This window comes from Paenibacillus xylanexedens (genome assembly GCF_017874615.1).
Classification (GTDB): Bacteria; Bacillota; Bacilli; order Paenibacillales; family Paenibacillaceae; genus Paenibacillus; species Paenibacillus xylanexedens.
In genome coordinates, this window is the sequence record NZ_JAGIKV010000020.1 from 1 (window position 1) to 57,671 (window position 57,671).

A 57,671-nucleotide genomic window follows, 5' to 3' on the forward strand; every position below is an offset into this window, starting at 1 on the left:
TATCCACTCCGCTCGACTTGCATGTATTAGGCATGCCGCCAGCGTTCGTCCTGAGCCAGGATCAAACTCTCCAATAAAGTATTGAAAAGAGCGATTTGCTCATTTTGAATCTGACGAGATTAAAAATCTCATTTGTGCTCCAGCCGATCCAAGCCAAGGCTTGTCTCAAACTTTCGCGTTCATTCTGCAAGCAGAATGTTTACTCACTCGTTGTTCAGTTTTCAAAGATCAAACTTGTTTTGTTTTACTTCTTTTTCGTCTCAACCAAGTTTCGGCGGCGACCTAAATAATGTAACACATTTCGTTTGTTTTCGTCAAGAACTTTTTTTGATTTCTTTTTTGAAGCTTTAGTTCTTCACTTTTCCTCTGAAGAATTTATCGTTTGTTGGCGATAATCTCGTTTGAGGAACGAAATATAATGTATCATATATCGTGAATGAGAGTCAACATCTTTTTATAAATTATTAAACAAACAAAAAAGGAAGGTTTCCCCTCCCTTATGTGATCAATATAATGTCAGGCTTCTGGAGAAGGTTATGCCTCAATCCAATACCGAATTTCCCGGCCCTCTCCTCCGATCGATGGCCATCCTGCCGATTCTTTTACAATAGAACGAAAGACCAGCTTACGTATTACCAAAGGCAGATCTTCTCGAACAAATCTTAACTGTGGATGATGAACAAGTTCATTCATGCTCCACGGCTCCTTGCGACTTCTTAACACACGCAGCAGCAGTTCTGAGCATTCACTCATTTTGGACATTACGGAAAATTCACAGGCAAGCAAGACAAGCTCTACTCGCTGTTCCAGCGTCTCCGAGCTTACAGTAAGCTCTTGATATAGTTTCCATAAAGCGCGATCCAGATTCTGCACATGTGTCCAGACGGCATGATCCGGGTATATCCCCTGTTCAATCAATACAATTCTTGCCCAGTTCCCCAGAGCCTCTAATACATTGTAGTAGGCGTCTACAACATGACCTTCCTGAATATGACGTTTGGCCTCCACATACATTCTCAAGAAACTGGTGAATTCATGAAGCAGCTTCTGCTCACGCAATTCTGCCCCAAAGGTAGACAGTTCTTCTCGCAAATCACTTAAGGTGCTGTCCGCTTCCCAAATAATCTCACCTTCAATTAGACACTGGGTGAGATTATTATGATTCCCGGTTACTACACTACTCTTTAATTCATGACGGCTCGCATAGATCATCTGATAACGAAGATCACCATATCTGTAATGTCCCACTGCCGACTTCAATTGATCATCATTATGAACAACAAGTACTAATAATTCGAAATCTTGAATTAGGGAGCCGTGGAATCGCTCTCCCGGGTGGGAATAAGCGATAGCCCCAACTGCCCCTGTCTTTTCCGACTGTTCGGACAAAAAAGCAAGGTTCTTTAATTCCACGATTCCCTCCATACATTTCATGGCAGATAAGCGCCAAGTCAGTTATAATGTAATTCTACATCCAGACTGAAGTTTCCTTCTTTTCCAGGTCCAATACTACTCATACGATAGGAGCATTTTTCATGATTTTTAAATCAGCAAAAATTAATGCTTTTCGCACTTGGGGATTACTACTGACCATGCTAGGTATGGGCCTAATGATACTGGGAACAGCCGGGATTGTTTTCTGGGGACATGCAGGCAAGGTATTCGCAGCTGTAGGACTCGTCATCGGACTGATTGCCATGATGGCCAGTCTAGCCATTTATTTCTGGGCGGGTATGCTCTCCACCAGTGCAGTACAAGTCGACTGTCCGGAATGCGGGAAGTTAACCAAAATGCTTGGCAAAACGGATCGTTGTATGTTCTGTCATACCATCCTCACCCTGGACCCTAATAAAGCCAACATGACCAGTCAACAACTGAAAGCGCCTTCTACACAAGCTCCCCCCACCGATGGTTAGCAGGAAATGATCTCCAACCGCTAAATGTCTTTTACCTTAATTTCATTGAAGAACAAAAAAGGCCCGGTATGTTTACCGGACCTTTTTGGACTTGGCTTATAAGTGAGCCCTTTTGCTGTTATCAATAGCTAAAATATGAAGTTAAGTTATAAGTTCTACGACCAATAAAACGGTAGACTGTACGTATGATGGTATCCAATGAGAAACTTTGAACTTAGTGAAAATAAATTGGAGCAAGCAGACACTCTGAGTTCGAGTAAATTATTTCTGGTAACCAGCCTGCTTTAATACCTCCCATGCAGAGGCATTAGCAAAACTCCGATTCCATGCTGCTACTCCGCCCAGCTTCAGCGAAGCAATCAAATCCACACGCGCCTGAAGGGACACGGCATCTTCGATCCATATTTTCTTGGTAGCTCCGTCTTCCTTATATTCCACATAGTTCTGTCCACTTGCCTGATCCAGTTCAGGTTTGAGTTTCTTTTCTTGAATCAGCTCCACAATGGCATTCATGCCCACCGCTTTGGAAGACACTTTAACCTCACCCTGATCATTCGTCTCTTCCGTCCATATCCGGGTATAGAGCGGAACCGCCATGATCAACTTGTTAGAAGGGACTTCATCCTCCTCAAGTATGCGTCTCATGGAAGCCTCGGTCCAAGGCAGAGATGCTACCGAACCTGCCTTGGGACTGGCCGCCCAATGTTCATCATAAGCCATCACAATAACATAGTCTGCAAAAGAACCTAATGCACGGCGATCCAGAAAGGCAGACCACATCTCACTGTTTGATTTTGGTGTTACATCAATTGATAACATCAATCCATGTATACGAGCCATCGCCTTGATCTCGCGCACAAACTGCGTAATATTCGGCCCGTCATCGGTATACACGTTCTCAAAATCGATGTTGATACCATCCAGTTGATACGTCTGTGCATACTCTAACATCTGCTCAATAATATGAGTGCGTGTCTCGTAAGAAGCTACAGCTTCTTTTGTAACGTCCGGATCAAAGCTGTTATCCATGAGTCCCCATACTTCCATACCCGAACGGTGAGCCCAGTTCACATAAGCTTGGTTTCCCTTGCTTTTCACAGTGCCCTGTCCATCCGTAATATGAAACCATGTGGGGCTGACCACATTCACACCAGGCATTTTACCGATAGAGCCCACATCAGGCTGACGATTGTACACGGCTTCCCAAACCAGATTTACCGGTTTATTCTGCCACTTCTTCTCTGCAGCAGTCAGCGTATACTTTGGCAAGTCCACCTTCTTTTTCTCGGTGAGGACAATATAATCATTATCTACATATCCGGCATATCCATTATCGAGTTGAACAAAGCTCTGTTTATCACCCGTCTGCCATACACGTACCCGTGCATCCTTTTCCATATCGGCAATGATTGGTGAGGATTCTCCCCCACGTTTATATAACGGCACGGTCTTGTCCGCTTTGGATGATAATGTATCAATCTCTGCATACTGGATCATGTCTCCTCCACGCATCAGCAGCACAGCACCCGTTACTGAATCTTCCTGTACGGTTATGCCATATACTTCTTTCAATGGTTTGAGCGGAATATAGGCTTCTCCGTCCTTAACCTCAGGCTTAACTGTCATAGGATAATCTTTGTGATTAAGTTCTGCTTGTGTGCTTCCATCTTTCATATGAAGGACTCGCTGAGGAGAGGCAATAATAATATCTCCCGATTCTGATTCATAACGTATACCTGCATCAATCGCTTCTTGCAGCACATCTACAGGTAACTTGAGTTGATCTCCTGTACCCAGAGCGTCTCCATCCATCAGTTGCCCATCTACAAAAATAGGCTGGCTTCTTCCTACCCAGTCGGGGTCTTCATGGGCCTGGTTCAACCATACATTTGTTATAAGCCAGTAAGCCCCCCCGGCGATCAGACAAGCCCCGAGAAAACCGGGCCAAAATGAACGTCGCTTCTGACGTGTATATCTGCTTTTTCTACCCAAACGTCTACCTCCGTTAATTATGCTGATCATAAGGATGTGCGCATAAGTTGTTATAAAGATGAGCATTTTGCATAAACGCTAAAAAAAAACGTGAAGAATCCATACTGAATTCTGCACGTTAATATTGTAATTCAACTCTCTTAATCCCTGCAACTTTTACAAACGCCATATACTTCCAATCGGTGACCGTGTACTTCGAATCCTGTACTAGACTCCGCCTGAAGCTCTACACTTTTGAGTGAAGGATAGCTGAAGTCTTCAATCTTGCCGCATTGATCACAGATAACATGATAATGATCCGTCACATTGGCATCGAAGCGACTTGAATTATCTCCGTATGTCAATTCCCGGACCATGCCAGCTTCCAGAAACATCTTCAAATTATTATATACCGTTGCCACGCTCATACTGGGAAATTGGGGTTCAAGGGCTCGGTAAATTTCATCGGCTGTCGGATGCCCCATGGATTCCATCAGATAGTTCAATATGGCATGACGCTGGGGTGTAATACGGACACCGGTCGTTTTCAGATGCTCCAACGCATGTTGGACACGTGTTGCCATAAAACCCACCGCCTTACCTTTCATTCTCTGGTGAAGAGTAAGTTACTGTCTCCTCGCTCAGAGTTGATTCCCGGCCATTAAGAACGACAATCCATCTTTCATGCCGTGTAATCTTGCCAGTGTACATTTATTGTACGGCGATTACAAGTTTATTGTCAACGCGGCGGTCAAGGAACCTCTGTAGAATCCTCCTGGGAATTTGCTCCGTCTTCGGTTGTCTGTTCCAGATTCTCAGCTTCATCTTCAGACTCCGGTGTAACTATTTCAGGCGTAGACACGGCCGGGTTGCTCTGAATGGTGAGATCACTGTTGCCTTCAATTTTCACCCTGTACTCGCCCTCACCGAGCTGACCTTCTATGGTTTTATTCTGTACTTTGAACGGCAGATCCGTACTTAGATCTCCATAACTGCTGGAACCCGCAAGACTGTAGTCTCCACGATCAGGAAGTAACACGTTAATGGCTCCCACCGCACTGTACACATCCCAGTCCCCTCCGACTTTGGTAGATACGATGTTAATACTACCATTAAGCGATTGGGCTTTGATTCCCAGATTGGCTCCATCCAGCGTAATATTACCGTTGCGTGTCTCTGCGGTGAATTCACCAACGGAGTCCGCAATACTGATACTTCCCACTTGTGTAGCAAGATCTACATCGCCGGAAATACCGCGAGCCTTCATATCTCCACGGTTACTGTCCAGATCGACATTACCAATGGCGTTGGCTACAATGACATCTCCGTTCAACGTTTTCCCGGAGATATCTCCAACAGCGTTGGTAATTCGGATACGCCCGTTACCCGTTTCGGCCAGTATGGTACTAATGGCTTCAGGACGGTTTAATAATATGGCTCCATTGGAAGTTCGAATATCCAGATTAAAACGACGATCATCCGGGATCGTAATGGTAAGATTCATCCGTGGCTGCGTTTTTTCATTGTCTCCATACGTCTTGCCTGTAGCTTTGATATAAATTACTTTTGTACCATCGGCCTCTACAAAAGAGGCTGCTGCAACGGCCTTTGCCTGTACTTCCGTCGTCTGATCTACCCAGATCACCGTCCGTACTTCAATCTCATCCGTATCTCCGCGTTGTACCGAGATATCTCCGTTGACACCTTCGACCACGAGGTCCGACGTATCCATGCGAACAGGTACACGAATCGTGCCCTTATCCTCCATATATCCTGCCGCTTGACTGTAGTCCATGGATGCCGCTCCGAGATTTAGACTCACTCTATTCCATAAGTGCATGTAGTGATCCTGCTCGGTGACGATAAATACGGAAGCTGCCAAAATCAATGAGGTTAGAATGCCTTTGGCATCGGGTCTGAAACGTACTTTGATTTGCTCATCAGGATTGCTCGGGTTATCCGATTGCATCTTGTTTCTTCTGCGTGTCCACAGGAACAGCACAATATATTCAACACCTAAAACAACGAGCAAAAATGGCCACCAGTCCACCATTTCATATACGTAGTCAGTTCCCCACCGTTTATCCAAAATCAACAGCACACCGACCGCTATGATTAAGGCGGCAGCCGTATAGCGGCCAACCCGGACTTTACGGTTCATCACGTTCCCTCCTCGTATCGTTTCCACTACATTTTTTTCTTGTTCAACATCACCCAGAATTCACGACCAAACAGAAGCAAACCGCCTACGATCATGAGAACCGCAAATGAATATCCGCCGTACATGGCGAGAATCTCTTGAAACCAACGTGGTTTGCGGAAAAACATCACCATCAAAGACCCTCCCACAATCAGAAGTAATCCAAACGATATGCCTCTCTCCCAGACCATCATTGCATCTCGTATAGAGCGTTCATTGGATATCGGCTTGTCCGAAGTTGCCTGGGTTACGGCTCTACGCCTGCGCATCATGACCCAATCCGCAGATTGCAACACATCATATACATTGTAAAAGTAAATAACCGGAATACACAAAGCCAGTAAGATGAGCAATGGCACATTGATCTGTATACCAATAGATGAGAAGTACAACACTGCTGACAGATCAAGCAAAACAAGCAGCATAAAGGTCAAACCTCTCATATACAATCTCAGATAAATATGACCCAGACCAGGAATAATGGCACTCAGTAATCCCGCAATAAACTTGTGAGTCCGATTCCTGACCGGTTTGTGCTGAACCGCACGGGTCTTTTGGTTCAATTGACGTCTCCGTTTCATAACATACTCCTCTCTTCTGATCTGACCTTCCGCTCTTCATGCATTTGGTTAGATAGTACCCTAAAGAGCAAGGAGAGTAACTGGAAGAAATATGGATATGACCAAAAACCCTCCGGCACTACTGGCCTGGGGAGGGTTGTAATTCATTTATTCGATCGACACCTTGGTAACATGTTCCCATTGTCTTAACTTGGATACCAAGCCTACCGTTTGGAAATCATGCGGTACCTGAACATGTAACACAATCTCAATTTTGCGTTCAACTGACACCATCTCTGCATAAGCCAGGTCTTGTTCATTTACGGTAATTTTACGAATTTTGATCTTCTCCTGCTCCATACATGAAGACAGTTGTTCGAGAAAACCGGGTTCTGACAAGGTATGAAGTGTAACGACATGCATCTTGTTCCCTCTTAGATACCTTAGCTCTAATTTGTTAAATACCCAGAGATTAAGCAATACCAGAACGGTGGATACGATAGAGGCAAAAAAGAATCCCGCACCTGCTGCGAGCCCAATGGCTGCAACAACCCAGATTGAAGCAGCTGTAGTCAGTCCGGTAATGGATTTTCCCGTGAAGAGAATTGTCCCTGCTCCCAGGAATCCGACACCAGTAATTACAGCAGTAGCCAGACGCGCTGGATCGATCCTTACATTTAATTCATTAGCAAAATCTTTAAAGCCATAAACAGATAACATCATAATCAGTGCAGAGCCAAGACATACCAGGATATGGGTACGCAAACCGGCAGCATGATTGGACCGTTCCCGCTCCAGGCCTACGAGCCCTCCAAGCAGCATAGCCAGCAATAATCGTAATAAAATGTGCCACTCATCAATGAACCAGGGATCGCCCAAAGTCGGTATTCCTCCTCAAGTTGTTAATATGATTAAAGTTTATTCTTGTGAAAAGTCGTTAATTCCACTCCAGGTGCAATCTGTGTGACTTCCACAGGCGTAAAACCAAATTTGGTGTACAGATTCACTGCGGGTTGATTCAGCGTTCCTGTGGAGACGATATAACGCGGAAGATCCGCATGCTGTTCCAACACATACGTCATCAAAGATGCCGCAATTCCCTTGCGAAAGTGATCTGGGTGCACCATCATTCGTGTAATGGTCAGTGTATTCTCCTCTTCCTCTGCTACAGCGACAGCCCCGATAAGCTCTCCGTCATCATGGATACAACCATAAAAGCTCTCTCCACAATCCCGAAGTGTCTCCATCGTATCCATCAAAGGAGGAATCTCCTGAAATCCGATGATTTCGGCTTCCAATCGATAAGCTACATGTTGTAGTCTCCATAACTGTCCCAACGTCTCCAGATCACTCAGTGACAATGGTTGAATGTTCATATCCGTTCCCCCGTCCGAAATACATTTGTATCTATCAATACCAAAAAGAGGCTGTCACAGGGACGAGCCTCTTTCTGTCCGGCCTAACCGGAAGGATTAGCGGTTCAGTACATCTGCAAGCAGTTGGTTGGCTAGAGCGGGATTCGCCTTGCCTTTACTTTCTTTCATAACCTGACCAACAAGGAAGCCAATGGCTTTCTGTTTACCAGCTTTATAGTCTTCCACGGATTGAGGATTATTCGCTACAACCTGCTCAACGATGGCAAGAATAGCGCCTTCATCACTAATCTGCACAAGACCCTTCTCTTCAACGATCTGCTGTGGAAGCTTGCCGCTCTCCAGCATTTCCTTGAATACGGTTTTCGCGATTTTGCTGTTAATGGTACCCTTCTCCAGCAGTCCGATCATCTCACCCAAACCTTGACCTGTCAGTGGAACCTGAGTCACCTCAAGATTGCTCGTATTCAGGTAACCCAGCAAGTCGCCCATGATCCAGTTGGATACGGATTTGGCATCCTGAGTGAATTTCAAGCTATCTTCGAAAAGATCAGCTATAGCCTTGGATGAAGTAATAACCTCTGCATCATAGCTAGGCAATCCATAATCAGCCGTGTAACGAGCCTTACGCTCGTCTGGAAGCTCAGGTATGGTAGCTCTGATCCGCTCTTTCCAGGCTTCATCAATATGCAGCTTCACCAGATCCGGGTCCGGGAAATAACGGTAGTCATGCGCCTGTTCCTTACCACGCATCGACAGTGTTTTCCCTTGAGCTTCGTCCCAGCGACGCGTCTCCTGAACCACTTCGCCGCCATCATCCAGAATCTCAGCCTGACGATATTGTTCATATTCCAGACCACGCTGAACACCACGGAAGGAGTTCATGTTTTTCAGCTCAGCTCTTGTTCCCAGCTTCTCCTGTCCATGTGGACGCAAACTGATGTTAGCGTCACAACGCAGTGACCCTTCTTCCATCTTCACGTCTGACACATCACAGTACTGCATGATCGCACGCATTTTTTCAAGATACGCACGCGCCTCTTCCGGAGAAGAAATCTCAGGTTCGGATACAATCTCAACAAGTGGAGTACCGACACGGTTGAAGTCCACCAAAGACGCGTATCCGCCATCGATATGTGTAAGCTTCCCTGCATCTTCTTCCAAGTGAAGACGTGTGATACCAATTCGTTTCGTTTCACCATTCACTTCGATATCAATCCAGCCGTTCTCACCGATTGGTTGATCGAATTGAGAGATCTGATAGGCTTTGGGTGAATCGGGGTAAAAGTAGTTTTTACGGTCAAACTTGCTGACATCAGCAATCGTACAATTCAGGGCCATCGCTGCCTTCATCGCGTAGTCTACCGCCTGACGATTCAGTACAGGCAGTACGCCCGGATGTCCGAGACAGACCGGGCAGGTATGCGTATTCGGTGGAGCTCCAAAAGCTGTGGAGCAGCCACAGAAAATTTTGGAGTTTGTATGCAACTCCACGTGGACTTCAAGTCCAACGACCGTTTCATATTTAGATGCGGACATTTCTATATTCCTCCGTTCCGGGCAGTCTACAGCTGCGGACGCTGCTTGTGGAATTCTGTATTTTGTTCAAACGCATGCGCTACACGCAATACCGTTGTCTCATCAAAGGCTTTACCGATAATCTGCAGGCCAACAGGCAATCCATCTGAGAATCCACATGGAATACTAACGGCAGGTACACCAGCCAGATTGACTGGAATCGTTAGAATATCGTTTAAGTACATTGTAAGTGGATCGTCCAGCTGTGAACCCAGTTTGAACGCCGTAGTTGGCGCAGTTGGTCCAATAATGACATCATATTTGGCAAATACATTGTCGAAATCCTGTTTGATCAATGTACGTACCTTCTGTGCTTTCAGATAATAGGCATCATAGTAACCCGAGCTGAGTGCATACGTTCCGAGCATGATACGTCGTTTCACTTCGGGACCAAAGCCTTGGCTGCGAGACTGATGATACAGATCCAGCAAGTTGTCCGGATTGTCTGCACGCACGCCATAACGTACACCATCAAATCGAGCCAGGTTTGAAGAAGCCTCTGAAGATGCCAGCAGGTAATACGTAGCCACCGCATATTCGGTATGCGGAAGGGATACTTCTTCCCATGTTGCCCCGAGCCCTTCAAGAACTTTCAATGCAGACAAAACCGTTTCTTTCACTTGTGGATCGACGCCTTCACCGATGTATTCCTTCGGAACAGCAATGCGAAGCCCTTTGACATCACCTGTCAGTCCGCTCAAATAATCCGGAATCTCAACTTTTGCAGATGTCGAATCTTTGGCGTCATAACCAGCAATGGCTTGCAATACATAAGCAGAATCTTCAACATTTTTCGTCAAAGGTCCAATCTGATCCAGGGATGAAGCAAATGCAACCAGACCAAAGCGGGAAACCAGTCCATATGTCGGCTTCAATCCAACAACACCGCAATACGAAGCAGGCTGTCTGATGGAGCCACCTGTATCTGATCCAAGCGTGAAGTATGCTTCTCCCGCAGCCACAGCTGCTGCAGAACCACCGCTGGAGCCTCCTGGAACACGATCAAGAGCCCATGGATTACGTACAGGGGAGAAACTTGAATTCTCATTGGAGCCGCCCATGGCGAATTCGTCCATGTTGAGTTTACCAATAGTTACGGTGTCCGCAGCTTTCAATTTCTCGACAACTGTCGCGTCATACACCGGGTCGAAATTACGAAGGAATTGGCTACCACACGTCGTGCGCAGTCCGTTCGTAACGATGTTATCCTTAATACCTACAGGCAGACCAAAAAGCAAACCTTTCTCCTCGCCGCTAACCAGACGGTCATCCAGTTGACGTGCACGAGCGCGTGCTTGTTCTTCATCCAGTGCCAAATATGCCTTAACTTTATCGTCATGCGCGCCAATGTTCTGAAACGCCTGATCCACCAAATCGCTGACCGACAGCTCTTTGGCATGCAGCTTGCTATGTAACTCAGGCAACGATTGTTCAAATAAACTCACAGTGTTTGTCCTCCTTCCGGTTATCCGTTATTCCATTACAGCAGGCACTTTAAACTGCCCGTCTTCTTCTTCCGGTGCATTGCGCATCACCCGTTCAATCGACAGGCTTTCTTTGGTCTCATCTTCACGCATAACATTGCTTACGTGCAGAACGTGAGTGGTAGGTTCGATGTCTTCCGTATCCAGCTCATTCAGCTTTTCTGCATATTTTAAAATCGCGTTCAGCTGACCTGTCAGTGTCTGTTCTTCTTCAGCAGTCAAGTTGAGCCGGGCCAGCTTGGCCACATGCTGAACGTCATTATTCGTAATACTCATTAGCGGATGCCTCCTTCATTCGTTCTGATTCCCGAAACGACCTGAAACGAATCGCTCGTTTAACGGGCTAAAGTCTCAAGATAACTTTTTTCATTATAGGTGAGATAGTTCGACAATTCAATGCAAATGACCTGACAGGCTTCCGGGAAGCTAAAATCAAACTTATAAAATAAAAAAGAGCCGGCATCAGCCGACTCTTAAAATTCTAAATCCATGCACGCAGATTAACCTGCTTTATAAAATCCGCCTGTGACATAACATCGTTCGCGGTTTCCTCTTCCTCTTCCACAGCTTGAAAATCTCCGTTCATCAGATGATGAAACAGCTTCTCATTGTGTGTCGCAAGGGCGTAATCTATCAACGCTTCTCGCTCGACCCGCTCAGCTTCCTGCTTCAGCAGAACCTCTTCCAGATCGACGTCGCCGGATGGAACAAAAAAGTTCCGGTTCACCTGCGGCACTCGAAGCACGTAATCGAACGCATTGTCCGGATTCCGGTCATAAGCGATGATGAAACCATATTCCCCCACAGGAAGATTCTGCTCAAACGCATCCGCGACGATGACAACCTTCTCTCCTAATCGCAGCATCGTCTAACCTCCTGGTAGTCTATCATTAATATTTATTAGTATAGTCTACTAGAAAAGAATAACGATGTCTAGGAATACTAGAATTAAACAACATATTTGTGCAAAATCTTTTTTCCATTTTTAAAATGATGTTATTTCGGATTTCGTCCACCTGGCTTGCGCTGTGATCGAATTACGACAAACCAATATATTATGAGCGGCGTGGGAAATCCTGTGATGCCCCATAATCCCCATAACCAAGGGAAACGTCCACGTCTGCGTGCGTCCTGAAAGATCCATGTACCCTGAACCAGAAGAAAAATGCCAAGCAATGTAAGCCACAGTGGAGAAATCTCATCCAATGAATAATGCATTTTATTCATGACGAACCTCCTTCCGGCGCCGTCCGGCCCAGATCACAGCCAAAATCACCGCAACAGCTGTACCAAGAGCCTGGATTCCCAGATATAGGTTAATACGACAGGCTCTACAGAAACGTTCAATGAAATCAAAAAAATTAAAACCCGACAATTTCCCGGGCAATCAGACTTGATTCCGGTAATCTTGCAGCTTGTCGAACCACGGTTGGTTGCGGGCTCCGTTTCTTAAAACACGGCTTGTCCATATATTCTGCTGAGACTTCATCACTTCATTGGTCACGCCAGGGTTATGTATTAAAGCTCGCTCAGTATCCGTTTCTCTTTTCCCACTTTCCAATATGCGACGGTTTTCTTCAATGATCGGATACTCGACACGCTGATTCAACGGAATAACTCTTGTTTTCTCCACTTTGATATTCCCCACTCTCATGATCTATACAAGTTGAACTAAAGATTATTTACACTGACACTACGATGACAGAATAACCTTCCAATCGCTGTTATCCCCAGATTTTTTGATTCCCTTTTCTTAAAGGGAAAATCCGGTGATAAAGGCGAACGCTTCGCTTTTTCAGGTTTTTTCTGTCCTCTCCGTTATCCTGTAAATGATTAGTTCAACTTATATACTATTTTTTTAATTTATTATTTCTAAATCAATCTGTACTTGCTGCTAACTTGCTATTGGTCTAAAACTGTCTTGTGATGAAGCGCATCTTACATCTCTATGTAGCGTAAAAAAGGCTGATTTCGCGATAAAAAGGGGCTGGAAACAAAAAAAGAACGCAAACCGGGTATAGACCACAGTCTGCGTGCTTCGCGAGGTTGGGTGTTTCTTGGTAATGCTTCAGTTAGATGATGCCTTAACGCTTGTAACAACTAATTGCTATTCTAATGAAAAAGTTGTCACTTGTCCAGACTTTCTTCACATATCATGTCGGATTATCTTGCGGACACGTAAGGATTGTTCTGTTTCTCATAACCAATGGTCGTTTTGGGACCATGACCTGGATATACTTTCACTTCATCAGCAAAGGTGTAAAGCTTGTTCTGGATTGAATCAATCAGATCCCGTTCACGCCCTCCTGTCAGGTCCGTTCTGCCCACACCCATGCGGAACAGCACATCACCGGCAAACAGATCGTTATCACAAAGCAAACTTACACTGCCTGGGGAATGTCCAGGTGTATGGAACACTTTAAACGTATGACCAATCAGATTCAGCTTCTGCCCTTCGTCCATGGCATATTCAGCAGGACCTGTCGAAAGCGGTGGTGTCGCCTGCGGCCAATTCAAAGATCCATTTAATTTCGGGGTGGTGAGCCAGTCACTCTCCAAGTCATGAAGATAAACGGGACATCCCTTCAATTTACGGATCTCATCTACCCCGCCCATATGATCAAAGTGAGCATGAGTGAGGAGAATGGCTTCGATCTCCAAGTCTTGGATCGCCTTAAGCAGCGGCCCTGGATTCATGCCTGGATCGATAATGACGGCTTTGCCCGGATCATCTCCTTGTAGGAGATACGCATTGGTCTGAAGCGGGCCTAGTGTAAACGTACGAATGTTAAGCATATCGGCTTAGTAACCCGAAATCAGTTCACGCAGCTCACGGATAATGGCCGCATGTGACTCCGTTCCTTCCCCATAACGTTTACCAATCTCTTGACGCGCTACAGCCAAATTTTCTTGATAATCTGCTGCTTCACGATCCGGATTAAGGCGTTTGAATTCTATCATGACTTCCTGTACATGCTGCGGACGAGGTCCCCACTGACCAAGCACATGACCACCTGTATCTGCGAAAATAACAACTGGCACGGAACGGCCACCCATCGTCAGGAACTCATCCATCACTTCCGGGTGGTTCTCCATAATCAGAACTTCAGTTGGGATTCCTGAGATTTCAAGCGCCTGGAACACAACCGGAATATTACGTACAACATCCCCACACCAGTCAGCAGCCAGAATTAACACACGCAGATCATCGCGATGGTTCAGACTCTCAAAGAACTCACGATCCTCTTCGTTCGACCAAGTAAAGCTATCATAATTGGCCTGGAATTCACTTTGGTTTTTGGTCATACTTTCGATAAAATCTTTCGGTGGAAGACCTTTACCGAATTTGTGAGACAAGTTGGGTTTACCCATGACTAGACACTTCCTTTCTTTTTACGAACATTCATCCATTTAATAAGTACATAAACGATCATAAGGGCGAGAGCGACAAGCAAAATAGGCATAACATATGGCGCTGCTTTCTCATCAATATGCTTCCATTGATCTCCAAGAATCATCCCTAAATATATAAACAATGCAGTCCAAGGTATAACAGCGAGTGTAGTAAGCAAGATGAATTTGCCTGTGTGCATTTTCGTGATGCCAGCCGGGATGGAGATTGCATGTCTTACCACCGGAACAAAACGCGCCGTGAAAATGACACCTGTACCATACTTGCGGAACCACTCCTCGGAATGGTCGATGTGTTTTTTCTGGATGAGTATGTATTTACCGTAGCGTTCAAGTACAGGTCTGCCGCCATAACGGCCAATCCAGTAAATGAATAACTGGGCAATCACACCGCCCACCGTACCAAAAATCATAGCACCGAAGAAGTTGATATTACCTTGTGAAACGAGAAAACCTCCATAAGCCAGCACAATTTCGCTCGGGATAACTTCCAACATTAATCCAAGCATGATTCCAAAGTACCCAAGACTTTGAATCCAATCGAACAATTGGCCAACAAGGTTATGAATAAAGTCCATCTCAACCCTCTTTCTCCATCCTGATTGGCGGTGCCCCTCCGCACCATGGATGTTCGTCCCTATTTTATCACAGGGCTGTGGACGTTGCTACTTCACGAGCTTGGGATAGTGTCCCGTTCGCAGCAGTCCGCATATGGTATGGGGAGAGGAGCGTGAGAAGATGTCACACAAGTCAATACCCGGTTCTCCGCCGGTCAAACATACGCAATCCGGTCAAAACCTTCCTTCCGCCAGAGGAATTCGCAGGGCATGCAGCAAGGAATTGTACCGGACAGCCAAAAGGCTAAAAGTATATGTCTCTCCCAAACGGATGAAGCAGGCGGAAGAATATTATTACGGTAAGGTGATCACAAATCTGCTCTGGATTGGGGAGAATCGCGACAACCGCAAGAAATTATGTGAGTGGTGGAACACGGATGTCAGTGCAGAGATCGCCGCGATGTGGGAAGTAGATGTTGAACCATTAAAAGATGCGTTTCAGCACGCATTTGGCGGGTATCGTCTGTAGATATGGAGGAATGAGGCAGGTAGCTGTGTCTTCAAACCTACTGAAAGAGGCAGCAAAGTTGAAGCGAATCTGAAGCGAATCTCAACATGTTAGGAACGGGTAAGGGCACTGTGTCCTTAACGTGTGATGTTAATGCGTCCTTCACGTACGAGCAAGCGATAGAGACATATAAATGTGAATTTCTCACTTATGATGTAAAGCTTCGCTCTGGGCGGAAATCGAGTGCGCCCCTTTACGGATCGAGCAGAGCATGGAGCCGACCACCACGGGGAGCATGAACATAAGCTGAGAGTATATTTTCATGCTCATGCTCATAGCTCAAGCTCAAGCCCATGAGCGGTAACGAATCTGAGGCGTCTTATTCAACGATTTGAAGCACTCTTAGAAATCTAAGGAATCTGAGACACGTTATCTCGGAATTTTTGGACTTTTATAGGGTTTTTGTTAGGGAATTTCGAGAAATAACGTGTCTGATGTTCCTTACAATTTGAAAAGAGGAGCTAAAGGTCAAATAAGACGTCCTGTGTTCCTTAGAAAATCGCATACCCTCCGTAAGGAGCAGCCAGCTTGGACTTCCAGAATTATTAAACGCTGACATCCGTCATCATTTCGCTTGGGTTAGCGTCAAGATCCAGCAGTGATTCAAGGGCTCCGCTTGGTCAACTCTGGAGTAAACGGAGGAGAAAAAACCGAAGCAAGCCTGCGCAGGTTCTCTCCATAACCTGGAGCATGTTCTTCCAGTACAAAACGACGATCATTGCGAACGTTTCCTGCTTCCACTTCCTCAGCCAGCAGTTGGTAACGTTCATACATCTGGACACCAGCAGCGGCAGTCTGTTGGGCTCGATCCGTGAACCCTGCCTTCCATTCCCGCCGCGCTGCCTGCTCCATCCAATACAAAGCCGCGGATTGGCCAATGCCATCATACCGATTCAATGCGATCGCTTGTTCAAAATATTCTCCAGCCTGCTGTCCTTCGCCGAATTGTGCTGCCAATCGCCCCAGTTCGATGTAAATCTGAGGGTGCATCTGGGAATGGGACAGGCTGTTTAAAAGGAGTGATTCTGCTTCTCGTCCCGGGAGCGTTCGCGCAAGAGATATCACGATATCCGGTCGATTCGGGTTAGACTGAAGGGCGGCCATAAGATGCACCTTCTGTGCTGGAGTGCCATCCGGCTCAGACATCGCCTGACGGTACTGCACTTCTGCTACGGCATATCGGGAGGTCAGCCAGACTGTTCCACCAATCCAGAAAAGGATGATCATCACTGTGGATACCCTTATTAGCCGAGCAGTTACTCGCTGAAAAATATGAAAGAAGGAACGCATCGAGACAGCTGATGGGTGGGATTGGGTTGGTAAATATTGCAAGAAAAGAGATCTGGATTTAGATCTCAATTTAGATCCCGATTTGGATCTGACAGGAGTATATTTCACAGTTACGCCGGATCGCCGGCCCCCCTCTGTTTCCGTCTTCAATGCGACTGCCCAAGCACCGAGCCAGATGAAGAGCATCCAAAATAATGTGAAGCTCCAGTCAAAGTCCATCGCCCCATGCAGACCAAAAACAAGCACGGATGGCATGAGCTGCCGTGCAAAATGAAAGATGCTTCGCAGGGTGAGGAGAAACCACCCTGCGACAAGCACGATGCCGATCATGCCCGTGTCCAGGGCGAGATCGAGCAGGCCGTTGTGGACCTCGCCTCCGACATAAGGCGAGGATTGAATGGCGCGGAACATGTTGCGCCATGTATCTCCCCCGTGGCCGAGCCATGCGGCCTCGGTCCACAGCTGGAGGGCGTCCCGCCACATCTGTAGGCGGGACACCCCAGTGCCGACACCCGCCGCGAGGCGATCGGCGGTGGAGGCCACGGCCATCAGTGCAGCGGCGGCTCCCGCCAGCACGATGGCCGTCAGGGCAGCGGCGCGCGGAGCCTTGGCGGCGCCGCTGTGCCATAGACGGCACAGCAGCAGCGTGCCGAGCAGCGCAGCTGCCCATGCCCCGGCCAGTGCCAGCAGGCCGGGCACGGGTGCAGGCGCCAGCTGGGCAGCAGCCAGCTGGCGGTACAGCCAGGCCGCGCACGCTAGTGGCGCGGCCGTGGCCAGCAGCAGCGGCAGGCGGGCACCGCGCCGCTGCAAAGCAAAGGCGGCGACCGCTGCGCAGCCGGTCGCCAGCCAAGCGCCGCGCGACTCGCTCAGCAGGAGCGCGGCTTGCGCGGGCATGAGCGGCAGCACTGCCGCGATGAGTCGCCCGGCCGGCACAGGCCGGGCTATGACTCGCGCGGCGGCTGTCAGCCGCTCCAATGCGTACATGCCAACAACGGCACCATACGCATTCGGGTACTGCAATAATCCGCCGAGCCTTGCTCCGGCGGAGCTGATCTCGGGGTCAGCAGTCCGCATCACCCCGAAGGGCAGCGGCAATATCCCGCACACAGCAAAGATGCCGCTTAGCACAAGCAAGCCGCCTGCCATCTGCCAACCGCAGGCTAACCAACGCGCACCATTCGTGCGCGCAGCCAGTATTGCGGTGAGCAGAGTAAACATCGCAAGTAGGCTCCACCGCAGCATCTCATCGATGCTGCCCTGTTTACTCACCGAGCCTACCCATGCATGTAGCCCAAAACATGTCATCATCCCCAGCGGCCATAATACCCGCCACATTCCTGGAAATCGAAAAATTTTCTCAACGATTCGTTCGAGTCTCCCCCGACCCTGTACCAATGACATGGGTATTCGTTCACTCGCCTTCTGTGGACGAATACCCACAAGGAAAAGCAAAAACAGGATCAAAGTACTTCCTGCTGCGATCAGAATTACAGGATACAGATCGGCCGAATAGTACAGCCCACGACTCAGACACCCTGCGAGTAGCAAAACAATTATGACTATGCCTAACCCAACAGTCCACCCCAATCCTGAATAACGTTTACACCTCAAACTTTGAGAAAAACGCCCTGACGCATCGGTCTGAATAGCTCCATTTGGATTATTTTTATCCTCTTTTTTATACGTATCATGTTTGTTGTATGTATGTTCCCTATTATATGTACTGTCTTTACTGCCCTTACTGTCCCCATTACATAAGCCCCTGTTATCAACATATTTTGTACCCTCTGCATGGTTAAACCCGTCAAACGCCTGTTCCATCATTTCCTCATTCGCCGCATACCCTCGTCTATACCTTACAACTCCCTTATCCATTGTCCTATTCTTCATCCTTATCCACCCTCCTTCCTTCCACCGCTCCCCACGCATAACAAAAAGACAGAAGATCCCGATAACGGGTCCTTCTGCCTGATATACATCTGACAGTTATGATGTTGCTTGCTACGCAGTATGTGCATTGAATATCATTTTACATTCAGGGACCCTAGTTGCAGTATGTCCCTGGATTGTCATTGGCACACTCAGCAAAGGTCGCAATTTGCGGAATCCTGAACGGTTTCTTTGCTCGAATTTGATTTCCCGTTGGCCTGCTTGCCATCGCCAGGAAGCAAATCGGCACAAGCCCGCTCCAAATATGGATCGGCATGAATGAAATCACGGAAAGCCGTATATTCATTCCACATCTCCGTCACTTCGCCGGCCTGACCGCGAACAGCACGAATCAATATGTTTTTAGGCGTATTCTCCATATCGATGAATTCAAGCAATTGTGTCTTGTATCCCATCAAATCAAGCAACTTGGCACGAATCCCATCCGTAGCCAGTGCGGAAAAACGTTCCTTAAGGATGCCATGGGACAACAACGGATTCATCACGGAAGCCTCTACTTGATCAAACAGTTCATGCTGACAGCAAGGAACAGACAGAATAACAGAAGCCCCCCAACGAACTGCCTTCTCCAAAGCAGCATCGGTAGCTGTATCACAGGCATGAAGCGTAACAACCATATCCACTTCATTCAATTCATCGTAGTCCGCGATGTCTCCAACCAGAAACTTCAGATCGCCATAATGCAATCGATTAGCCAGATCATTACAGTGTTCAATTACATCTGCCTTCAAGTCCAACCCAATAATCTTGAGTGAACGACGTTGTTGTACAGACAGATAATGATATAACGCAAAGGTCAGATAAGACTTGCCGCAACCAAAATCAACGATGGTCAGTGGACGTCCCTCAGGTAAATGCGGAATAACATCCTGCACCATTTCGAGGAAACGGTTGATCTGTCTGAACTTATCATACTTACGGGCGAGCACACGACCTTCTTCGTTCATGATACCAAGTTCAACGAGGAACGATACAGGTACGCCTTCTTCCAATACATATTGCTTCTTGCGATTATGCGACAGATCCACCGCAGTTTTGGAAGCAGATTTGGTCAGAATGGATACTTTATATTTTTTGCTGATCAAAATTTGATAGTCTGCCTCGGTCGTACAGAGCAGGCCTTGACGAAACGTCTCTTCGCATAACAAAGTCATGCGCTCAGCCGCTTCAGCCGGAGTCAAATTCTCGTGCAGCACTTTGTTGTTATAATGAAATGCAAATTGATAATGCAGCTGATTCTTCAGTGTCACCGGCTTGACTTGCACTTTGGTATACGAGACATTGTCCCGTCTGCGCAGCTGGCTCCAGGTCGCTGTAATCAGCGAATTCTGTTCAAAGATGTCTTGTATAAGCTTTCGCAATGAATCCACGGGGTACATCTCACTTTCGGTTTGGTTTGGTCAACCGTTACCATACCACAATTCCGTTCCCTCTCCAAGTAAAGGCAGGTAACAGGCCTTGATCCAATCCATATTTTATGAGTTCATCTCTTGACGACTTAGTTCAGCTAGTCCCTCTTCAACTTCGTTCCGTGGCAGACCGCCCTGCTCCAGTTGTTCATCCGTGAGTGGGCTCAACCTTTCATAGAACGCCTGTACATCATCTCGGTAGCTCACCGGGAATTCAGCACCAAGTTGTAGTAGCCTGTACCAACTGTTCTCTGCCTGGTCATAACGTCCTTGTTGTTCACGATACAGGGCAAGCTGTCTTTCGGTTCGAGCAGGAAGTTCATATTCTTTCGTAAGCCCTAACACACCCTCCACCCGTTCCGGTGCGTCCAACAACTTGGGATTAGCGCCATGATTCAATGCATACAGGTAAAAATGAAGTGATCTCATCAATCGAATAACAGCCTCATCCTCTGCGTCCATTCTTTCCTGATCATCTATGCCTTCCACTTTGGCCTTCTCTTGATAAATGTAAGCTTCTTCTTCAATCAGCCTCGCGGCTTGCTGCAGATTGTCTACCTCAATCATTCCGCGAAAACGGAACATTTCAATAACATCCTCTGCTGGCAATGAGTTCAGTAGCGATAAGTTCAACCCAAACTGCCTGCGCATCAGCTCATCCAGTTCAGACAATGCCTCGGTATGCTTGCGCTGCTGTTTGAGCGTGAACACTTTGCCTATTGCTTCAGTCATTTCCTCCATCATGCGGAGCAGATAATCTTTTCTGAACATGCTGTATGCCCCCTCATTATTCGAACCTATACATTCAATCGCCCTAATATCGTTCCTTTATATTTATTTTAATTCATGCCATGACAAAAAGCCAAAAACAAGACACACGTGTCTTTGCTCTGGCCATGAACACACCAAGCCCCCGCCTATCCCAAAGGGACGTGGCAGGGGCTCGGTTGGAATGGAACTGGTTACTCCTCCTCCACAAGAGGTTGAATCATCCAGAAACCAAACTATATTCAAATGCAATCAACATAAATCACTTCATCAATTACTTCGATAATCCAGCCATAAATTGTTTAATGACCTGAATTAACTCTTCAGGAGCTTCGTACATGCTCATATGACCTGCACCCGCAATCACGGCTTGCACGATATGTGGCTTGTCACTTGTAAATGTACGTTCTGGCGGGATAACAGCATCCTTCTCTCCCGCAACCAGCAATACAGGTAAAGGTGTAGCCGATAACACATCGCGGCGATCCGGGCGTTCTCGCATAGCAAGTGCAGCACCAACAGCACCTTGAGGAGCAGTCTGGTAACCAATTTCCTTCACACGTGTTACATGCTTAGATAGCGATTCCACATGTTCAGGTGCAAACAGTCCGGGAACCAGTCCATCTATAAAATTTACGATACCTTCAGTTTGAATGGTGGATACAGCACGAAGGCGTTTTTCCTTGGCTTCTTCACTGTCCGGATAGGCTGTCGAATGAATCAGACCAAATGCATTCAAACGCTCCGGGTGACGTTGTGCAATCGAGAGCGCAATATATCCCCCCATCGAGTGTCCCAGAAGGACCGCTTTTTCCACATTCAACTCATCCATCAACTGTAATACATCGTTGCCCATCTGTTCGATGGTATAACTTCCTACAGGTGCATCTGTTTTTCCGTGTCCACGCAGATCAGGTACGATACAGCGATAGCTGCGTGCCAGTTCAGGTACGACCTCATCCCAATACGATGAACTGCCACAGTATCCGTGGAGCAAAATGAGTGCTTCTCCCTTACCTTGTTCGGCATAACAAATCGTTGTTCCATCACACATCACTTTTTCCATATGAATCCCTCTCTCTGCGCGAATTAAATAATTCAGGTTGTATATTATTAAGCCTACATATCATGAATGAAACGTTTGTCTCCATTTCCATGCTTCAATTGCGGCGTCTGCAATCGTTCGGGACATCCCCATGACCAAGTGAAGCGAGGTCATCTGCAAAATGGAATAGGGCCTTGGTCCATTCACATTAACCACAGCTGCTACACTGTATTGTCCAACAGGGGGTAGCTTGCCTCCGACCGATTGGGCCGGAATGAGTGGGTTATTCGAGAGATAGTATGTACCTACGGCGTGCTTGGGACCCAGACATGCATCAATCGCTATGATGGCATGGTGTGCAGGAATAAGTGCCAATTTCTTTTCCAGCGTATCTGCATCACAAGGGGAAGACAGCGTGCCAATCACGTTCTCCATTCCGCTCTCTTGCAGTAAACTTCCTGTCAGTGGACCCAGAGCATCCCCGGTGGAACGATCAGTACCGATGCAGACAAACGTGATTTCAGCTGGAGAATGAAGTTGAACGATGTTTTTGAAAAATAAGACCAGATTCTCTGCAGGCACGCCTTTGCGGACTTCCCTTCCTTGATGGCGAACCATTTCTCGCTTATACGCTGCCAAGCTGTATTCCCTCCAGTACACTCAGGTTCCGTTAAATCCTGTTGTTGTATCCATCATTGTAACCGATGCTTGGTTTCCCCGCAAAAGCATTAGCCTGAGCGCTTCCAATCATGATACAATAGCAAGAGTTTCCGATACGGAAGGGATGAACTTAACGATGGATTTAACACAAGCAACAGCAGCCAATATGGAATATATGATTGAAGCGATCAAAACCAAACTTCGTATGGCAAGCGGTGCCGCCATGCAAGCTTCTTCATTCCCACTTGAGAAATATGAAGATCTGTTTGACCTGTATGAAATGATTTTGAGCAAGGAACATCTCAGTATCTCTGAAGTGGAAGCTGTCGCTTCGGAACTGGGTAATCTTCGTAAATCTTAAGCCAAAAAAGGACCTGTTTTCCACATCACCGTGGGAACAGGTCCTTTTTCGCATGTTTATATCCTTAAGGCAGGTCAACCAAAACAAATTCGGCAGGTTCACTGTCTGTACTCGTGATTTGCAGATCACAGCTTTTGCGAATTCGTGCGGCATCGCCCGGCTTGAGGTTGAAGTTGCCATCCGAACAATGAATCTCTACATGTCCACTGATCAGGAAAAGATGTGTCCGTCGGTCTTCATGTTGCGGGTACATCAACTTCTTCCCGGACTCCAAATGGGACAGATAACAGGTTACATCCTGGGAAATAGGCAATGCGCCTTCACTTCCCTCGCCCCCTTGCCCGGATACAATCGGACATAGACGATTCAAATACTCCTGCGGCTCTATTCTCCGATTCGTATAGGTAGGTTTCAGCATACGCTCCGATGGCAAAAACCACATCTGGAGGAAACGTACCGGTTCATCCGCTGACGGATTGGTCTCGGAGTGTTCCACTCCCGTACCCGCACTCATCACTTGGACCGTACCCGGTTCAAGCAATTGTTCTGTTCCCATACTATCCGTATGTTTGAGTGTACCTGATATGACATAACTGACAAGTTCAAGATCATGATGTGGATGTTTCTTAAAGCCTTCTTGCGGCATCAGCGTGTTTTCATTATGAGCCAACAGACAGCCAAAATGGGCGTTGCTTGGATCATCATAATCCGCAAAGGAAAAGCTGAATTCACTGTGTATCCAACCTCGATCCGACGTGTGCCTTTCTTCCGATGTCACCACTTTAATCATGTTCATCCACCTCCAAGGGTTTAGAGCTGCCACATTACCGCGGCAGTCCATGCGTGTATATGAATTGTATAGATGAATACCAGTTGGTATGTCATCTTTACCCGGGGTCCGGCAACTCTAATCACGCCCCTTCTTAAGGTTATACGCTATCTTCAAGTGAGTGGAGAATGAACTCACTATCTGCATGACCTACAAGGGTACCCGCATCATTTCGGATGTCCGAAGGGAACACTTCAGCCAATCGGGCAATGGTTCTCTCATTGGAATAACCAATCTGTCTCAGGATGGATTGGGTAATGAAGGCCCACTCTTCCTCGGAACCATCAAGCACCTTGAAGGTGATTCCCAGTCTTTCTTTTTTCAGACCAAATCCGAATACCCCCTTGAATCCACCCTTCGCCACAATGTTATCGTCTTCCAGCAGCACTGAATCTACACGCTCCGTGCCACCAACCATCAACGGATGTTCATTCATAGCTGATGTTATGGTCTCTACAGCTGTTCTTGTGGAAGGATCAGCGATAAGATCCGGACAAGCGAGCTTCAGATAGGCGTTCGACAATGCCGACAACGGCAAAGAAAATACCGGAAAGCCGCAGCCATCCGTCCCAAGCTCAATCTCTTTTTCCTCAATACCTGCCAGGTCTGCAAAGGTTTCAAGAATTTCTCGTTGCACCGGATGATCCGGTTCAGCGTAACTGCCCAGATCAACCTGCTTCATCTGGCTGTACCCCAGAATCCCCAGATGTTTTCCGGAGCAGTTGTGCAAGATGCGCCGTTTCTCTCCTTGTGCACGTAACCATTGGTTACGGCTTTCTTCATTAAGCGGATAGCTTGGTGCACAGATCAGGCATTCTTCTCCCAATCCAATTTTACCGGATAACTGCTCCAGCACCCGAATGTGTTCCGGTTCCGAACGATGCGAAGAGGACATAATGGCAATCTCCTGTGCTGATAGGCCATAGTGACTGGCAATTCCTGCCCGAATACCTGGAATGGCTTGAAAAGGTTTGGCAGATGAGCGAGTGAACGCTCTAAAATGAGGGTCACCAGCCGAGTATACGATTCGGCCATACTCATCCGTAATACTTATGTGTCCGTAATGGGCGCATTCCATAACGCCTGCACGGTATTCTTTAATTAACAAGGCACTCTCCATGCGAGTTCTCTCCTTTGTGCTCCCGATTTCATCTCTGCTTTGCGTCACGACGCCGCATGGGATATCTTAAATAGTATAGTACAAAAGCGACGTTTTTACAGTTTTTTCGACAGGCATTTCGGGTATAGCTTTATCATCTATGTTCATCTACTACAATAACTGAAGGAGAAACTCATTATGCCGCGCAAAACGTATTCACCAGCCTCATTCAGTTCAAATTCCGGTACGTTATTACGTCCACTCCTCAACTGGGGTTTGGCTGGCCTGGCCCTCAGCGCATCGGTCGTATTCATCCTGGCAGGTTTGGGTGCCTGGTTGGGTGCTGATGTTATTATTCGTCTGGATGATCAAATTCAGCAATTATTTTATCTGAATTCAGATTCACGTCTTCATTTATTCCCTTACACTGCATTCATAACCGCATTGGGCTCATTCAAAATCTCTGCTGTAGCTGCAGGAGGTTTTGCTCTTCTTTTCTTCATACAACGCAGTCCAAGGTTTGTTATATATGGATATGCGCTCACGGGAAGTTTTGCCATGATGTGGATTCTGAACACGTTATTGAAGGAATTTTTCAGACGAAGCAGACCTGAACTGGATCATCTGCTGGTCGTTCACGGGTACAGCTTTCCCAGCGGACATGCCATGATCTCCATGGGCTTCTACGGAATGCTTTTTGTAATCTGGGCCATTGAACGGCAGCGACATAACACTTCCGGTGTGTGGCTTCCTGTCCTATGTGGTATTAGTTTTATTTTCTTGATTGGCCTCAGCCGGATCATGTTGGGCGTTCATTATCCTACGGATGTATTTACTGGATTTACTGCTGGATTGGCATGGATCTTCTGCATGGTTAAAGGCATTAAACAAAGCCGCTAAAGAATGAATTCCTCTAATTTCCAGTTCATTCCTCCTCATCTTTATTGTTTCACAGGGTTGCACGGGGTTTATATACGAAGTAAGCAAACGCGAACAGACAACATCCTACATCAAGTTTAAAGGAGGCGGTTGTTATGTGGGGCATCATTATCAGCATTGTGATGGCTGTCATCATCGGTTTGATCGGAGATGCACTTGCCGGTCACAACATGCCTGGAGGCATAATCGGTGCAATGATTGCCGGATTTGCCGGAGCCTGGCTGGGAGCACTTTTGCTTGGTAACTGGGGACCAGTTATCGGTAACTTTGCCATTATCCCTGCCATCATTGGTACAGCGCTCTTTGTTTTCTTGCTGGGGCTTGTGTCCAGACTGCTAAGACAGGCTGCCTGATTCGGGCAACAAGGTGTTCGTTGTTTCGTATTTGTTTCTTAAATTGAAGAAGGAGTGATTAGACATGAATAAAGCAGAAGAGCAATATCCTGTACAGACGGGTTCGACTTTCGCCAAAGGAATTTTCATCGGGGGTTTGCTGGGAGCTGCAGCAGCACTACTCTTTGCGCCTAAACCGGGACGTGAATTGCGTGGTGACCTTTCCGAGAAAGTGGGCATGGTTACTGACCGCACCAAAGAAGTGGCAACGGTTGTAGGTGACAAAGCCTCTGAACTGGCTAAAACGGTCTCTTCCAAAACTTCCGACATTGCAAAAACAGTAAATCAAGGCCGCAATGATGTAATGGATTCTGTGAGAAAAGCGTCCGCTGATGTGGCTAACGAAGCATCCCGTGCATCGGAAGAAGTGGCTGCTGCTTCTGTTGAAGCGAAGGAAGATGCACGTAAAGAACTGAACTCGACTAGCCTGTAAGGCGCTACAGATCGAGTGACCAATAGCCAGCTGCACTCCAGCTGGCTATTTTTTATCCAATGCAAGTTGAGGAGGACGAATAATATGAGTAAAGTTACAATCAACGGTAATACTCCAATTACGGGAGGAACACCGGCACAGCAGTATGATACAAGCGAGCATCCTTTTGAATTGCGTCATGAGGTAAAACGATTGAACACCCGTCTGGACCAGATTGCGGACAGTCTGGAGAGAGCACAGATCAAGGATATTATTGAGAATTACAGCAGTCCCAAAAAGCGGATTATTACCAACTTTACAGCGGGTATGGCACGAGGACTCGGTCTGACCGTAGGTACCTTTGTTGTTCTGGGTCTGCTCGCGTTCATTCTCAGCCAATTCGTCAATATGCCGATTGTGGGACAATATATCGCTGACTTGCTTGGTTATATTCAAGATTACAAAAATTAAGAGGACTAGCCAACAGCAGGCTACCCCTTACGCTTTTGCGTTGCTCCTTTTTTCTCTGTCTCTTCAGCTGAAGGCTGTGAGGATTTCACTTTCAGCAGATCTCCTGTCCAGCCTTTCATCATCAGCCATACATACATGCTGATCATGCTTAAGATAATGACGACAAGGACCAGTACAACTCCCCATGATTTGTCGATAAAGGGCAGGTTCTCAAAGTTCATCCCCCATATCGCGCCAGCTGCCGTGGCAGGTATGAACACTGCAGTAACAATGGTCAGCGTCTTCATGATCTCATTGCCACGTACACCGGAGATCGCATTATCAATGGAGATTAACGTATCAATCTCTTTCTCGTAGTGACTAAACAAACGTTCCATTCGCTCTACTCGATGTTGGAGCTGCTGGAAATATCGATTTTCGTTTATTTCACTAAGATAAGCCTCATGGGCAGCAGCCATCAGTTCCGAGTAGGGGATAAACAGATTGCTCCAGTATAACAGTTCAAAACGGGCTGCCAAAATCTGGTCCATCAAGGTGCGGGCATTGCGGGATTCCATCTTCCGTTCCAGTTCACGCAGGTTCATCTCAAAATGATCCATCCCTACATGGTAGTAATGCAGTATAGCTCGAAAAAGTACAAACATCCCGTCCCTAGCTTCACTACATTGCTGTAACATATGGGCACGTTCATCCGTCTTCATAATACCTCGTGTATTGTCATCCATATTCAAGGTAACCAGGTTATTGCGATCGACATAGAAAAACATCTGATTATCTTTTCTTTTGTCATCTCTCTCATTCTTGATCGCATACAACAATGAACCAAATATGACTGGTTCTGTACCATTCACAAAACGGACGGACAAATAATTCGATTCGATTTCCGGAATTTTATAAAGCCAATACCGCATATCTGGAAACGCCTCTGTCAGATCCTCCAACGCATCGTTCATGCTATCGGTGTCAGGTGCCACCCAATCCCACCATTGCCAATGCTCCGAGCAAGATAACTTGTCACGGCGAGCTTCCAACTTGATTTGGTTCACAATCACTTTATCCACTCCTGCACTCATGTTCTTCATTGCATACCCATCTTTTTGATCCCAAAAAGGACACGTATGCATTTCAGCGCATTGACGTGTCCTTCTTTATGCCGTACTCAACAACATTAAGGTTCCATTTGTCATAACATTGAAGCATTAGACATGATCTGTTTCAGTTTCTCTGTAGCTCGCTTCTGAATCCGAGATACACTCATCTGTGAAACACCAAGCTTCTGGGCAATTGCCCGCTGAGATTGGCCATCCTGGAATGCTAGAATAAGTACCTGCTGTTCTTGTTCCTTCAATTGTCCCAATGCCTGTTGCAAGTCCATCCGTTTTTCGACCGAATCATAGTCATTCACATCTGCACTGATCAGTTCACCCAATGTTGCAGCACTGTCATCCTGAGATAAAGGAGAATCCAGTGATACATAGTGATAACATTCCCGACCAGCCAGAACTTCAATTGTCTCTTCTGCAGTCAGATCAAGGTATTCAGCAATTTCGTTCACACCGGGTGAGCGCTCCAGCTTAACGGTTAACTCATCGATGGCATGTTGCACAAGGGCTCCCTTTTCCTTAATCCTACGGGGCACCTGAATATACCAGGATTTATCACGCAAGTAGTTCTTCATATGACCGATCATGCTCTTCATGGCATAAGGTTCAAACGGAATACCTAGGTTGATATCGTATTGCTTAAGCAAACGAATCAAAGCCATCTGCCCGGTCTGATACAAGTCTTCGTATAGATCGGGGCGATTCCGAGCGATTTTACCTGCTGCCATCTTGACCATTGGTTCATATTTACGGATGAGAACTGTTGCAATTTCATTATCTAGGGTCTGCTGGTATTCCCAGATCAAACCTATAGCTTCAGACATGGACTCTGGGGGAGTCACTTTTTCACTCATACTTTCTCCTCACTTCTTGCAAGACGTTTTACGAGTACTACTTTCGTACCTTTGCCCGTCTCACTTTCCACACTGACATCATCCATCAAGGCTTGCATCAGGTAGAACCCAAGTCCGCCAATCTGTGCTTCCGTCAGTTCTTTGTCGTGTAGACCGGCACGTGACACAGCAGGGTTCATGTTCTCGAAGCTGGCACCTTCGTCCTTGACAGTAATGGACAATGTTTCGCCATCCACTTCGAATACAACTTCAACCATGCCGCCTTCGTGTGAGTAGGCATACAATACAGAGTTGTTACAGGCCTCGGATACAGCAACTTTCATATCCTCAATGTCTTCATAAGAAAATCCCATTTTGGATGCAACTCCATAGAGATTGAGTCTTACAATATCAACGTAATCAGCTGTCGCAGGTAAATTAAGGGTGACTCTTTGAACTTCTGCATTCATTCCTTTTTCGATCCTTTCCTATTGGGAATTCTTCTGTGTGACAAAGAATTTGGCGATGCCCGTCATGTCAAAAAGTTTCTGAATCTGCGCAGGAACTTCCTGTACTTCAAAGCGAGCTTCCATTCCATGTCTGGCCTTCAGAACAGATAACAGGATACCAATCCCTGTACTATCGATATACTTCAATTCTTTCATGTTAATCACAAGATCCTGTTCCTTGTTATCCACGAGCGGCTCCATCACCAAGCGGAAGTCAGGAGCAACCGACAAATCCAGTTCGCCAGTCAGATACACCGTGCACACGCCATCCTGAGTTTCAGTTCTTGCATTGAATTTTTCATTTTTATTTGTATTCATTAGACATCTCTCTCCTGATCAATGGTTTCCTTAACTAATAACCCAACTTCAGCACGAGTGAAACAAAAAGAAGTTTGGAAAATGTTTCAATTGGCCTGATTCATGGCTGAAGGGTCTGGGTCTAACATTTGTCGTTGTTTCTGAAACTGGGCTATTTTCTGTTTTACATTGCCCATTTTCACCGGTTTACTAATATAATCATCCATGCCGGCAGCAATACAGCGCTGCTGAATACCATCCATCACGTTAGCAGTCATGGCTATAATGATTGGCTGATCAGATTGCGACAGACTCTCTCGAATCCGCCGTGTACATTCCAAACCGTCCATCACAGGCATCTGCAGATCCATAAACACATAGTCATAGGGATAACGGCTGCCCTTTACCATATCAAGTGCGCTCTGCCCATCTTCAGCAATGTCTGAGAGCAACCCAAGCTTGCCAAGCATAATCGCCATCAACTTCTGGTTGATCGGATGATCATCCACAATTAATACCGTAGGATATTTATTCTCATTTTTCACATCCGTCGGTTTCTCTTCCCCGTTCCTCTGGACCAGTTCAGTTTCTACATAACGTTTCGCCTGAATTGTAAATACAAACGTCGCTCCCCGTTGCTCTGTTGTATCCAGATAGATCTGTCCACCCATCATTTCAACCAGAGTCTTGCATATTGCCAGTCCTAAGCCAGTTCCACCGTATTTACGTGTCATGGATGTATCCAGCTGGGAAAACGGCTGGAACAGGCGATCAACTTTGTCTGAAGCGATACCTATCCCGGTATCTTTAACAGCAAACTCCAATGCCATTTGTCCGTCTTTTTCTTCATTCACTGACACGATCAGATATACGCCACCCTGGTCGGTAAATTTGATCGCATTGGCAATAAGATTCAAGAGAACCTGACGCAGCCTTGCCATATCTCCATAGATTAATTCGGGGACAGAATCTTCCAGAAAATAATCCAGTTCCAAATTCTTTTTGCCTGCTTCTGCAGCAAACAATCCCAACACTTCCCGAATACAGGAGACAAGTTCAAAAGGATGCTCTTCAAGTTCCATTTTTCCGGATTCCATCTTGGTAAAATCAAGAATGTCATTGATAACCGTGACGAGTGCATCTGCACTGCGACGAACGATGTCTGCATATTCCTTCTGATCTTCCCTCAGTTCCGTCTCCATCAGCAGATCAACCATACCGATTACTCCGTTCATCGGTGTACGAATCTCATGACTCATCATCGCCAGGAACTCGGTCTTTGCATTGGCTGCAATTTCTGCTTCTTCCTTGGCCTGAATGAGTTGTTGGTTCATTTTCTCCAGTTCCTGTGTCTTCTGGTGAAGAAGCATGGTCTGTGTCTTCAAACGTTTATTGGTGATAAACATCTCCACAAAGCCCTCGATTTTGGATTTCAAAATCTGAGGAATAAATGGCTTAACCATGTAATCAATGGCCCCGGCTGAATATCCGGCAAACAAGTGCTCCGCTTCTCTGCTATTGGCAGAGATGAATATAATCGGCACATCCTTGGACTTGTCCCGTGCCTTAATTAACTTTGCTGTCTCAATTCCGTCCATTCCAGGCATCTGCACATCGAGAACGATAACCGCAAATTCGTCTTTTAGCAGACAGCGGAGTGCCTCTTCTCCGGAAGTTGCCTTAACGAGTTTATATTGTTCCGATTCCAGAACTGCTTCAAGAGCAAGCAAGTTCTCAGGGCGGTCATCTACCAATAATATGTGGATTGGTTCATTGAGCCCCATGGCTAACCTTAACCCCCTATTTGATCTTCCGGTATATTTTTTCGGTCCGGTCTAACGGCTCATAGGTATCACTGAACTCTGTAAAATGTATCGATTCTTTTGACCCCAGAACCAGAATACCAAAGTGACTCAAGCTCTCATGAAACAGCCCATGCACATGGTTCCGCAGTTCATCATTAAAATAAATCATGACATTACGGCAAAAGATAACATTAAACTCGTTAAATGACCGGTCTGTTGCCAGGTTGTGCTCGGCGAAAATGATGTTCTTCCTTAGAAAAGGATGAAATATCACCGAATTGTATTTCGCTGTATAGTACTCGGAGAAGGCTCTGGTACCCCCTGCCTCCAAATAATTTGTAGTAAATAGTTTCATTTTCTCAATACCGTATACGCCTTCTTTGGCCTGCTGCAAAGAGCGATCATTCATATCCGTTGCGTAGATTCTTGCCTTGTCATACAGTCCTTCCTCATGCAACATGATGGCCATGGAATAGACTTCCTCTCCCGTGGAGCATCCTGCATGCCATATTCGGATATACGGGTAGGTTCTCAGGATAGGAATAATCTTTTCCCGAAACATTCGGAAAAGCGAAGGATCTCGAAACATTTCCGTCACAGGGATGGACAAGTTCTGTACAAAACGTTCAAACGCGGAACGGTCATGAAGAACACGCTCCTGCAAACCGGAGATGCTTTTAACACCTTCAGCATGTGCATGATGCCAGATTCTTCGTTTCAGGGATGGCAGTGCATAGTTTCTAAAATCATATCCATATAAACGGTGCATGCCTTCCAACAGCAACTCAATCTCGATCAGCTCGCGTTCTTCATCTTGCGGCATACGGACCAAATCTGCCCCCGTCTCGGTAGGTTCCCACGGTGTCATAAGTTCTCTCCACTTCTTCATTTGTTACTTGCGTATTCGTCGTATTGTCTTTCATTACCCAAACAATGAACATACGAATAATGAACTTACGAATACAGCCATACGCGCATTAAGGATAACAATTGATCTGTCTGGATCGGTTTTTTCACATAATCAGATGCTCCGGCCTCAATACATTTGCCGCGATCCTCTTTCATGGCTTTGGCCGTAAGCGCAATAATCGGCAACTTTTCAAACTGCGGGATCTGTCTGATTCGTGTCATCGCTTCATAACCGTCCATCTCTGGCATCATCATATCCATTAGTACCAGATCAATTTCCGGATTTTTGTCCAAAATCTCCAAAGCCTCTCGGCCGTTCTCAGCAAACGTCACATCCATCCGATAGCCTTCAAGGACACTTGAGAGGGCAAATACGTTACGAATATCGTCATCTACAAGCAATATTTTCTTGCCTTCAAACAACGTTTCTTTGTTGTGTAGTTTCTGTAAGATTCGACGCTTGTCTTCCGGCAAATTGGCTTCTACCCGATGCAGGAACAAAGTCGTCTCATCCAGCAGACGTTCCGGTGACTTCACATCCTTGATAATGATGGATTCCGCATATTTGCGCAGCTTCATTTCTTCCTTGGAATCCAGTTCTTTGCCTGTATAAATTATAATCGGCAGATCGTTCAGATATTCATCATCACGAATCTGGTCGAGCAACTCAAACCCGGTCATATCCGTTAACATCAGATCCAGTACCATGCAGTCATAACGCTGGCTGTGTAATTCATTCAAAGCCTCACTACCAGTCGATACAGCGGTGATTGCAACATCATCATGACCAATCAATTCAATAATGGCTTTACGCTGAATTTCATCATCTTCGACGATCAACAGTCGTTTCAATTGATTCTCAGTATATGATTTGATATGTGAGAATGCTTTATCCAGTGAATCCTTGCTCGAAGGTTTTTTCAGATACGCAATGGCGCCCATCATCAGACCTTGCTTCATATCATCAATGACTGAAATCACATGAACCGGAATGTGGCGTGTTGCCGAACTGCTCTTCAGCTCGCCCAGAATGGTCCAACCATCCATCACCGGCAATTGAATATCCAGGATAATGGCATCCGGCAGATATTGACGTGCCATTTCAAGTCCTTTATCACCTTGAAGGGCAACAAGTGCTTTGAAACCTCTTCCTCTCGCCATATCCGTCAAAATATGTGCAAAGTTCACGTCATCCTCAATGATGAGCAGGATTTTGTCACCTTCCATAAGATTCTCCCGATCATCTTCGATCTGCGTGACATCTGGAATATGGGTAGGAGACAGATCTGTACCCACGCTCCGCTCCGGATCAGGAGAGAGAATGGACTGATGACTTGAAAGCATAATCCGTGCTTCGATGGACTTTTCATAAAGATCCTCTGAGGATACAGCCGCTTCTCTTGAAGCACCTTCCTCTGCCAAGGCTTCCTCTTCATGATTATCAGGCAGGTACAAGGTAAAGCAGCTACCTTCTCCCTCGGATGATTCCACCTGTATTGCGCCACCAAGCAAACGTGCCAGCTCCCTGCTAATGGACAATCCCAGGCCAGTTCCACCGTATTTCCGACTTGTGGTCCCGTCTACTTGCTGGAACGCTTCAAAGATCAGATCCGTCTTATCCGATGGAATACCAATGCCGGTGTCTTTTACACTGAATCCGAGATATTCCTGATTGGTATTCATATAACCCGGCAGCTCTTCCGGTTTCATCCGTCGCCCAATCAGACTAACCGAACCTCGATTGGTGAACTTAAATGCGTTCGACAACAAATTCCGTAAAATCTGTTTGACGCGATGACTGTCGGTGTACACCCATTCCGGTAGATCGCTGTCGAAATCGATATTCAAGTTCAGTTCCTTTTTATTCGCCATCGGTCCAAAGTTCTGCTGAACAAAGCTGGTCAGCTCTTCCATTCGAACTGTCTCATAATTGATATCCATCTTACCTGCGTCCACCTTGGACAGATCCAGAATCTCATCAATCATCTTCAGCAGATCCGCGCCTGACATGTAGATGGTTTGCGCATATTCCTGCTGTTTGTCAGTCAGATTTCCACCCTTGTTCTCCGACAATAACTGGGACAAAATGAGCAGACTGTTCAATGGTGTACGGAGTTCATGTGACATATTCGCTAAAAATTCGGACTTGTACTTGCTTGTCATCGACAGCTGTGTAGCTTGCTGTTCCAACTGTGTCTTCGTTTTCTCAATTTCGTCATTTTTCTCTTCAACTTCACGCACCTGCTCTTCAAGCGCCCGCGTCTTGGCAATGAGCTCCGTATTGAAATGCTCCAATTCTTCCTGCTGACGCTGCAGCAATTCCTCGGAACGTTTAAGTGCCTCTGTCTGCTCCTCCAGATTCTCATTGGAACGACGGAGTTCTTCTTGCTGTGTCTGCAATTCTTCCGATTGAACCTGCAGTTCCTCAGTCAGTGCCTGGGATTCACGCAGCAACTCCTCCACACGCAAACGACGTCGAACGTTGTTCAAAATTACGCCCAGGTTCATAATCAGTTGTGTGAATAACTGCTTGTGCAGTTCATTGAAACCTTCAAAGGAAGCCACTTCAACTACACCAATCAGTTCATCTTCAAACACGACAGGATAGATCATAATACCCACAGCACGTGTTGAGCCTGAAGCTGAACCAATATGCACGTAATCTTCAGGCGTATTTTCCAGAATAATCGGTGTCATATCCAGCGCGGCTTGACCAATCAAGCCTTCACCGATGCGATACATTTCTTTACCAACATCTTCGTTCTCTTCAAATGCGTATGCACCGTAGCGTCTCAGTTCGTCGGGATGTTTCTCCTCATCGATCAGATAGACGACACCCAACTGAGCGCCAAGCACAGGTGTGAATTCACTGATAAACATCTGTGAAATTTGGCGAATGGAGCCAATCCCCCGAAGCAGCTCCGGGACTCTTGCGATGTTCGAACTCATCCAGTTTTGATCCTGCTGAGCCTGCATGTAAGCTCTCTCGATCTCAAGTTTTTCTTCCAGATCACTGGATACATCTTTGAACACACTGGCAATCTGACCAATCTCATCGGTTGATTTGACCTGTATGCGCCGAATGGTTCGGTAACGCCCTTTACCAAAGCTGGTAATCATCATAGATACAGTGTTCAGACCTCGTGTAATACTCGGCAGCACCCACATAATGACACCCAATGCAAGCAACAATCCCGCAATCATGATACTTATCGTGATCTGTACGGCTCTCGTATACGCTGCGTTAGCGTTCTTGATCTCGGCATCAATCTCTTGGTCCTGATAACGGGAAAGAGCATTCAAACTATCCACAGCTTCTTTTTGCACCGCGAGTCCTGTTGAATTGCGGTAGTTATTCGCATCTTCTACCCTGTTTTGGGACATCAGGTTGATCTGTCTCGTTGCATAGGAAGTATAAGCGGCCCACGCAGTATTCACACGATCCACCAGTTGATGTTCAGGTGCACTGTCTGCTCGGTTTCTCACTTCTACGAGGTAACCATCCCCTCGATCCTTCATCTCCTTCAGGTCACCTTCAGCAGCACTGATCGAATTGTTCGGATTCAATAACAAGTTAGCCAGCACTTTGGCAATATCATTGACCTCTCCACGTGCAGCAGAAGTGAACCTTACTTTGAGATAACGTTCCTGATACATCTGATCAATCTGTTGATTACTGCTGTTTAGCCGTTCATAACTCACAAACGTGAGCACGATCAGAATAGCCATCAGAGCGGTAAAACCAATCAGCAGTTTATTCCTGATCTTCATTCATCCCCCGCCCCTTTATCCAAAGTAATCCAGACCAGACATTTATCATCATCCCGCTCCTGGGGAATGTCGTCGTCAAAAAACATGGCCTGCATGGCCACTTCATTCCACTGATGTGAACCGGTCAGTTTTTCGATCAGGAATTCATGTTGCTCCTCCTGCCCGCCCTGAACAGCTTCCAATAAGCCATCCGTATAGATTGCAATATGACCGTCACCCTCGTAATGGATCGTTTGTGGTTCAATATCCATCTTGTCAAATAAACCAACAGGACAGCAGACGCTGTCAAATGTGGTCACACTGCCGTCGTTTCGGAAAAATAAAGCAGGTGGATGCCCCGCGTTAACATAATCAATGCGCTTCATCCGTGTATCAACGACCAGATAAATTGCCGTGAAATAATACTGCACCAATTGTTTCTCCAGATGGAGCTGGTTAAAACGACGGTTCAACTCCTGAATGACCTTCTCTGGATCCACATAAGTGGTAACCGTATCTTTCAACACAGAAGCGATAAACATGGTAAACAGGGACGAAGATATCCCGTGTCCCATCATGTCGAGCAGCAGTACTCCGTAACGGCCTTCCCCAAGGGGGTACCAAGAATACAGATCACCCGCAAGCTCAAAGGATGGTTTATAGATGGCATGCACTTGGAACAGCGGGTCTCTAATTGCCGGACTTAATACAGCATTTTGGACCATCGCTGCCAACTTGAGCTCATCCTGAATACGTTGATCACGCTCTTTATGCCAATCCTTCTCCTGTTTTAAACGAAGTGCGAGTCGAATTCTGGCCATCAGTTCGACTTTATTAATCGGTTTGGTCACATAGTCAGATGCACCAGCATCCAATGCTTCGGCAAGTTTCTTAGAATCTCCGATGGCAGTCACCATAATAATCGGTATATCCTTCAGATTCTCAAATTTCTGCACAATACTGCAGGCTTCGATACCGTCCATCTCAGGCATCATCATATCTAGCAAAATCAGGTCAATATCCGACGGTCTTGGACGAAGTTCGTTGCTTTCCTCCCCAATTCCTAACACTTCAAACATTTCCATGGCGGAACTCGCCGTTACAATGTCACGATAGTTTTCTTTTTTCAGAATTTCTCGAATGATAATGACATTCGTCGGATTGTCGTCAACAATAAGTATTCTCATTGATATCTCCTTATCTGTGGCGTCCGGGTTTGTCGATTCTTATTAGGTTAAAACGAACGTTGATTATACAAATTTTGCATACAAAACGGCAGTAGACATAATAATTCCTAGTATAACTATAATCGTAAAAACAAAAAACTTCTATCAGTAAATGGCACCATCGTAGGGGAATATCCCCGCGACTCACCCTGTTTTTGCAGCGTCCTGATCCCGCTTCCAAACTTGCAAAAACATAGATAAGGAATGGGGAAAGCCCCATTCCTTATCTATGTTTTTGATTAAGCATTTTACATAAATGATTCAGAAGCTTGTCCATGTTCAGCAAACTTCAACTTATTGGTTTAATCTTTCTTTTTAGCAATAACGAGTACTTTACCTTTGTCGAGTTCACTCTCGTAGAAGTCCGCTTCGGCTTCGGTAAAGCCCATCGAAACAATTTTGGCCCGGAGTTCATCACCACGTGAGCGGAACAGATTCGCCAAGGAATCAAATACGCCTTCTTCCTTTATGCCAATTTCTTTGGCATCTGCTGTATCGGCAATTCGATCTGTACGATCCTTCTCATGGGCGAGAACAAAGATTTGATCAGCAAGGTATCCGGTAATCTGCAATTCTTTCACCGCTTCTACCGCCTGGACTCCGTTTTCTACCACTTTTGCATAAGCTTGCTCATTGGTTGAATTCATCGTTTCCACTCTCCTCTGATTTTATCTTCTGTATCGAGCTACTTAATATATAACCATACTATATGGGTTTGAAACGATTTGGTAATAACCAATCCTAGGAAACTGTGTCATCAAAAAGATCAATGCCTTCAATCTGCTGAGATCCTGACTTCATATATACCTTCAGAGCCTGGTCTCCACGGAGAAATACTTCTCCGTCCTGTGCCACATAATAAGGTTTCCCGAGAGCATGATGGATCGCTTCAATATTCATCTCAATTCTCTTTCCGTTTACCATGATGTGACTCTCAGATGCATCGATATGCACATATTGAATGACATCCGTATCTTCACACAAGCCAACTTTCACATCATGAAAGTCATATTCAGGACACCCCAGATAAGGATCTTCCTGCTTATGCACCGGCTGGCCCTTCTTGGCCAACAAATCATCCATGGTGTCATCCAGAGAAATGCCATTCAGAGTCCGAAAATGCTGGAAAGTCTCGGATCGATCAACAGCCAGAGTTACCTCTGACGCCTTCTCTTCCATTGCCGTCCATTGCATATCGTGAGCAGCGGGTACCGCTGCCGGTTGAACGGAAAAGGGAGAAATTACGCTAAACATCACAAGCAGTAGTTTCATCATGATTCTCACCCTTTCATCAGGTTCATCACCGCTCTGGAGGCTTCTTCTTGGGTTACAAAGCGGTCATGTTACTTGCGCATCCGTTGCCATACATTCGCTGCAACATCAATATACTTCATCCAGTTTTTCCCGCCCTTAGCTTCACCATTATATGTAGCTTCATAGGATTGCAGGGTACGATCCGTTGATGTAGCAGGCGGTGCAGTTACATGAACCGCTTCAGCATGCTTGGTCTGTTCAGCGTTGTTACGTTTGGTCTGAAATTTCGCCATCAGCGTTGTGGAGACTTGTTTGGCTGCTGCCGTCACTTCATTCAACACTTCACCCAGATTCTCAACAGATTCCATAACAGGATCAATTTTTTTCATTTTGTGCTGTACATCCACCGTAATATCATTGGCATGTCTTACCGTCTGCTTCACTTCATAACTAAGTTCATCAATGGTTTTCTGTACCTCCTGCAATGTCTGTGAGACATTGTCCAAAGAACCCTGAGCGGATTTCAAGGTACGAATTAAAAAGAATACCAGTACTGCAAATGCCACTGCAATCAGGGCCACGCTAATTTGATAGATCATAGAAGAACCTCTCTTTCCATATGTGCATCAGTTTGTTATTGCTATAGTTACCCGGCGATTTCCCGGACGAAACAATATGATATATCCCTTCATATATACCTTCGCTTGGAAAAAAAACAATGTTTCAAGCGGTTAGCACTCGGTTAAAGTTAGACTACACAAGGCGGTGAGGTGAACACAACTCACTTCACAATAAAGTATACGAAAGGATGAATAATTATGTTGAAATGGTCTGTATTATTTCTAATTATTGCACTGGTAGCAGGTATTTTTGGATTCTTCGGTATTGTTGAAGCAGCTGCTTCAATCGCGAAAGTACTCTTCTTCATCTTTGTTGTACTGTTCGTAATCTCCCTGATTACGGGACGCAGCCGAATGCGATAACCTCAGGCTCTGATATGACTGAGTGTTTACTAAACGAATACATACAAAAGCCGATCGTGCTACCCAGCCGATTGGCTTTTGTGCGTTCAGGCATAGTTCAACTTTTCTATACTATGTATTGCACTCCCTTCTGCTTTATTCCAATCCGCTCTCGTATGAATCCCAAAAAACAGGACCTTTTTGAGATAGCCAACCCGGTTTTATCCCACCGAAGTATGATATTTACAGGCTTGCTATATACCCACATATGATCCAGTTGACACTGGAGAATGCAAGAAAATATTGTTATAATTTGTGATTCATAAGGTAGCTTGCTTGGTTATTTTTAACACAGGACAACAAATTACATAACAAACCGAGGAGGAAAAGAAAATGAAAAAAATCGTAAGTTTTGCTGCTGCTTTAACGTTGATGGGTTCGATGGCTGCCGCTGCAGGTGCTGAGGAAGCGGTTACTGGAACGGTAACTCCGGAAACAGGAACTGAGGCTACAACAACGCCAACGACCACAACAACTCCAGCTGTTGAAGTGAACAAACCTGCTGTAGAAACAGTAGAAGGTACTGCTGAGACTGTAACAGGTACAACAACAGACACTACAGGTGCAGAAGGTACTTCAACTACAACTGAAACGCCAGCTACGACTACAGATGAGAAAATGTTTGAAGAGCCACTCGTAAAACCAGGCGATGAAGTACTGGCACCAACGATGTTGCTGAACCTTCTGGAGCGCACTTGGTTCTATGATGCACCTAACGGTAAACCAATCGGTGCATTAGGCTCCCAAGTCATCGATACAACAGGTGAAGTGGTTGATGGATTCGATGGCGGCGAGTGGGTACAAGTATACACTTGGAAAGGCAAAGCGTGGATCCACGTTGCCATTCAATAACATCGTATAATCGTTCTAACGATAAGTAAAGAGGACAGCACGCACAATCGCGGCTGTCCTCTTTTGATTTTCCAAGATGTTCACTCCCTGTTCAAGGGTTCCTTGTGACTTCTTCCGTCTTTGGTTCCACATGTACATGCACATGCATGATATTATGTGATCGCTTCAACCGCTCTTCCACTCGGTCACAGATCTGATGGCCTTCAATCAGGCTTAGGCCTCCGTCCACTTCAATAACCACATCCACAAGTACATGACTGCCATGCACACGTGCCTTCACATCCTTGATCATCTCAACGCCAGGAACGCGTGCTACGGAGGATCTGAGGTCCGTCAGCTCTTTCTGATCAAATCCATCGGTAAGACGGTGTGTAGAATCCCGGAAAATCTCCCAAGCTGTCTTGCAAATCAACAGACCTACAGCAATCGCAGCTACTTTATCCAGCCAAGGAAGTCCAAACTGCGCACCTATAATCCCAACTGCAGCGCCTATGCTAACCCAGGCATCCGAACGATTATCTTTCGCCGCAGCCATCAATGCCTGACTATTAATTTGTTTAGCCAGACGGTGATTGTAACGGTACACGCCTAACATCACCACAGCACAGACTACAGCCACCGCTGCCGCCCACAGGTTTGGAGCAACAAAGGCTCCTTCATACCAGGAGCGAACGGCTTCAACCAATACTTGCAGCCCAACCATAGCCATAATAAATGAAGCTACCAAGGCAGCAACAGTCTCCGCTCTAAAATGACCATAGGCATGATCCGAATCAGGTGGTTTCTGGGAGATCCGAAGCCCAATCAATACAGCAACGGATGCTACAATATCTGTAAGGTTATTAAAACCATCGGCCAGCAAGGCGCTGGAAGCAAATAAATATCCACAGATCAGCTTAAAAGCGGACAAGACGAGATAGGCTACGATACTAACCCAAGCCCCTCGCTCCCCTTTTCGAATTTCTTCATAAGCGTTCAAACCGGGCGACACCCCTTTAACGTTTCGTATTACGGTTTTTCCATGTTACCAAATGCGGAGCGTGTGGGTCTACAGAAACAGTGTTGCCAGACGGCAGGGCTGTAGGTCGTAAGAAAGAATGTTGACCCAAGTAAAACCAAAGGTTTTGAGCATTTTATCAGGTTGCCCTTGTGGGGCTTTTATAAAACGTATAAAATAGGTACATCCCGTCCAATCTGGACGGCTCACTGTAAGACCGGGAGGGAAATAACGATGAGCGAAAATAACGAACCGAAAAAGGTCAGTTTGCAGGATGCTATACGCCAAAAGCTGGCGCAAAAGAAAGAACAAGCAAATTCCGGTAACCAATCCAGCGCCTACTTTGAAGGCGGACCTAAAGCGATGAAGAGTCAAAACAACAAGAAGCCTAACAACCAACGTCGCCGTACTGGTGGATCTTAGGTCTTAAAGCCGCAGAGAAACCCATTGAATTACAAAAAGAACCGCAAGCCCTCTTCACAGAGGCTTGCGGTTCTTTGGTGTTCCTATGATCATGTGCCGTAGATGATGCTTGATTTAAGCTTCTACCGGATACATTTTTTTGCGCAGTTCTTTGATTTCATCACTTTCCAGATATTCGTCATAGCTCATTTGGCGATCAATGATGCCAGTCGGCGTAATTTCAATAATCCGGTTAGAGATCGTTTGAATGAACTGATGGTCATGGGATGTAAACAGCATAGTGCCGTCAAAATCAATCATACCATTGTTCAGCGCTGTAATGGATTCGAGATCCAAGTGGTTCGTAGGCTCATCCAGAATCAATGCGTTCGCACCAGTCTGCATCATTTTCGCCAGCATACAGCGAACCTTCTCGCCCCCGGAGAGTACACTTGCCTTTTTCAGGGATTCCTCACCTGAGAACAGCATACGTCCCAAGAATCCACGCAGATATGTCTCATCCTGATCTTTGGAATATTGACGGAGCCAATCGACGAGAGTCATGTCTACACCGTCAAAATATTGGGAGTTGTCTTTCGGGAAATAAGCTTGAGTTGTGGTTACGCCCCAAGTGAATTCGCCGCTATCCAACTCCGTTTCCCCCATAAGAATATCAAACAATAGTGACTTTGCATTACCGTTCGGTCCAACAAATGCAATTTTATCGCCTTTGTTCACCACAAAGCTGATATCATTCAGCATGTTCACACCATCAACCGATTTGCTGATGCGATCTACGGTCAATAATTGTTTGCCCGCTTCACGCTCAGGTTTGAAGTTGATAAACGGATATTTACGGTTCGATGGACGAAGGTCATCCAGCGTGATTTTGTCGAGCTGTTTCTTACGGGAAGTCGCCTGCTTCGATTTCGAGGCATTCGCCGAGAAGCGTTGAATAAAGGCTTGCAAGTCTTTAATCTTCTCTTCTTTTTTCTTGTTGGCATCACGCTGTAAAGCAAGTGCCAATTGACTGGATTCATACCAGAAATCGTAGTTACCTACGTACAACTGGATTTTACCAAAGTCGATATCCGCAATGTGCGTACATACTTTGTTCAGGAAGTGACGGTCATGGGATACGACAATAACAGTACCTTCATAGTCCATCAAGAAGTTCTCCAGCCATTGAATGGATTCGAGATCCAAGTGGTTGGTAGGCTCATCGAGCAACAGGTTGTTTGGACGACCAAACAAGGCTTGTGCAAGCAGGACACGAACTTTTTCGTTTCCGCTCAGTTCAACGATTTTCTTCTCATGCATATCACGATCGATACCCAGACCGATCAGGAGTGCCGCTGCATCCGGCTCAGCATCCCAACCATTCAATTCGGCAAATTCACCCTCAAGTTCACCTGCACGCAGGCCATCTTCTTCCGTGAAATCCGCTTTGGCATACAGCGTATCTTTTTCTTTCATAATTGCATAGAGACGACTATGACCCATAATTACGGTTTCGAGAACCGGATACTCATCATATTCGAAATGGTTTTGCTTCAAAACGGCCATACGTTCGCCCGGGGTGATGTGCACCTCTCCCGAGTTGGATTCAATTTCACCGGACAAAATTTTCAAGAATGTTGATTTGCCGGCTCCGTTGGCGCCGATGAGGCCGTAACAGTTTCCTGGTGTGAATTTGATATTTACATCTTCAAAAAGTGCACGTTTTCCGTAGCGGAGCGTGATGCCGCTTGTACTGATCATTAAGCATACCATCCTTTATTGGTTAATCTGCATACTGCATGAATAGCAAGTTGCGTAAATCATGGATTCAATATCCCGATGCCTATTCTGGCACCATATTATAACACAAAAAAGCGGCAAATTCGAAAATTGGCCGCTTTTTACTTATTAAAGATTTGGTAAATGTACTGTTCATGCAGGCATATCCCTACATTAACATATTTGGCTCACTTTTGTTAGCCCTGTTTACCTTCCTCGTGGTGAATGCGGAGTGTTTCGCCATGACCAAGCACCCGAATCCGCTCTTTACCAATGCCTAGCCGTTCACGTTCAACTTCCAGCCGATCCAGCGCTTCCTTGGGCGTATCATCCGCCAGCTTGAATGTGCCGTAATGCATTGGCACCATGAGCTGTGAACCGGATTCAACGAACCCCTGCAGCGCTTCTTCGGGTGTCACATGCTGAGAAGTCATGAACCATTCCGGATCGTAGGCACCGATGGGCATCAGGGTAACACCAATGTCAAAGCGTTCTCCAATCGTTTTGAAACCCTGGAAGTAACCTGTATCACCCACAAAATACAACACAGGCGGGCCGCCTGATGTTTTGGACGTTTCGTTCTTCCCTGATTCCGTGGATGATTCATCCTGATCACTCGTTGTTGCAGCACTTTCGGCTGCTGAAGACGTCGCCAGATGGTTCTGTTCCAACACATAACCGCCCCAATGGGATGTATTGGTATCGAACAACGTTCGGCGCGTCCAGTGCTGTGCAGGGACAAAAGTTATTTTGACTCCGCCAAGTGTCATATGATCCCACCATTTCATCTCCTGGCATCGATGGAATCCTTTGCGAATCATCTTGCGCTTCAGACCATCGGGTACGATGAGCAAGGTTTTGGCTGTAATCAGCTTACGCAACGAAGCCAGATGTAGATGATCATAGTGGGAATGGGATATCAGAATGACATCCAAAGGTGGAATATCCTGAATCGGAATGCCGGGGGCACCGAGCCTTCGTTGAAATCCCATTTTTTCGGCCCACACCGGGTCAGTCACGATGTTCAATCCATAATATTGAATGAAAAATGTGGAGTGACCAATCCAGGTAATACTTGTGTCATCCCGGTTGGCATGTAGATAATCCAGTTCAGGCGGGTGTTTGGGCACGGTGTAGGAGTAGTCCTTCACTTTGCTCCGCCGTTGCTCCCTCCATTGCTTGAATTCCTTCAGCGTTTTGTCCGTACTTACATTATCGATATTGTTATAACGGATTTTCGGCATGAAAGGGCCCTCCTCCCTTCCTCATTTCTTAACAAGAGATTACCCCAAACGGGAATGGACGTACCAGGTAATCAATCCTTTGGGTTCTTACATACGGCCAGATATACAAACAGAAAGACAATAGCAGCCGCAATAATCAGTGGAGGGGCGTACATAATGGTGAATGTTTCAAAAAAGCTTAATCCGGTTATACCGGGTATGCCCGTGACTCCCTCAGTAGTGACCATGAACAGACTCATCCTTTCTTTTTACCAGAATTACCGCGCACATAATTGGCATCAAACAGGAACAGCTTCATAATCAGCACAAGCGAAGGAATGAGCACGAGTAACCCCAGACTAAACGCTGTAATGAGCGCAATCCCCATCGTTCGATTCGTAAAGCTGTCGTAAATATTGATGTAAGGATACAGAATGTACGGAAGGTGGGATCGCCCGTAACCATACCAGGCAAAGGCAAACTGAAGCATGACAGCGACAAAACACCAACCCAGATATTTACTTTTCCACACCAGCGACACGGCAATGACAAAACAAATAAACGAAGCGATGAACATCCACGAAATATTCACCATCTGCTCAAAGTGTGCGGGATTCTGTTTGTTAATCTGCAGAAAAGCCAGAAAGCTTGCAAAAATGGTAGGCAAACTCCAGAGCAGCGCGTACTCTCGAAGCACCTCATATGCCGGCTCATCCCCCGCCCGTTTTGCATAATAGGAAAGAAACATCGCCGAGATGTACAGCACACTGACCAGTGCAAGCAAAATAACCGACCAGGTATAGGGATTCGTTAAAAATTCACGCCAGCGAAAAAATACCTGATCGCCCACCTCTTCAATGATCCCGCCTTCGGATATTGCCAAAATGGTGGAAAATACCGCCGGAATCAGCAATCCCGTTGCTCCGTACAATGCCATGTAGATCCGGCTGTTCTGCCCATGGTTGCCATAGGTGTTGTAGGCGTAATACACGCCCCGGATGGCAAGCAGCACAATGGCCAAGGAACCTGGAACCAGCAATGCTGTTCCGTAATAAAAGGCGCTGTCCGGATAAAATCCGACCAGTCCGACCACAAAAAAGATCAAAAACACATTCGTCACTTCCCACACAGGGGACAGGTAGCGCTGAATGATGTTATGAATTTTGTTCTCATGCCCGGTCAAAATGCTGTAAAAGCTGAAGAACCCGGCGCCAAAATCAATCGAAGCAACGATCAGGTAACCGAACAAAAACGTCCACAATATCGCGATGCCTGCAATTTCGAAACTCAATGCACGATCCCTCCTTCAAGCCCCAGAGACTCTAGTTCCTTCTCTGCTTCCTTGTTGCGGAACAGTTTGCTGAGTACCCGAATGCACGAGAAACACAGGATCAGATACAGCAAGATGAACAACACCAGCATCCATCCTACCGAAGTTGACGTCGTAGCCGCTTCCGCCACCTTCATATACCCGCGTAAAATCCAAGGCTGCCTGCCGACTTCAGCGAACATCCACCCCAGCTCGATGGCAATCATGGCCAGTGGCCCCAGCAAGACAATGCCGAGCAACAGCCATTTGGGATAGGGCTTGCGCCCTGGCAACCACCGCCGCAGTACATATAACACAGGAATCATCAGGATGATCACTCCGGTTGTGACCTTCAGGTCGAACATATAGTGAATAGACAACGGTGGTCTCAGATCCGCAGGAAATTCTTCGAGTCCTTTCACTTCCGTATCTGGACGATTACCCGCCAAAATGCTAAGAGCATACGGAATCTCAATCGCGTATTTCACCTCATTATTCTCATCCAGAATACCGCCATAGACGAGCGGTGCCTTCTTCATTGTCTTGAAATGCCATTCTGCGGCAGCCAGCTTCTCCGGCTGATATTTCGCCAGAAATTTACCGGAGGAGTCTCCGATCATGACGGTGCTGATGGCAAATACGAGCGCAGATACCGTCGTGAGTTTCAGTGCTTTTTTGTAATACACATGATCCCGTCCCCGGAGCAAACTAAAGGCGGCTATCCCCGCCAGGATACCTGCACTCAAGGTATAGGATGAGGCGAGTACATGGGACACTTTGGTTGGCGTTGCTGGATTCAACATGGCAGCAATCGGATGAATGTCCTTCATGATGCCATTAATCAGGGTGAATCCCTGAGGCTGGTTCATGAAGGAGTTCACCGTTGTAATGAAGATCGCAGATGCAGATGAGCCGAGAGCTACCGGAATCAGCAGCAGCATATGCGTATATTTCTTTTTGAAACGATCCCACGTATAGAGGTAAATTCCAAGAAAGATCGCCTCTATAAAAAAGGCAAACGTCTCCATGAATAGCGGCAACGCAATCGCCTGACCCGCGACCCGCATAAACATCGGCCACAGCAGACTGAGCTGTAATCCGATCGAGGTGCCTGTAACAACGCCAACGGCAACGGTGATGACAAAACCTCGCGCCCACCGGCGTGCCAGCAAGGTGTAATGCATATCATTGGTTCGGAGTCCTCGCCACTCGGCCAAGGCAATCATAAGTGGAACACCTACACCAATAGAGGCAAAAATAATGTGTACAAACAGGGTAAGGCCGGTTAGTATCCGGCTGAGCAAAACAGGGTCCAGGGATGACATGGTTACACTCCTCTTTCACATAATCGTTATGTACAACAGCAGTTACTCTGCTTGAACATGTATCTCAATAACTCATGATTCGGATGATGCTCTTCACAACGGCATACAGCACAACCACAGCTGCAACCAGACAGACGATGATGAGTGTTTTCTCTTGTTTACGGAACATATACCTGCCGTCCTCCTTTTGCATGGGATGCAAATTATGGCTCTATAGACAGTTTGCAAAAGAAGTTGTTTTTTTATCCGGGGAAATTGAAAAACAAAAAAAGCCTTTCCCCTTATCACGCTCACGCGCTGAAGGGCAAAGGCTCTATCCGTAGGTCTCGTACATAAACATGGTTCATAAAAAAAGTGAAATACATTTCTTCATCCAATCTTAAATTCACACCAATACGTCCTGCTTGGGCAGTCGGACCTTGAACGTACTTCCTTTGTCCGGTGCAGATATAAAAGTCAGCGTACCCTTGTGATCCTCTACAATTTTACGGGAAATGTACAACCCGATTCCTGTTCCACCAATCTGCCGATGATCCGAATTATCGACCCGATAGAATTTGTTGAACAGCATGTCCTTCTCTTGCTCCGCAATACCTATTCCGTAATCACGCACATCAAGACATAACCATTCCTCTTCTTCCCATAACGTGATATCAATACGATCGGCTCCCGGAGAATACTTGACTGCATTGCCCACCAGATTATGCAGAACCTGAACCATCCTGTTCTGGTCCGCATAAGCAAAAAAGTCTCCATTAAACGTATGCACGTAGATACGTTGGGCAGACTTCATATTCCACTGTTCGGCAACCCCTTCTACCAACTCCACCAGCGGTACATACGTCATGTGGTAAGTCATACCTTCGTTGTCGAGGCGCTGAATATCCAGTACATCATCGAGCAAACTGCTCAGCCGCTTGCCCTCCGAAGAGATGGTCTGCATGAATTCCCGCTGCTGAGCTGCCGGAAGGTCATACATCATCATGAGTTCCACATATCCCATAATGGTGGCTACAGGCGTTCGAAGCTCATGAGATACCACACTGATGAGCTCATTTTTCATCCGATCCAGCCGTTCTTCTCCTGTCCGGTCACGGAACACCAGCAGAAACCCATGGTTTTTACCCGGGACATCCATCTGCTTCATGTACAAGGAAAATACACTTTTATCCACATTATTGAATATAAATTCGGTCTCGATAAACGCCGTTTCTCCATTCAGGAATGCTCTCGTCTGTTCCATCAGATTGAAGTTGTCCGTTAGTACCATCGTATCAATCGCCTGCGCCAAATCCTCAATGGATCTGCCCATAAAATCACCCAAACCAAACATCTCTTCTATCCTTCGGTTGACGATAGTTATGGTCCCTGATCGATCAGACATCACGAGCCCTTCTCGTACGGATTCAATAAATTGCTCACTGATATCTCGCTGTTCCTGGATCGCAATCTTCTCATTGAATAACTCCGAGTTCAGCTTCTCCAGCGCAAGGGCATGACGTACACGATCTTCTTCTGCTCTGGTCCGCTCCGTAATATCCTTAATAAACAGGTTATATAATGTCTCATTTTTGCCCAACTGGATCTCAACAATCTTGTACTCAATCGGAAATACGGAACCATCCCGTCGGATACCTGAAATTTCTTCAACGATGGTGTATCTTTTACCTTCCACATATTCAAATCGCTCCAGCAAATTCTTGATCTCCTTGCAGCTGGCCCCTTGAAAAAGAGAGGGCGCTTCCTTGTGCAGGATCACTTCTTCCCGACGCAATCCAAACATTCTTTCAGCCTCCGGATTAAACTCAACGATCAGCCCATTGGAGTCCACAGCGATAATCGCATCAATAGAGGATTCAATAATGGCACGTTTGACCTCTTCACTATTCTTGAGTTCCTTGGTACGCTCTATGACCCTGTCCTCCAGCGTTAACTTGTCGTGACGAATCTGTTCGAATTGTTCCAACAGCACATCGGACATTTTGCGCAAATTACCAATCAGGATCTGTACTTCGGTTACATGGCTGGTTGGCCATTCCAGCTTCCCATTTCGAAACAGCAGTCTCGGCAGAGAGCCTGTCATTCGGGTCAGTCTTAACAGCGGGCTAACGACCTTACTGCTGAGAGGAGCCGCCACAATCATGGAAGCCACGATGATGATGAACAGGGATTGCAGTGTGGTCAGATAAATCGATTCGATTCGAGGGTAATACTTGGATGAGTCAGTCACAATGAATACCCGATAAGGAGTTAACCTTGTCATTTCTGCTTCAAAGATAAAAGAGGCTTGTTTCCAGTGATTCAATACATCGCTATAATGGATATTTGCGGAACTTAACAGAAAGAGGTTATCCCTTGATTTCAGAAGACGGAATCTGTCCATGTCCAGGTAATCGCCCACCTGTAGTGTATTCAAACCAGAAGCGACCACTGTATCATTGCGATTCAGCAGAATCACATTCACACCCAGTAGATGATGATAACGCGCCATATTCTGATCCATATTCTCGGAGGTAACATACTCTTCATCAAGATCCTGAACAACCGCAGTTGCTGCATATTTCATATCACGTAATATGGCATCATTCATTTGACCCAATTGTCTGCGGCTATCTGCGGATAACAGTACGAGAGAAACAAATACCACAAAGGCGACTACGTATTTAAACGCAATTCTTGTTAATGGAATGGTTCCCATCCGCTTGGATTTGTGTTCACCCGTGGTGATCCAGAAATCAACTACAATTCCCGCAATCAGCGCATTCACCATACCAATCACAGCAATATACATATACTCATACTTCACATCGTCTATATTCATACCCAACATAAAATGCCCGGCATAGATAACAGGAAATAACATCACTACCCAAAAGACAGCATCAGCCTTGATTAAGCTGCCATTCTTCCAACGGCTCCGCCAAACGAGCATCCAGATTAATTCCATGAAATGAGCAAGCATTATAGATAAATTGTGCGGCTGGAAGCCAACAAAGACGGTATTCAGCAGATGGATGACTGTGAGGGTGACAAATCCATAGCTGGCCCCATGCAAACGTAGAGCAACGAGTACTGCCGCGCTACCAATCATAAACTGTACACCATAGAATAAAGTAAACGGAAAAATAGTGCTTAGTGAGCCCAAAATGATCAGAATGCTAGTCCCAATCCAGGGTATTCTCAGCTTCAACACGACCCAATCCAGCATAAGTCTTACCTTTATACGATCCATAAGCAGTTGCCCTCATGGACCATTTTTTCTTCTGTTTTCAACAACAACGTTGGTTCCCCCTATAAACTTAAGCGGATACAATATTACTTTTTTCCCCTTAACTCGTTCTGATCCATTATACTGTAATTAGTACTTGGTGTAGCTTTGGGAAATTCTGATCGATCGGCAACCAAACTACATTTATGCTAGAATATTGAAGTTCATTCAAAAAGCGTATTCTTTCTCTACATATACATCCTATATTTTGGGATAGAAACATTAAAAAATTTGCGGCATTTATTCGCAATTCACCTTGTTTTTTTAGCATTTTCTTAACATATTATTTTCACCAGGAGTGTGACCCTATGACTATCAAAGTACTTCTTATAGAAGATGAGAAAAATCTAGCCGACATGATTGCTTTCTTTCTTGAGGAGGAAGGATACATCACTGAACGGGTTCATCATGCCCGCGAGGCACTTCAACTGTTTCCACAATTCCAGCCGGATATTGTTGTAACGGATCTCATGCTTCCTGAAATGGATGGAAATGATCTCGTAGAAGCCTTTCGCCAGCACTCCACTGTGCCCATTCTGATGATCTCGGCAAGCACCATGCTGAATGATCGACTTCGCGCATTGCATAATGGTGCGGATGACTTTCTGTGCAAACCATTTAGTTTGAAAGAGTTGGATGCCCGGATTAAAGCACTGCTGCGAAGATCAATCATTTCCTATCAGGATAAACTGGTAAAAGAAGACAAGCAGGCAGAGATTACTGGACATGTGAATGTGAATGAATACAGGAGAACTCTGTTTGTGGATGGCGTTGAAATCGAGGTCACTCATATTGAGTTTGAGATTATGAAGGAATTGTACCGAAATCCGGGTAAAGTGTTCACCCGCAATGAACTGATGGATAGGATCAAAGGGTCCGAACGCGCCTATCTGGATCGTACTATTGATGTTCATATCTCAAGTCTGCGTAAAAAAATTGAGCCTGACCCCAAGAACCCACGTTATATTAAGACGGTTTGGGGAACAGGCTATAAATATGTGATCTAATACGTTCGTAACAATTGAAAGTTAAACACCTTTGGCCATATCCCTCTTTTATCTCATGGATAAGATGTGCGGTATGGCTATTTCTGATTTATGGATAGACGAAGAATGAAACCAATTTTCCATATCCTTGATGAGTTGATTCGGGTCTTGCTCGTTCCAAAGAATCATCTTCATCTCACCTGTACCTGTAATCTGTTGCAGGTGACGCTTCCGAATAAGGGATTTGAAATCCGTAATGACCAGTAACGGAAGTTGTGGCATAAAAGCCCGAATGGCATTTGCTGCTGACACCGCTTCTTCGGCAACCTGATAATCAACAATACAATAACGGGCATTTTCCCAACTTCCCCGATGTGTTTCTATCGCAGAACCAGATGTTGAGTCCTCAATCCAGTTCCTGAACAATTGAATAATATTCTCATATGCAATATGACGTTTTCCATCCGAGAGCACGGTAATGGGTTCCATAGGTATAACCTCCAGTTGATTCTTATCTTTATTGTGACAATTTTCGTTTAAAAATGTTTGTGCGTGAACATGAAAGAAGTGTTAACAAATTTCGTACTTCTTCACATTAAGTGTTAGAAACGTCCACTTCACTTCTGGATGATTTCGCAGATTCCACACATTGATGTAAAATAGAGAAATACCCGTGTGATTAAAATTACGGGAAGATAAAGATGAATCTGGTATTATAGGAGGTTACATTGATGAATATTGTTTCCATTGAACCAACACCGAGTCCAAATACGATGATGCTACATCTCGATGAACGTCTGGAGGACGGAATTCGCAAAACATATACACTGGACAACGAACGATCTGCTCCGGCGTTCATTCGCCAGATGCTTCATATTCCCGGTGTAAAGAGTGTGTTCCACACAACAGACTTTGTCGCACTTGATCGTAAAGGGAATGCCGATTGGTCCGTTATCTTGGGTGAAGTCCAAAATCGCCTTGGACAGCAAGGCATTGATCTGGACTGGATTGAATCCGAAGATGGTTCAGGCGAGCACTTCGGAGAAGCACAGGTATTTGTACAATTCTTCCGAGGCGTACCGATGCAAATCAGGGTCAAGGCCGGGGTCAAGGAAGAACGAATCTCGTTGTCAGACCGCTTTGTCAAAGCCGTAACAGAAGTCGCCAGTGCAACGATGATCAAAGAACGTAAACTGAGTGATTACGGTGTTCGATATGGTGAATTGCCTGATATTGCACGTGAAGTCGAGCAGGAATTGGAAGCCGCTTACCCGTCGGAACGGCTGGAGCAAGTCATTAAACAGGCCATTGAACATGGTACCAAATCCGAAGAGTTCGTCGAGCGCCGCCGTGAATTGGATGGAGCCGAACTTGAAGAGGCTCTGCGAAACGAAGACTGGAATGTTCGCTATGCGGCATTTGACAGTATGGAGCCTACGGCAGAAAGACTGCCTCTCGTAGCCCATGCCCTGCATGACAACAAAATGCAGATCCGTCGCTTGGCTGTCGTATACCTGGGTGACATTCGTACACCGGAAGCGATGGAATTGCTGTATGAAGCACTTCAGGACAGTTCTCCTGCGGTACGCCGGACTGCCGGGGATACCTTGTCTGATATCGGTGATCCTGCCGCCACTCCAGCCATGACAGCAACGTTATCCGATAAAAGTAAACTTGTACGCTGGCGTGCAGCACGTTTTCTCTATGAGGTCGGAACCGAAGAAGCAGAGCAAGCGTTGCGAGTTGCAGCCGATGATCCTGAATTTGAAGTCAGCCTGCAGGCGAAGATGGCTCTGGAGCGAATCGAGTCCGGCGAACAAGCTGCTGGAACGGTATGGCAGCAGATGGCTGGTCGTAACAAAAAAGAGGAATAGTCATCTCTCAGACCTCACATCCAACAATTGTTATTGCACTGGAAAACCATGCGCGTTATACTGATTGTCTGTTTACTAAACAAGACACACGGTGTTAAGTTGTGTTGTTCATAATTTCATAGACAATAGATACACCTCATCCATTGATGGTGAGGTAGAGGTCGCGGGTGCGATCAGTACGCTGAAGGAGGCGCTAAGGAGCCGCTTACGATATCAGCCGAAAGGTGTACCCGCCGAAGCTCGCTGGACGTTCCTTACACGGTCCGGTGGGCTGGGGCTGCTGTCGAAAGGCGCAGAACTGTCACGGAAGTACATTTCCTTTATATAAAGGTATGAATTCTTCTGTGTTGAGCTATCTTAATCATCTGGGACATGGTGCGGACATTGAAATATTAAAGACCGCAGGCTGATGCCTGTGGTCTTTTTGTTTTTATGAATTCAAGTATCGCAAACATCAGTATATCGAATGAAGGAGTGTTTCCATGCAAGACCGCAGTAACCCAACAACAACTGGACCTTCCCTGAAAAAAGGATTACGCGCACGCCATATGACGATGATCGCCCTCGGTGGCTCGATTGGTACCGGGTTGTTTCTCGCAAGTGGTACCGCCATCTCTACCGCAGGCCCTGGTGGAGCATTAATTGCCTATGTGGCCGTTGGCATCATGGTTTATTTCCTAATGACCAGCCTTGGTGAGCTTGCTACCTTTATGCCGGACTCCGGTTCATTTAATACGTATGCCGCACGTTTTGTCGATCCTGCTCTCGGGTTCGCCATGGGCTGGAACTTTTGGTACAACTGGGCGGTAACCATTGCAGCAGAGCTTGCTGCCGCTACTGTACTCATTAAATACTGGTTCCCCGACAGTTCATCCATGTTATGGAGCTTATTGTTCCTCGTGCTGATCTTTTCCTTGAACGTGTTGTCTGTTAAAGGCTATGGAGAGTCCGAGTACTGGTTCGCCATTATCAAAGTCGCTACTGTTATCATCTTCCTGGCTGTTGGTGTGCTCATGATCTTTGGTATTATGGGCGGAGAAGCCGTTGGTTTCAGTAACTTCACCATCGGTGATGCGCCCATCCATGGCGGATTCTTCGCTGTGTTAGGTGTGTTCATGGCTGCTGGATTCTCATTCCAAGGTACCGAGCTTATCGGGGTAGCCGCCGGTGAAAGTGAAAACCCGCGCGAAAATGTACCTCGTGCAATTCGTCAGGTATTTTGGCGCATTCTGATTTTTTACATCTTGGCGATTACCGTGATCAGTCTGATCATCCCGTATACGCATCCGAATCTGCTCAAAGGTGACCTGGAGAATATCGGTGTCAGCCCGTTCACACTGGTGTTTGAGAAAGCAGGCCTCGCCATTGCAGCTTCCGTGATGAATGCCGTTATTTTAACCTCTGTACTCTCAGCCGGTAACTCAGGCATGTACGCTTCAAGCCGGGTTCTCTATGCCCTTGCCAGAGACGGTAAAGCCCCTCGTTTCCTCGGCAAGTTGAACAAAAAGGGGATTCCAATGAATGCACTTTTGCTTACAACAGCCGTTGGTATGTTGGCGTTCCTTGCCTCCCTGTTCGGCGATGGGATTGTGTACACGTGGTTGCTGAATGCATCCGGTATGTGTGGTTTTATCACTTGGCTGGGTATCGCTATCAGTCATTATCGCTTCCGTCGTGCATACGTTGCACAAGGCAGGGATCTGAGCGATCTGCCTTACCGTGCACGCTGGTTCCCGTTTGGGCCCATCTTCGCTTTTGTCCTGTGTATCATCGTGATCATCGGACAGAACTACCAGGCATTCACGGGTGATCAGATCGACTGGAGTGGAGCCATCGTTGCCTACCTGAGCGTCCCCCTGTTCCTGGTGTTGTGGCTCGGTTACAAATGGATCAAAAAGACCAAAGTGGTGCCGCTGCAGGAATGTGACTTCACACCTACCGATTCACCAACTGATAAATAATAGCTCGAACATTTCTGTACATCCTTTCGTCCCTGTCCATATTTTGTATAGATCCGTAAGTAGAATAGAGAAAGGTATACTATTTTTCTTGGACAACGGGAGTTGATGTATAATGAAAAAATTCTCTATTCTGCTCGTTCTACTGGGCATCCTGATCATCAGCTTTCCTTTCCTGCGGGAAACGTATTATGACTGGCAGCAAACCCGTGTCATGAACGATCTGGAGCAATTGCAAAACGGCTTGTCTAAGCTTAATCACTCCTTCGAACAAGGCATACAGGATGCAGCTTCTGCCGAGCCGACTACTGATAATAAAGGTACAGTGCAAGAGGCCTCCTCGGATACGTTGGGGGTGTTATCGATTGACAAGATTGATGTCCGCTTACCGATTCTGGAGGGTGCAACGGAAGCCAACATGAAGGTAGCTGCAACCCATCTTGTCGAAACCACCCGTATCGGGAACAAAGGTAATGCTGCGATAGCCGCTCATCGCGCCCACAAAAAAGGACGACTGTTCAATCGTCTGGGAGAACTCCAGATTGGTGATTCAATGGAAGTTACCCTGGCAGATCGAACGATTATCCAATACAAGGTAGATCAGATATCCGTTGTGGAGCCAACTGACTTATCTGTGCTGGAGGATCCCGGGCTTGGACAGGTCCTTACCTTGATTACCTGTGATCCACTCGTCAATCCAACACATCGGCTAATTGTAAGAGCTATTGAAGTGAATCCGGAGGTTGCCGGATTTTGATATTCCCTAAGGTTCAGCTGAAATAAAATAAAACACCCTCTAGTATGTTCACATGATGACTCTGAGTCACTTGTGAAAGCTAGAGGGTGTTTTTTATCCAAATATGATCTGTTCCTGCATTACATGCTGCGATCTAGCGTTGCAGCTGTTGTCTGCGGCGGAAGTACATGAATCCCGCGCTGCCTAGCGCCATCAGCATCATGCCAACAGCAGTGTAAGCCATTGTGCTCTCTTCACCTGTTTGTGGCAGCATTCCCTGAGATCCAGAATTTCCGTTTGGCTGTGATGCAGAATTTCCATTGCCCTGTGATCCATCTGTATCCGTTCCAGCAGGAGGTGCAAGCGCACCATCCCCATCAGGTGCACCTGTATCCCCAACTGGAGGTGCAGTATCGTCACCGTTGGAATCGCCTGGTGTCGGTGTCACTCCCCCGGAATCTTCATCTGTCGGACTTTCGGTTCCACCCCCAGACTCTGTAGGTTCAGTTACAACCGTGCCTGGAACCGACGGATTTGGTTTTCCTGGTTCCGGAGTTACTGGTTTCTCTGGATCTGGTGTTACACCCGTAGTAGGTGTTCCCGGATTATAAGGTCCACTAGACCCACCACCCGATACCGGGATAGCCTGATTTGTTTTTTCCACAACTACAGCTTCAGTTTGTATGTTCGTAATTTCAAATGGTACGGGTGTTGTTTCCAACATGTATCCGTTAGGCGCTTTTATTTCAACCAACTGATATTTATTGATATCCAAGCCTTCAAGTACAATTTCACCTTGTTGATTGGTTGTCAATGTAGCTTCATCTAGACCTGTTACCTTGTGGAACTCCCAATTCCCATTTGCATCCATCAATGCAGTTTGAGCTCGTAATTCAAATACAGCTCCTTGAAGGTGCTGAGTTCGACCCGCATTGGTTTTAATCAATTTCACAGAACGATCATTTTTTTTATTTTCAATGGTTATTTGAGTTTCCGGTTTGATAATAGATA

At 46.2% G+C, this 57,671-nt stretch carries 57 protein-coding genes, 1 rRNA gene and 1 riboswitch (1 of these 59 running past the window's edge); of the genes, 14 read left to right on the forward strand and 44 right to left on the reverse strand.

Annotation, left to right across the window (positions count from 1 at the left end; translation table 11 throughout):
• Both J2Z28_RS22465 and J2Z28_RS22470 read right to left on the reverse strand, forming a co-directional pair.
• Window positions 1-77 (reverse strand): 16S ribosomal RNA (locus tag J2Z28_RS22465); the annotation flags it as partial.
• 457 nt (window positions 78-534) lie between these two features.
• Window positions 535-1,413 (reverse strand): nucleotidyltransferase-like protein, encoded by an 879-nt coding sequence (locus tag J2Z28_RS22470; RefSeq protein ID WP_342357537.1) that lies wholly within the window; start codon window positions 1,411-1,413, stop codon window positions 535-537.
• A 122-nt stretch (window positions 1,414-1,535) separates the two neighbouring features.
• On the opposite strand from J2Z28_RS22470, the gene J2Z28_RS22475 reads away from it, so the two are divergent.
• Window positions 1,536-1,916, forward strand: coding sequence for a DUF2614 family zinc ribbon-containing protein (locus J2Z28_RS22475; RefSeq protein WP_017692307.1), 381 nt, complete (start codon window positions 1,536-1,538; stop codon window positions 1,914-1,916).
• Window positions 1,917-2,177: 261 nt separating this feature from the next.
• Here J2Z28_RS22475 and J2Z28_RS22480 read toward each other — a convergent pair whose 3' ends face one another.
• From J2Z28_RS22480 to uptA, 15 genes are all read right to left on the reverse strand, one after another.
• The gene (locus J2Z28_RS22480; RefSeq protein WP_211084369.1) at window positions 2,178-3,908 is read right to left on the reverse strand and encodes a glycosyl hydrolase family 18 protein; all 1,731 of its coding nucleotides are present in this window, start codon (window positions 3,906-3,908) and stop codon (window positions 2,178-2,180) included.
• Window positions 3,909-4,048: 140 nt separating this feature from the next.
• Complete coding sequence (gene perR, locus J2Z28_RS22485; protein ID WP_026081471.1) at window positions 4,049-4,471, reverse strand: peroxide-responsive transcriptional repressor PerR; 423 nt, start codon at window positions 4,469-4,471, stop codon at window positions 4,049-4,051.
• Window positions 4,472-4,638: 167 nt separating this feature from the next.
• A complete protein-coding gene (locus J2Z28_RS22490) occupies window positions 4,639-6,048 on the reverse strand; it encodes a DUF4097 family beta strand repeat-containing protein (protein WP_211084370.1) in 1,410 nt (469 codons plus the stop codon).
• A 26-nt stretch (window positions 6,049-6,074) separates the two neighbouring features.
• Entirely contained in the window at window positions 6,075-6,668 is a 594-nt protein-coding gene (locus J2Z28_RS22495) for a hypothetical protein (protein WP_211084371.1), read from the reverse strand.
• Between the two features lie 147 nt (window positions 6,669-6,815).
• A complete protein-coding gene (locus J2Z28_RS22500; protein ID WP_211084372.1) occupies window positions 6,816-7,526 on the reverse strand; it encodes an MgtC/SapB family protein in 711 nt (236 codons plus the stop codon).
• 32 nt (window positions 7,527-7,558) lie between these two features.
• Window positions 7,559-8,023, reverse strand: coding sequence for a GNAT family N-acetyltransferase (locus tag J2Z28_RS22505; protein WP_211084373.1), 465 nt, complete (start codon window positions 8,021-8,023; stop codon window positions 7,559-7,561).
• A 96-nt stretch (window positions 8,024-8,119) separates the two neighbouring features.
• On the reverse strand, window positions 8,120-9,559 hold the full coding sequence (gatB, locus tag J2Z28_RS22510) for an Asp-tRNA(Asn)/Glu-tRNA(Gln) amidotransferase subunit GatB (protein WP_017692300.1): 1,440 nt from the start codon (window positions 9,557-9,559) through the stop codon (window positions 8,120-8,122).
• A gap of 26 nt (window positions 9,560-9,585) precedes the next feature.
• Window positions 9,586-11,043 (reverse strand): Asp-tRNA(Asn)/Glu-tRNA(Gln) amidotransferase subunit GatA, encoded by a 1,458-nt coding sequence (gene gatA, locus J2Z28_RS22515; RefSeq protein ID WP_211084374.1) that lies wholly within the window; start codon window positions 11,041-11,043, stop codon window positions 9,586-9,588.
• 27 nt (window positions 11,044-11,070) lie between these two features.
• Window positions 11,071-11,358 carry an Asp-tRNA(Asn)/Glu-tRNA(Gln) amidotransferase subunit GatC gene (gene gatC / locus J2Z28_RS22520; protein WP_211084375.1) on the reverse strand — a complete coding sequence of 96 codons (288 nt, stop codon included), beginning with the start codon at window positions 11,356-11,358 and terminating at the stop codon, window positions 11,071-11,073.
• A gap of 205 nt (window positions 11,359-11,563) precedes the next feature.
• On the reverse strand, window positions 11,564-11,947 hold the full coding sequence (locus J2Z28_RS22525; protein ID WP_024631336.1) for a hypothetical protein: 384 nt from the start codon (window positions 11,945-11,947) through the stop codon (window positions 11,564-11,566).
• Window positions 11,948-12,078: 131 nt separating this feature from the next.
• Window positions 12,079-12,309 carry a sigmaY antisigma factor component gene (locus tag J2Z28_RS22530; RefSeq protein WP_211084376.1) on the reverse strand — a complete coding sequence of 77 codons (231 nt, stop codon included), beginning with the start codon at window positions 12,307-12,309 and terminating at the stop codon, window positions 12,079-12,081.
• Between the two features lie 160 nt (window positions 12,310-12,469).
• Window positions 12,470-12,715, reverse strand: coding sequence for a hypothetical protein (locus J2Z28_RS22535; protein ID WP_211084377.1), 246 nt, complete (start codon window positions 12,713-12,715; stop codon window positions 12,470-12,472).
• A gap of 530 nt (window positions 12,716-13,245) precedes the next feature.
• Entirely contained in the window at window positions 13,246-13,878 is a 633-nt protein-coding gene (locus tag J2Z28_RS22540) for an MBL fold metallo-hydrolase (RefSeq protein ID WP_211084378.1), read from the reverse strand.
• Window positions 13,879-13,884: 6 nt separating this feature from the next.
• Window positions 13,885-14,454, reverse strand: coding sequence for a thioredoxin family protein (locus tag J2Z28_RS22545; protein WP_017692292.1), 570 nt, complete (start codon window positions 14,452-14,454; stop codon window positions 13,885-13,887).
• Window positions 14,455-14,456: 2 nt separating this feature from the next.
• Window positions 14,457-15,071, reverse strand: coding sequence for an undecaprenyl phosphate transporter UptA (gene uptA, locus J2Z28_RS22550; RefSeq protein ID WP_036607012.1), 615 nt, complete (start codon window positions 15,069-15,071; stop codon window positions 14,457-14,459).
• Window positions 15,072-15,231: 160 nt separating this feature from the next.
• Between uptA and J2Z28_RS22555 the strand changes: the two genes are divergently transcribed.
• The gene (locus tag J2Z28_RS22555; RefSeq protein WP_211084379.1) at window positions 15,232-15,579 is read left to right on the forward strand and encodes a dehydrogenase; all 348 of its coding nucleotides are present in this window, start codon (window positions 15,232-15,234) and stop codon (window positions 15,577-15,579) included.
• 642 nt (window positions 15,580-16,221) lie between these two features.
• Here the strand turns inward: J2Z28_RS22555 and J2Z28_RS22560 are convergent.
• From J2Z28_RS22560 to yyaC, 5 genes are all read right to left on the reverse strand, one after another.
• Window positions 16,222-18,798, reverse strand: coding sequence for an O-antigen ligase family protein (locus tag J2Z28_RS22560; protein WP_211084380.1), 2,577 nt, complete (start codon window positions 18,796-18,798; stop codon window positions 16,222-16,224).
• A gap of 191 nt (window positions 18,799-18,989) precedes the next feature.
• Window positions 18,990-20,237, reverse strand: coding sequence for a class I SAM-dependent methyltransferase (locus J2Z28_RS22565; protein ID WP_244988473.1), 1,248 nt, complete (start codon window positions 20,235-20,237; stop codon window positions 18,990-18,992).
• A gap of 96 nt (window positions 20,238-20,333) precedes the next feature.
• Window positions 20,334-21,038, reverse strand: coding sequence for a DUF6483 family protein (locus J2Z28_RS22570; RefSeq protein WP_074096439.1), 705 nt, complete (start codon window positions 21,036-21,038; stop codon window positions 20,334-20,336).
• Window positions 21,039-21,309: 271 nt separating this feature from the next.
• Entirely contained in the window at window positions 21,310-22,101 is a 792-nt protein-coding gene (locus tag J2Z28_RS22575; RefSeq protein WP_211084381.1) for an alpha/beta fold hydrolase, read from the reverse strand.
• Between the two features lie 60 nt (window positions 22,102-22,161).
• The gene (gene yyaC, locus J2Z28_RS22580) at window positions 22,162-22,719 is read right to left on the reverse strand and encodes a spore protease YyaC (RefSeq protein WP_211084382.1); all 558 of its coding nucleotides are present in this window, start codon (window positions 22,717-22,719) and stop codon (window positions 22,162-22,164) included.
• A gap of 157 nt (window positions 22,720-22,876) precedes the next feature.
• Here yyaC and J2Z28_RS22585 point away from each other — a divergent pair, with 157 nt between their 5' ends.
• On the forward strand, window positions 22,877-23,101 hold the full coding sequence (locus tag J2Z28_RS22585) for a DUF1128 domain-containing protein (protein ID WP_017692283.1): 225 nt from the start codon (window positions 22,877-22,879) through the stop codon (window positions 23,099-23,101).
• A 64-nt stretch (window positions 23,102-23,165) separates the two neighbouring features.
• Here the strand turns inward: J2Z28_RS22585 and J2Z28_RS22590 are convergent, their stop codons facing one another.
• Both J2Z28_RS22590 and J2Z28_RS22595 read right to left on the reverse strand, forming a co-directional pair.
• Window positions 23,166-23,891: a pirin family protein gene (locus J2Z28_RS22590; RefSeq protein WP_211084383.1), complete on the reverse strand. Its 726-nt coding sequence runs from the start codon at window positions 23,889-23,891 to the stop codon at window positions 23,166-23,168.
• A gap of 139 nt (window positions 23,892-24,030) precedes the next feature.
• Entirely contained in the window at window positions 24,031-25,050 is a 1,020-nt protein-coding gene (locus J2Z28_RS22595; protein ID WP_211084384.1) for an asparaginase, read from the reverse strand.
• Window positions 25,051-25,227: 177 nt separating this feature from the next.
• On the opposite strand from J2Z28_RS22595, the gene J2Z28_RS22600 reads away from it, so the two are divergent.
• The 4 genes from J2Z28_RS22600 (at window position 25,228) to J2Z28_RS22615 (ending at window position 27,243) form a co-directional block, all read left to right on the forward strand.
• On the forward strand, window positions 25,228-25,929 hold the full coding sequence (locus J2Z28_RS22600; protein WP_211084385.1) for a phosphatase PAP2 family protein: 702 nt from the start codon (window positions 25,228-25,230) through the stop codon (window positions 25,927-25,929).
• Between the two features lie 134 nt (window positions 25,930-26,063).
• Window positions 26,064-26,321, forward strand: coding sequence for a GlsB/YeaQ/YmgE family stress response membrane protein (locus J2Z28_RS22605; RefSeq protein WP_017692278.1), 258 nt, complete (start codon window positions 26,064-26,066; stop codon window positions 26,319-26,321).
• 64 nt (window positions 26,322-26,385) lie between these two features.
• Window positions 26,386-26,793: a YtxH domain-containing protein gene (locus J2Z28_RS22610; protein ID WP_211084386.1), complete on the forward strand. Its 408-nt coding sequence runs from the start codon at window positions 26,386-26,388 to the stop codon at window positions 26,791-26,793.
• Window positions 26,794-26,877: 84 nt separating this feature from the next.
• The gene (locus J2Z28_RS22615) at window positions 26,878-27,243 is read left to right on the forward strand and encodes a DUF5665 domain-containing protein (RefSeq protein ID WP_211084387.1); all 366 of its coding nucleotides are present in this window, start codon (window positions 26,878-26,880) and stop codon (window positions 27,241-27,243) included.
• A gap of 20 nt (window positions 27,244-27,263) precedes the next feature.
• Here J2Z28_RS22615 and J2Z28_RS22620 read toward each other — a convergent pair whose 3' ends face one another.
• The 11 genes from J2Z28_RS22620 to J2Z28_RS22670 all read right to left on the reverse strand — a co-directional run bounded on the left by J2Z28_RS22620 (window position 27,264) and on the right by J2Z28_RS22670 (window position 39,528).
• The gene (locus J2Z28_RS22620; protein WP_244988474.1) at window positions 27,264-28,325 is read right to left on the reverse strand and encodes a magnesium transporter CorA family protein; all 1,062 of its coding nucleotides are present in this window, start codon (window positions 28,323-28,325) and stop codon (window positions 27,264-27,266) included.
• A 101-nt stretch (window positions 28,326-28,426) separates the two neighbouring features.
• Window positions 28,427-29,200 (reverse strand): sigma-70 family RNA polymerase sigma factor, encoded by a 774-nt coding sequence (locus J2Z28_RS22625; RefSeq protein ID WP_017692274.1) that lies wholly within the window; start codon window positions 29,198-29,200, stop codon window positions 28,427-28,429.
• Window positions 29,197-29,649 carry an anti-sigma B factor RsbW gene (gene rsbW / locus J2Z28_RS22630; protein ID WP_062836469.1) on the reverse strand — a complete coding sequence of 151 codons (453 nt, stop codon included), beginning with the start codon at window positions 29,647-29,649 and terminating at the stop codon, window positions 29,197-29,199. The genes J2Z28_RS22625 and rsbW overlap by 4 nt, the downstream gene beginning before the upstream one ends.
• Before the next feature lie 18 nt (window positions 29,650-29,667).
• On the reverse strand, window positions 29,668-30,006 hold the full coding sequence (locus J2Z28_RS22635) for an STAS domain-containing protein (protein WP_036606989.1): 339 nt from the start codon (window positions 30,004-30,006) through the stop codon (window positions 29,668-29,670).
• Window positions 30,007-30,092: 86 nt separating this feature from the next.
• The gene (locus J2Z28_RS22640) at window positions 30,093-31,769 is read right to left on the reverse strand and encodes a response regulator (protein WP_211084389.1); all 1,677 of its coding nucleotides are present in this window, start codon (window positions 31,767-31,769) and stop codon (window positions 30,093-30,095) included.
• Window positions 31,770-31,785: 16 nt separating this feature from the next.
• Window positions 31,786-32,658: a CheR family methyltransferase gene (locus tag J2Z28_RS22645; RefSeq protein ID WP_211084390.1), complete on the reverse strand. Its 873-nt coding sequence runs from the start codon at window positions 32,656-32,658 to the stop codon at window positions 31,786-31,788.
• A gap of 86 nt (window positions 32,659-32,744) precedes the next feature.
• Window positions 32,745-36,470, reverse strand: a complete 3,726-nt coding sequence (locus tag J2Z28_RS22650) for a response regulator (protein WP_211084391.1) — start codon at window positions 36,468-36,470, stop codon at window positions 32,745-32,747.
• A complete protein-coding gene (locus tag J2Z28_RS22655) occupies window positions 36,467-37,636 on the reverse strand; it encodes a PP2C family protein-serine/threonine phosphatase (protein WP_211084392.1) in 1,170 nt (389 codons plus the stop codon). Before J2Z28_RS22655 ends, J2Z28_RS22650 begins: the two co-directional genes overlap by 4 nt.
• Before the next feature lie 341 nt (window positions 37,637-37,977).
• Complete coding sequence (locus J2Z28_RS22660) at window positions 37,978-38,322, reverse strand: YflT domain-containing protein (protein WP_017692267.1); 345 nt, start codon at window positions 38,320-38,322, stop codon at window positions 37,978-37,980.
• Window positions 38,323-38,416: 94 nt separating this feature from the next.
• Window positions 38,417-38,950, reverse strand: a complete 534-nt coding sequence (locus J2Z28_RS22665) for a hypothetical protein (RefSeq protein ID WP_211084393.1) — start codon at window positions 38,948-38,950, stop codon at window positions 38,417-38,419.
• 68 nt (window positions 38,951-39,018) lie between these two features.
• Window positions 39,019-39,528 (reverse strand): DUF948 domain-containing protein, encoded by a 510-nt coding sequence (locus J2Z28_RS22670; RefSeq protein ID WP_036668007.1) that lies wholly within the window; start codon window positions 39,526-39,528, stop codon window positions 39,019-39,021.
• 219 nt (window positions 39,529-39,747) lie between these two features.
• Here J2Z28_RS22670 and J2Z28_RS22675 point away from each other — a divergent pair, with 219 nt between their 5' ends.
• On the forward strand, window positions 39,748-39,912 hold the full coding sequence (locus J2Z28_RS22675) for a DUF1328 domain-containing protein (protein ID WP_017692264.1): 165 nt from the start codon (window positions 39,748-39,750) through the stop codon (window positions 39,910-39,912).
• A gap of 372 nt (window positions 39,913-40,284) precedes the next feature.
• Entirely contained in the window at window positions 40,285-40,803 is a 519-nt protein-coding gene (locus J2Z28_RS22680; RefSeq protein WP_211084394.1) for a hypothetical protein, read from the forward strand.
• A 91-nt stretch (window positions 40,804-40,894) separates the two neighbouring features.
• Here J2Z28_RS22680 and J2Z28_RS22685 read toward each other — a convergent pair whose 3' ends face one another.
• The gene (locus J2Z28_RS22685; RefSeq protein WP_211084395.1) at window positions 40,895-41,782 is read right to left on the reverse strand and encodes a cation diffusion facilitator family transporter; all 888 of its coding nucleotides are present in this window, start codon (window positions 41,780-41,782) and stop codon (window positions 40,895-40,897) included.
• Window positions 41,783-42,034: 252 nt separating this feature from the next.
• On the opposite strand from J2Z28_RS22685, the gene J2Z28_RS22690 reads away from it, so the two are divergent.
• On the forward strand, window positions 42,035-42,223 hold the full coding sequence (locus J2Z28_RS22690) for a hypothetical protein (RefSeq protein ID WP_017692261.1): 189 nt from the start codon (window positions 42,035-42,037) through the stop codon (window positions 42,221-42,223).
• 114 nt (window positions 42,224-42,337) lie between these two features.
• On the opposite strand, the gene J2Z28_RS22695 is transcribed toward J2Z28_RS22690, so the two are convergent.
• The 6 genes from J2Z28_RS22695 to J2Z28_RS22720 all read right to left on the reverse strand — a co-directional run bounded on the left by J2Z28_RS22695 (window position 42,338) and on the right by J2Z28_RS22720 (window position 51,070).
• Window positions 42,338-43,963, reverse strand: a complete 1,626-nt coding sequence (locus J2Z28_RS22695; protein ID WP_017692260.1) for an ABC-F family ATP-binding cassette domain-containing protein — start codon at window positions 43,961-43,963, stop codon at window positions 42,338-42,340.
• 215 nt (window positions 43,964-44,178) lie between these two features.
• Window positions 44,179-45,225: an MBL fold metallo-hydrolase gene (locus J2Z28_RS22700; protein WP_211084396.1), complete on the reverse strand. Its 1,047-nt coding sequence runs from the start codon at window positions 45,223-45,225 to the stop codon at window positions 44,179-44,181.
• A gap of 71 nt (window positions 45,226-45,296) precedes the next feature.
• On the reverse strand, window positions 45,297-45,452 hold the full coding sequence (gene cydS / locus J2Z28_RS22705) for a cytochrome bd oxidase small subunit CydS family protein (RefSeq protein WP_211084397.1): 156 nt from the start codon (window positions 45,450-45,452) through the stop codon (window positions 45,297-45,299).
• An 8-nt stretch (window positions 45,453-45,460) separates the two neighbouring features.
• Entirely contained in the window at window positions 45,461-46,495 is a 1,035-nt protein-coding gene (locus J2Z28_RS22710; protein WP_211084398.1) for a cytochrome d ubiquinol oxidase subunit II, read from the reverse strand.
• Window positions 46,492-47,838, reverse strand: coding sequence for a cytochrome ubiquinol oxidase subunit I (locus J2Z28_RS22715; RefSeq protein WP_076319640.1), 1,347 nt, complete (start codon window positions 47,836-47,838; stop codon window positions 46,492-46,494). Before J2Z28_RS22715 ends, J2Z28_RS22710 begins: the two co-directional genes overlap by 4 nt.
• 385 nt (window positions 47,839-48,223) lie before the next feature.
• The gene (locus J2Z28_RS22720) at window positions 48,224-51,070 is read right to left on the reverse strand and encodes a PAS domain-containing sensor histidine kinase (RefSeq protein ID WP_211084399.1); all 2,847 of its coding nucleotides are present in this window, start codon (window positions 51,068-51,070) and stop codon (window positions 48,224-48,226) included.
• Between the two features lie 344 nt (window positions 51,071-51,414).
• Here J2Z28_RS22720 and J2Z28_RS22725 point away from each other — a divergent pair, with 344 nt between their 5' ends.
• Window positions 51,415-52,113, forward strand: coding sequence for a response regulator transcription factor (locus tag J2Z28_RS22725; protein WP_211084400.1), 699 nt, complete (start codon window positions 51,415-51,417; stop codon window positions 52,111-52,113).
• Between the two features lie 48 nt (window positions 52,114-52,161).
• Here J2Z28_RS22725 and J2Z28_RS22730 read toward each other — a convergent pair whose 3' ends face one another.
• Window positions 52,162-52,581, reverse strand: coding sequence for a hypothetical protein (locus J2Z28_RS22730; protein ID WP_211084401.1), 420 nt, complete (start codon window positions 52,579-52,581; stop codon window positions 52,162-52,164).
• A 242-nt stretch (window positions 52,582-52,823) separates the two neighbouring features.
• On the opposite strand from J2Z28_RS22730, the gene J2Z28_RS22735 reads away from it, so the two are divergent.
• From J2Z28_RS22735 to J2Z28_RS22745, 3 genes are all read left to right on the forward strand, one after another.
• Window positions 52,824-53,966, forward strand: a complete 1,143-nt coding sequence (locus J2Z28_RS22735) for a virulence factor (protein ID WP_211084402.1) — start codon at window positions 52,824-52,826, stop codon at window positions 53,964-53,966.
• Between the two features lie 147 nt (window positions 53,967-54,113).
• A riboswitch (Lysine riboswitch) is annotated at window positions 54,114-54,329 on the forward strand.
• 119 nt (window positions 54,330-54,448) lie between these two features.
• Window positions 54,449-55,927 (forward strand): amino acid permease, encoded by a 1,479-nt coding sequence (locus J2Z28_RS22740; RefSeq protein ID WP_211084403.1) that lies wholly within the window; start codon window positions 54,449-54,451, stop codon window positions 55,925-55,927.
• Window positions 55,928-56,039: 112 nt separating this feature from the next.
• Window positions 56,040-56,681: a class D sortase gene (locus tag J2Z28_RS22745; RefSeq protein ID WP_211084404.1), complete on the forward strand. Its 642-nt coding sequence runs from the start codon at window positions 56,040-56,042 to the stop codon at window positions 56,679-56,681.
• A 133-nt stretch (window positions 56,682-56,814) separates the two neighbouring features.
• On the opposite strand, the gene J2Z28_RS22750 is transcribed toward J2Z28_RS22745, so the two are convergent.
• A protein-coding gene (locus tag J2Z28_RS22750) for a collagen binding domain-containing protein (protein WP_211084405.1) crosses the window boundary here: on the reverse strand, window positions 56,815-57,671 show its 3' portion. It continues 3,655 nt past the right edge of the window; only the last 857 of its 4,512 coding nucleotides appear in the window; the start codon falls outside the window, past its right edge — the gene reads right to left on this strand; the stop codon is at window positions 56,815-56,817.

Coding starts and splice junctions, on each gene's coding strand:
- J2Z28_RS22475 (WP_017692307.1), top strand. CDS start 1,536: ATGATTTTTAAATCAGCAAAAATTAATGCTTTTCGCACTTGGGGATTA.
- perR (WP_026081471.1), bottom strand. CDS start 4,471: ATGGCAACACGTGTCCAACATGCGTTGGAGCATCTGAAAACGACCGGT.
- J2Z28_RS22490 (WP_211084370.1), bottom strand. CDS start 6,048: ATGAACCGTAAAGTCCGGGTTGGCCGCTATACGGCTGCCGCCTTAATC.
- J2Z28_RS22495 (WP_211084371.1), bottom strand. CDS start 6,668: ATGAAACGGAGACGTCAATTGAACCAAAAGACCCGTGCGGTTCAGCAC.
- J2Z28_RS22505 (WP_211084373.1), bottom strand. CDS start 8,023: ATGAACATTCAACCATTGTCACTGAGTGATCTGGAGACGTTGGGACAG.
- gatB (WP_017692300.1), bottom strand. CDS start 9,559: ATGTCCGCATCTAAATATGAAACGGTCGTTGGACTTGAAGTCCACGTG.
- gatC (WP_211084375.1), bottom strand. CDS start 11,358: ATGAGTATTACGAATAATGACGTTCAGCATGTGGCCAAGCTGGCCCGG.
- J2Z28_RS22525 (WP_024631336.1), bottom strand. CDS start 11,947: ATGCTGCGATTAGGAGAGAAGGTTGTCATCGTCGCGGATGCGTTTGAG.
- J2Z28_RS22530 (WP_211084376.1), bottom strand. CDS start 12,309: ATGAATAAAATGCATTATTCATTGGATGAGATTTCTCCACTGTGGCTT.
- J2Z28_RS22540 (WP_211084378.1), bottom strand. CDS start 13,878: ATGCTTAACATTCGTACGTTTACACTAGGCCCGCTTCAGACCAATGCG.
- J2Z28_RS22545 (WP_017692292.1), bottom strand. CDS start 14,454: ATGGGTAAACCCAACTTGTCTCACAAATTCGGTAAAGGTCTTCCACCG.
- uptA (WP_036607012.1), bottom strand. CDS start 15,071: ATGGACTTTATTCATAACCTTGTTGGCCAATTGTTCGATTGGATTCAA.
- J2Z28_RS22555 (WP_211084379.1), top strand. CDS start 15,232: ATGTCACACAAGTCAATACCCGGTTCTCCGCCGGTCAAACATACGCAA.
- J2Z28_RS22560 (WP_211084380.1), bottom strand. CDS start 18,798: ATGAAGAATAGGACAATGGATAAGGGAGTTGTAAGGTATAGACGAGGG.
- J2Z28_RS22565 (WP_244988473.1), bottom strand. CDS start 20,237: ATGTACCCCGTGGATTCATTGCGAAAGCTTATACAAGACATCTTTGAA.
- J2Z28_RS22570 (WP_074096439.1), bottom strand. CDS start 21,038: ATGTTCAGAAAAGATTATCTGCTCCGCATGATGGAGGAAATGACTGAA.
- J2Z28_RS22575 (WP_211084381.1), bottom strand. CDS start 22,101: ATGGAAAAAGTGATGTGTGATGGAACAACGATTTGTTATGCCGAACAA.
- J2Z28_RS22585 (WP_017692283.1), top strand. CDS start 22,877: ATGGATTTAACACAAGCAACAGCAGCCAATATGGAATATATGATTGAA.
- J2Z28_RS22590 (WP_211084383.1), bottom strand. CDS start 23,891: ATGATTAAAGTGGTGACATCGGAAGAAAGGCACACGTCGGATCGAGGT.
- J2Z28_RS22595 (WP_211084384.1), bottom strand. CDS start 25,050: ATGGAGAGTGCCTTGTTAATTAAAGAATACCGTGCAGGCGTTATGGAA.
- J2Z28_RS22600 (WP_211084385.1), top strand. CDS start 25,228: ATGCCGCGCAAAACGTATTCACCAGCCTCATTCAGTTCAAATTCCGGT.
- J2Z28_RS22605 (WP_017692278.1), top strand. CDS start 26,064: ATGTGGGGCATCATTATCAGCATTGTGATGGCTGTCATCATCGGTTTG.
- J2Z28_RS22610 (WP_211084386.1), top strand. CDS start 26,386: ATGAATAAAGCAGAAGAGCAATATCCTGTACAGACGGGTTCGACTTTC.
- J2Z28_RS22615 (WP_211084387.1), top strand. CDS start 26,878: ATGAGTAAAGTTACAATCAACGGTAATACTCCAATTACGGGAGGAACA.
- J2Z28_RS22620 (WP_244988474.1), bottom strand. CDS start 28,325: ATGAAGAACATGAGTGCAGGAGTGGATAAAGTGATTGTGAACCAAATC.
- J2Z28_RS22625 (WP_017692274.1), bottom strand. CDS start 29,200: ATGAGTGAAAAAGTGACTCCCCCAGAGTCCATGTCTGAAGCTATAGGT.
- rsbW (WP_062836469.1), bottom strand. CDS start 29,649: ATGAATGCAGAAGTTCAAAGAGTCACCCTTAATTTACCTGCGACAGCT.
- J2Z28_RS22635 (WP_036606989.1), bottom strand. CDS start 30,006: ATGAATACAAATAAAAATGAAAAATTCAATGCAAGAACTGAAACTCAG.
- J2Z28_RS22640 (WP_211084389.1), bottom strand. CDS start 31,769: ATGGGGCTCAATGAACCAATCCACATATTATTGGTAGATGACCGCCCT.
- J2Z28_RS22645 (WP_211084390.1), bottom strand. CDS start 32,658: ATGACACCGTGGGAACCTACCGAGACGGGGGCAGATTTGGTCCGTATG.
- J2Z28_RS22650 (WP_211084391.1), bottom strand. CDS start 36,470: ATGAAGATCAGGAATAAACTGCTGATTGGTTTTACCGCTCTGATGGCT.
- J2Z28_RS22655 (WP_211084392.1), bottom strand. CDS start 37,636: ATGAGAATACTTATTGTTGACGACAATCCGACGAATGTCATTATCATT.
- J2Z28_RS22660 (WP_017692267.1), bottom strand. CDS start 38,322: ATGAATTCAACCAATGAGCAAGCTTATGCAAAAGTGGTAGAAAACGGA.
- J2Z28_RS22665 (WP_211084393.1), bottom strand. CDS start 38,950: ATGATGAAACTACTGCTTGTGATGTTTAGCGTAATTTCTCCCTTTTCC.
- J2Z28_RS22670 (WP_036668007.1), bottom strand. CDS start 39,528: ATGATCTATCAAATTAGCGTGGCCCTGATTGCAGTGGCATTTGCAGTA.
- J2Z28_RS22675 (WP_017692264.1), top strand. CDS start 39,748: ATGTTGAAATGGTCTGTATTATTTCTAATTATTGCACTGGTAGCAGGT.
- J2Z28_RS22680 (WP_211084394.1), top strand. CDS start 40,285: ATGAAAAAAATCGTAAGTTTTGCTGCTGCTTTAACGTTGATGGGTTCG.
- J2Z28_RS22690 (WP_017692261.1), top strand. CDS start 42,035: ATGAGCGAAAATAACGAACCGAAAAAGGTCAGTTTGCAGGATGCTATA.
- J2Z28_RS22695 (WP_017692260.1), bottom strand. CDS start 43,963: ATGATCAGTACAAGCGGCATCACGCTCCGCTACGGAAAACGTGCACTT.
- J2Z28_RS22700 (WP_211084396.1), bottom strand. CDS start 45,225: ATGCCGAAAATCCGTTATAACAATATCGATAATGTAAGTACGGACAAA.
- cydS (WP_211084397.1), bottom strand. CDS start 45,452: ATGGTCACTACTGAGGGAGTCACGGGCATACCCGGTATAACCGGATTA.
- J2Z28_RS22715 (WP_076319640.1), bottom strand. CDS start 47,838: ATGTCATCCCTGGACCCTGTTTTGCTCAGCCGGATACTAACCGGCCTT.
- J2Z28_RS22720 (WP_211084399.1), bottom strand. CDS start 51,070: ATGGATCGTATAAAGGTAAGACTTATGCTGGATTGGGTCGTGTTGAAG.
- J2Z28_RS22725 (WP_211084400.1), top strand. CDS start 51,415: ATGACTATCAAAGTACTTCTTATAGAAGATGAGAAAAATCTAGCCGAC.
- J2Z28_RS22730 (WP_211084401.1), bottom strand. CDS start 52,581: ATGGAACCCATTACCGTGCTCTCGGATGGAAAACGTCATATTGCATAT.
- J2Z28_RS22735 (WP_211084402.1), top strand. CDS start 52,824: ATGAATATTGTTTCCATTGAACCAACACCGAGTCCAAATACGATGATG.
- J2Z28_RS22740 (WP_211084403.1), top strand. CDS start 54,449: ATGCAAGACCGCAGTAACCCAACAACAACTGGACCTTCCCTGAAAAAA.
- J2Z28_RS22745 (WP_211084404.1), top strand. CDS start 56,040: ATGAAAAAATTCTCTATTCTGCTCGTTCTACTGGGCATCCTGATCATC.